This window comes from Halomonas sp. LMYGS-3, from assembly GCF_059509875.1.
Window position 1 is genome coordinate 1 of record NZ_JCAKFQ010000024.1, and the last position, 57,359, is coordinate 57,359.

Annotated in this window: 47 protein-coding genes (1 of these 47 running past the window's edge); 23 read left to right on the forward strand and 24 right to left on the reverse strand. The window is 64.9% G+C overall.

Annotated elements, in window-relative coordinates; all coding sequences use genetic code 11:
* Positions 1–189: 189 nt before the first annotated feature.
* From AC5W54_RS17765 to AC5W54_RS17775, 3 genes are all read right to left on the reverse strand, one after another.
* Positions 190–645, reverse strand: coding sequence for an RES family NAD+ phosphorylase (locus tag AC5W54_RS17765; RefSeq protein WP_495963427.1), 456 nt, complete (start codon positions 643–645; stop codon positions 190–192).
* 77 nt (positions 646–722) lie between these two features.
* Complete coding sequence (locus AC5W54_RS17770) at positions 723–3,080, reverse strand: hypothetical protein (RefSeq protein WP_495963428.1); 2,358 nt, start codon at positions 3,078–3,080, stop codon at positions 723–725.
* Complete coding sequence (locus AC5W54_RS17775) at positions 3,080–3,865, reverse strand: protein-L-isoaspartate(D-aspartate) O-methyltransferase (protein WP_495963429.1); 786 nt, start codon at positions 3,863–3,865, stop codon at positions 3,080–3,082. Before AC5W54_RS17775 ends, AC5W54_RS17770 begins: the two co-directional genes overlap by 1 nt.
* 2,072 nt (positions 3,866–5,937) lie before the next feature.
* Between AC5W54_RS17775 and AC5W54_RS17780 the strand changes: the two genes are divergently transcribed.
* On the forward strand, positions 5,938–6,669 hold the full coding sequence (locus tag AC5W54_RS17780; protein WP_495963430.1) for a DUF2441 domain-containing protein: 732 nt from the start codon (positions 5,938–5,940) through the stop codon (positions 6,667–6,669).
* A 194-nt stretch (positions 6,670–6,863) separates the two neighbouring features.
* Here AC5W54_RS17780 and AC5W54_RS17785 read toward each other — a convergent pair whose 3' ends face one another.
* Both AC5W54_RS17785 and AC5W54_RS17790 read right to left on the reverse strand, forming a co-directional pair.
* Complete coding sequence (locus tag AC5W54_RS17785; RefSeq protein ID WP_495963431.1) at positions 6,864–7,202, reverse strand: hypothetical protein; 339 nt, start codon at positions 7,200–7,202, stop codon at positions 6,864–6,866.
* Between the two features lie 150 nt (positions 7,203–7,352).
* The gene (locus AC5W54_RS17790; RefSeq protein WP_495963432.1) at positions 7,353–7,802 is read right to left on the reverse strand and encodes a YHS domain-containing (seleno)protein; all 450 of its coding nucleotides are present in this window, start codon (positions 7,800–7,802) and stop codon (positions 7,353–7,355) included.
* 233 nt (positions 7,803–8,035) lie between these two features.
* Here AC5W54_RS17790 and AC5W54_RS17795 point away from each other — a divergent pair, with 233 nt between their 5' ends.
* The 4 genes from AC5W54_RS17795 to AC5W54_RS17810 all read left to right on the forward strand — a co-directional run bounded on the left by AC5W54_RS17795 (position 8,036) and on the right by AC5W54_RS17810 (position 12,007).
* On the forward strand, positions 8,036–8,257 hold the full coding sequence (locus tag AC5W54_RS17795) for an amphi-Trp domain-containing protein (protein WP_282721277.1): 222 nt from the start codon (positions 8,036–8,038) through the stop codon (positions 8,255–8,257).
* A 58-nt stretch (positions 8,258–8,315) separates the two neighbouring features.
* Positions 8,316–9,608, forward strand: a complete 1,293-nt coding sequence (locus AC5W54_RS17800) for a cation:proton antiporter (protein WP_495963433.1) — start codon at positions 8,316–8,318, stop codon at positions 9,606–9,608.
* A 180-nt stretch (positions 9,609–9,788) separates the two neighbouring features.
* Positions 9,789–11,165, forward strand: a complete 1,377-nt coding sequence (locus tag AC5W54_RS17805) for a dihydrolipoyl dehydrogenase family protein (protein WP_495963434.1) — start codon at positions 9,789–9,791, stop codon at positions 11,163–11,165.
* Positions 11,166–11,482: 317 nt separating this feature from the next.
* The gene (locus tag AC5W54_RS17810) at positions 11,483–12,007 is read left to right on the forward strand and encodes a hypothetical protein (protein WP_495963435.1); all 525 of its coding nucleotides are present in this window, start codon (positions 11,483–11,485) and stop codon (positions 12,005–12,007) included.
* Positions 12,008–12,102: 95 nt separating this feature from the next.
* Here the strand turns inward: AC5W54_RS17810 and AC5W54_RS17815 are convergent, their stop codons facing one another.
* Positions 12,103–12,810, reverse strand: coding sequence for a winged helix-turn-helix transcriptional regulator (locus tag AC5W54_RS17815; RefSeq protein ID WP_495963436.1), 708 nt, complete (start codon positions 12,808–12,810; stop codon positions 12,103–12,105).
* A 244-nt stretch (positions 12,811–13,054) separates the two neighbouring features.
* Between AC5W54_RS17815 and AC5W54_RS17820 the strand changes: the two genes are divergently transcribed.
* Positions 13,055–14,470, forward strand: a complete 1,416-nt coding sequence (locus tag AC5W54_RS17820; protein WP_495963437.1) for an FAD-binding oxidoreductase — start codon at positions 13,055–13,057, stop codon at positions 14,468–14,470.
* Between the two features lie 317 nt (positions 14,471–14,787).
* Complete coding sequence (locus AC5W54_RS17825) at positions 14,788–15,030, forward strand: hypothetical protein (protein WP_495963438.1); 243 nt, start codon at positions 14,788–14,790, stop codon at positions 15,028–15,030.
* A 13-nt stretch (positions 15,031–15,043) separates the two neighbouring features.
* On the opposite strand, the gene AC5W54_RS17830 is transcribed toward AC5W54_RS17825, so the two are convergent.
* Together AC5W54_RS17830 and AC5W54_RS17835 are read right to left on the reverse strand one after the other, a co-directional pair.
* Positions 15,044–15,343 (reverse strand): PLP-dependent transferase, encoded by a 300-nt coding sequence (locus AC5W54_RS17830; protein WP_495963439.1) that lies wholly within the window; start codon positions 15,341–15,343, stop codon positions 15,044–15,046.
* A gap of 312 nt (positions 15,344–15,655) precedes the next feature.
* Positions 15,656–16,087, reverse strand: coding sequence for a hypothetical protein (locus tag AC5W54_RS17835; RefSeq protein WP_495963440.1), 432 nt, complete (start codon positions 16,085–16,087; stop codon positions 15,656–15,658).
* A gap of 180 nt (positions 16,088–16,267) precedes the next feature.
* Between AC5W54_RS17835 and AC5W54_RS17840 the strand changes: the two genes are divergently transcribed.
* Positions 16,268–17,938 (forward strand): winged helix-turn-helix domain-containing tetratricopeptide repeat protein, encoded by a 1,671-nt coding sequence (locus tag AC5W54_RS17840; RefSeq protein WP_495963441.1) that lies wholly within the window; start codon positions 16,268–16,270, stop codon positions 17,936–17,938.
* A gap of 30 nt (positions 17,939–17,968) precedes the next feature.
* Positions 17,969–18,124, forward strand: coding sequence for a hypothetical protein (locus AC5W54_RS17845; protein ID WP_495963442.1), 156 nt, complete (start codon positions 17,969–17,971; stop codon positions 18,122–18,124).
* Between the two features lie 189 nt (positions 18,125–18,313).
* Here AC5W54_RS17845 and AC5W54_RS17850 read toward each other — a convergent pair whose 3' ends face one another.
* Positions 18,314–19,489 (reverse strand): cystathionine gamma-synthase, encoded by a 1,176-nt coding sequence (locus tag AC5W54_RS17850; RefSeq protein ID WP_495963443.1) that lies wholly within the window; start codon positions 19,487–19,489, stop codon positions 18,314–18,316.
* 155 nt (positions 19,490–19,644) lie between these two features.
* Positions 19,645–21,015 (reverse strand): pyridoxal-phosphate dependent enzyme, encoded by a 1,371-nt coding sequence (locus tag AC5W54_RS17855; RefSeq protein ID WP_495963444.1) that lies wholly within the window; start codon positions 21,013–21,015, stop codon positions 19,645–19,647.
* Positions 21,016–21,156: 141 nt separating this feature from the next.
* Here AC5W54_RS17855 and AC5W54_RS17860 point away from each other — a divergent pair, with 141 nt between their 5' ends.
* From AC5W54_RS17860 to AC5W54_RS17905, 10 genes are all read left to right on the forward strand, one after another.
* Entirely contained in the window at positions 21,157–21,675 is a 519-nt protein-coding gene (locus tag AC5W54_RS17860; protein WP_495963445.1) for a LysR substrate-binding domain-containing protein, read from the forward strand.
* The gene (locus AC5W54_RS17865; protein ID WP_495963446.1) at positions 21,578–21,847 is read left to right on the forward strand and encodes a LysR substrate-binding domain-containing protein; all 270 of its coding nucleotides are present in this window, start codon (positions 21,578–21,580) and stop codon (positions 21,845–21,847) included. Before AC5W54_RS17860 ends, AC5W54_RS17865 begins: the two co-directional genes overlap by 98 nt.
* A gap of 167 nt (positions 21,848–22,014) precedes the next feature.
* Positions 22,015–23,043 carry a PDR/VanB family oxidoreductase gene (locus tag AC5W54_RS17870; protein WP_495963447.1) on the forward strand — a complete coding sequence of 343 codons (1,029 nt, stop codon included), beginning with the start codon at positions 22,015–22,017 and terminating at the stop codon, positions 23,041–23,043.
* A gap of 64 nt (positions 23,044–23,107) precedes the next feature.
* Positions 23,108–24,202: a Rieske 2Fe-2S domain-containing protein gene (locus tag AC5W54_RS17875; RefSeq protein WP_495963448.1), complete on the forward strand. Its 1,095-nt coding sequence runs from the start codon at positions 23,108–23,110 to the stop codon at positions 24,200–24,202.
* 67 nt (positions 24,203–24,269) lie between these two features.
* Positions 24,270–25,457, forward strand: a complete 1,188-nt coding sequence (locus AC5W54_RS17880; RefSeq protein WP_495963449.1) for a CaiB/BaiF CoA transferase family protein — start codon at positions 24,270–24,272, stop codon at positions 25,455–25,457.
* Between the two features lie 43 nt (positions 25,458–25,500).
* Positions 25,501–26,262: an enoyl-CoA hydratase/isomerase family protein gene (locus tag AC5W54_RS17885; RefSeq protein ID WP_495963450.1), complete on the forward strand. Its 762-nt coding sequence runs from the start codon at positions 25,501–25,503 to the stop codon at positions 26,260–26,262.
* A 159-nt stretch (positions 26,263–26,421) separates the two neighbouring features.
* A complete protein-coding gene (locus AC5W54_RS17890) occupies positions 26,422–27,912 on the forward strand; it encodes a short-chain fatty acid transporter (RefSeq protein WP_495963451.1) in 1,491 nt (496 codons plus the stop codon).
* A gap of 112 nt (positions 27,913–28,024) precedes the next feature.
* On the forward strand, positions 28,025–28,936 hold the full coding sequence (locus tag AC5W54_RS17895) for a LysR family transcriptional regulator (RefSeq protein WP_495963452.1): 912 nt from the start codon (positions 28,025–28,027) through the stop codon (positions 28,934–28,936).
* 634 nt (positions 28,937–29,570) lie between these two features.
* Entirely contained in the window at positions 29,571–33,236 is a 3,666-nt protein-coding gene (gene putA, locus AC5W54_RS17900) for a bifunctional proline dehydrogenase/L-glutamate gamma-semialdehyde dehydrogenase PutA (protein ID WP_495963453.1), read from the forward strand.
* Positions 33,237–33,412: 176 nt separating this feature from the next.
* The gene (locus AC5W54_RS17905) at positions 33,413–33,895 is read left to right on the forward strand and encodes a GNAT family N-acetyltransferase (protein ID WP_495963454.1); all 483 of its coding nucleotides are present in this window, start codon (positions 33,413–33,415) and stop codon (positions 33,893–33,895) included.
* A gap of 189 nt (positions 33,896–34,084) precedes the next feature.
* Here AC5W54_RS17905 and AC5W54_RS17910 read toward each other — a convergent pair whose 3' ends face one another.
* Positions 34,085–36,022: an aconitate hydratase gene (locus AC5W54_RS17910; protein ID WP_495963455.1), complete on the reverse strand. Its 1,938-nt coding sequence runs from the start codon at positions 36,020–36,022 to the stop codon at positions 34,085–34,087.
* Between the two features lie 116 nt (positions 36,023–36,138).
* Here AC5W54_RS17910 and AC5W54_RS17915 point away from each other — a divergent pair, with 116 nt between their 5' ends.
* Positions 36,139–37,164 (forward strand): D-alanine--D-alanine ligase family protein, encoded by a 1,026-nt coding sequence (locus AC5W54_RS17915; RefSeq protein WP_495963456.1) that lies wholly within the window; start codon positions 36,139–36,141, stop codon positions 37,162–37,164.
* 14 nt (positions 37,165–37,178) lie between these two features.
* Here AC5W54_RS17915 and AC5W54_RS17920 read toward each other — a convergent pair whose 3' ends face one another.
* Complete coding sequence (locus tag AC5W54_RS17920; RefSeq protein WP_495963457.1) at positions 37,179–39,212, reverse strand: CocE/NonD family hydrolase; 2,034 nt, start codon at positions 39,210–39,212, stop codon at positions 37,179–37,181.
* A 108-nt stretch (positions 39,213–39,320) separates the two neighbouring features.
* Here AC5W54_RS17920 and AC5W54_RS17925 point away from each other — a divergent pair, with 108 nt between their 5' ends.
* The gene (locus tag AC5W54_RS17925; protein WP_495963458.1) at positions 39,321–41,336 is read left to right on the forward strand and encodes a CocE/NonD family hydrolase; all 2,016 of its coding nucleotides are present in this window, start codon (positions 39,321–39,323) and stop codon (positions 41,334–41,336) included.
* 31 nt (positions 41,337–41,367) lie between these two features.
* Here the strand turns inward: AC5W54_RS17925 and AC5W54_RS17930 are convergent, their stop codons facing one another.
* From AC5W54_RS17930 to AC5W54_RS17975, 10 genes are all read right to left on the reverse strand, one after another.
* Positions 41,368–41,652, reverse strand: coding sequence for a DoxX family protein (locus tag AC5W54_RS17930; RefSeq protein ID WP_495963459.1), 285 nt, complete (start codon positions 41,650–41,652; stop codon positions 41,368–41,370).
* Positions 41,653–42,061: 409 nt separating this feature from the next.
* Complete coding sequence (locus AC5W54_RS17935) at positions 42,062–42,829, reverse strand: enoyl-CoA hydratase-related protein (protein ID WP_495963460.1); 768 nt, start codon at positions 42,827–42,829, stop codon at positions 42,062–42,064.
* Between the two features lie 36 nt (positions 42,830–42,865).
* Positions 42,866–43,846, reverse strand: coding sequence for an acrylyl-CoA reductase family protein (locus AC5W54_RS17940; protein WP_495963461.1), 981 nt, complete (start codon positions 43,844–43,846; stop codon positions 42,866–42,868).
* Positions 43,836–45,362 carry a tripartite tricarboxylate transporter permease gene (locus AC5W54_RS17945; protein ID WP_495963462.1) on the reverse strand — a complete coding sequence of 509 codons (1,527 nt, stop codon included), beginning with the start codon at positions 45,360–45,362 and terminating at the stop codon, positions 43,836–43,838. Before AC5W54_RS17945 ends, AC5W54_RS17940 begins: the two co-directional genes overlap by 11 nt.
* Positions 45,363–45,395: 33 nt before the next feature.
* Complete coding sequence (locus tag AC5W54_RS17950) at positions 45,396–45,857, reverse strand: tripartite tricarboxylate transporter TctB family protein (RefSeq protein WP_495963463.1); 462 nt, start codon at positions 45,855–45,857, stop codon at positions 45,396–45,398.
* Positions 45,858–45,861: 4 nt separating this feature from the next.
* On the reverse strand, positions 45,862–46,821 hold the full coding sequence (locus tag AC5W54_RS17955) for a tripartite tricarboxylate transporter substrate binding protein (RefSeq protein WP_495963464.1): 960 nt from the start codon (positions 46,819–46,821) through the stop codon (positions 45,862–45,864).
* 13 nt (positions 46,822–46,834) lie between these two features.
* Entirely contained in the window at positions 46,835–49,024 is a 2,190-nt protein-coding gene (locus tag AC5W54_RS17960) for an acetate--CoA ligase family protein (RefSeq protein ID WP_495963465.1), read from the reverse strand.
* Complete coding sequence (locus AC5W54_RS17965) at positions 49,021–50,175, reverse strand: acyl-CoA dehydrogenase family protein (RefSeq protein ID WP_495963466.1); 1,155 nt, start codon at positions 50,173–50,175, stop codon at positions 49,021–49,023. Before AC5W54_RS17965 ends, AC5W54_RS17960 begins: the two co-directional genes overlap by 4 nt.
* A 50-nt stretch (positions 50,176–50,225) precedes the next feature.
* Complete coding sequence (locus AC5W54_RS17970) at positions 50,226–51,200, reverse strand: IclR family transcriptional regulator (RefSeq protein ID WP_495963467.1); 975 nt, start codon at positions 51,198–51,200, stop codon at positions 50,226–50,228.
* Between the two features lie 590 nt (positions 51,201–51,790).
* Positions 51,791–52,201, reverse strand: coding sequence for a VOC family protein (locus tag AC5W54_RS17975; RefSeq protein WP_495963468.1), 411 nt, complete (start codon positions 52,199–52,201; stop codon positions 51,791–51,793).
* Positions 52,202–52,399: 198 nt separating this feature from the next.
* Here AC5W54_RS17975 and AC5W54_RS17980 point away from each other — a divergent pair, with 198 nt between their 5' ends.
* Both AC5W54_RS17980 and AC5W54_RS17985 read left to right on the forward strand, forming a co-directional pair.
* Positions 52,400–54,034 carry a helix-turn-helix transcriptional regulator gene (locus AC5W54_RS17980; RefSeq protein ID WP_495963469.1) on the forward strand — a complete coding sequence of 545 codons (1,635 nt, stop codon included), beginning with the start codon at positions 52,400–52,402 and terminating at the stop codon, positions 54,032–54,034.
* A 128-nt stretch (positions 54,035–54,162) separates the two neighbouring features.
* Entirely contained in the window at positions 54,163–55,524 is a 1,362-nt protein-coding gene (locus AC5W54_RS17985) for an FAD-binding oxidoreductase (protein WP_495963470.1), read from the forward strand.
* 93 nt (positions 55,525–55,617) lie between these two features.
* On the opposite strand, the gene AC5W54_RS17990 is transcribed toward AC5W54_RS17985, so the two are convergent.
* Entirely contained in the window at positions 55,618–57,300 is a 1,683-nt protein-coding gene (locus tag AC5W54_RS17990; RefSeq protein WP_495963471.1) for a hypothetical protein, read from the reverse strand.
* A 39-nt stretch (positions 57,301–57,339) separates the two neighbouring features.
* Positions 57,340–57,359, reverse strand: partial view of a DUF1579 family protein gene (locus AC5W54_RS17995; RefSeq protein ID WP_495963472.1) — the final stretch only. 487 nt of this gene lie beyond the right edge of the window; 20 of the gene's 507 nt are visible here — the last part of the coding sequence; the start codon falls outside the window, past its right edge; it ends in the stop codon at positions 57,340–57,342.

Below are 57,359 nucleotides of genomic sequence, written 5' to 3' on the forward strand. Positions count from 1 at the left end.
GGGCGATGGGTTTGCGGTTTGTGTGTGGTTTCGCGACTTGCACAATACCGTATTCCATCGTCCGTTTTCTTGTAAATCAACCGATTATGCGTCGGTCAGCGCCTTAAGTAAGTGCCATTCGGGTCTGCCCCCCCAGGGCCTCCCGACGCTGGCAGTGCACCGCCAAAACACCCTCGACATGCTGATTCGTCAGGTCGGTGACACTCGGTTGACGGAGACGATGCTGCCGCTCCAGATCATCTCGTAGTGGGCGGTTTGCATGATGGCCATGACTGGCCTCGGGGTCATGAGGCCCCAGCAGGTCGCCCCGGGAGCGCGTACGGAGGGGTAGCGCAGTCCCGGTGCTCCCTCCTCCTTGAGCGCCAGCCCCAACTGGCGGGAAGCGCTGTAGTCCGCCGGCGAGTAGATCGGATCTTCCCTTGGGATCGCCAGGCCATCCACCATACCGGCTTCCCCAAAATCACACGCCAGGCCGCGGAACACGAAGCGCTCGAAGCTCAGCTTGGGGACATGGCGCCAGTAGGTCTCCTGGTGGTGCCGGACCTCAGCCAGGGCCGTGTCCATGGTGTCCCCCAGGTACAGGACGCCGAAGCTACCGTCACTGAAGCGCGAGCCATCGAGGTTCCCATGGGTGAGCGGTGCCACCGCACAGGCGCACCCGGGGTTGCCGAAGGGGATCTCCTCGGTCGGACTAATTGAGGTTGCCGGCCTCGCTCTGCAGCCTAGGCTCGCTTCGACCGCACCAGCCAGCGCCTGGCGATGGCGAAGGCCACCACGTAACAGGCGGCCCCGGCCGCCAGGGCCGCGCTCTGGCCGATATGGATGGAGAGCAGCGGCGCCAGCGACGCCCCCAGCACCGAGGTGAAGCCGTTGATGCCCCATGCCCAGGGAATCCAGCGTGCCTGCCCGGCGAGTTGGCGGAGCGCCCAGGGGAAGGGGCGGCCCATGGCCCAGGCCAGGGGCAGCAGCAAGACGACCAGCAGCGCCACGCGCCACGCCAAGGGCGGGGTACTCAGGGCCTGCACGGCCAAAAACGGCACCAGGGCCAGCGCCAGACCCATGGCCACGGCGAGATAGATCCGCCGCAGGCTGGCGCGGCTGGCGTCTGTCGGTGTCATGGCGCTACCGATACCGGAACCGATCAGGAAGGTGGCGAAGACCAGCGCCGCGGCTAGTACCGGCTCCCCCAGGTACAGGATCAAGCGCTGGAAGACCACCAGCTCCACGACGATGTAGCCCAGGCCGAGCGCGGTGAAATACCCGGCAACCGAGAGCCGGCCGAAGGGCCGCTGGATGGCCGGTAACCGCCCCAGCGGCACCAGGACCAGCAGGAACGCCAGCACGGCGACGACCCCGGTGGCCACCACCGACAGGATCAGGGTCCAGTCGAGATAGCTCCAGCCGCGTCCGCCCAATTCGCGGACCAGCCGCGGCGTCTCGCCCCAGGCCAGGGAGCGCCACGGGTAAGGGCGGTCGAGTTCGGCCGGCGCGGCATGGAACAGGCGCGTCGCCGGCGGCAGCGGGCGTCGCTCGAACAAGGCGCGGGCGATGTCGTGGAACACGGGGGAGTCCAGCCGGTGATACCGATTGGCCTGCTCGCGGGCCAGCCCGGGCAACCAGGCGAGGTCGAAGCGCCAGCGCTCGGCGAAGTCCCGCAGGATGGCGATGTCCGCCTCGGCCAGGGCCTGCGGCGAGGCCAGGATCAGCGACGCCTGCAAGCCACGCAGCACGGCCACGTGGTCGCCCGGCGCTGCCGCGCCGTGCCGATCCAGGGCTCGCTCCAGGGTGGCCATCACGCGGGGGTAATAGCGGGGCGGGTCGTCGAGCGGCAGCGGGATGGCGAGCAGGCCGTCGGCCTCCAGCCGCGCCAGGGCGAGCGCCAGCCCGGCCACCGTGAGGACATAGTCCTCGGCGGCGGCGTCGCCTTCCTCCCAGGCCGCGTCGAAGGCGATGAGCGAATAGGGGCCGTCCGGGGCGGTGACCAGATGCCGCCAGGCGCCGTCCTCGACCAGGGTGATCCCGGCCTCGCTCGCGCCACGCGCCCGGGCGATATCGAGAAGACGACCGTCGGCTTCCACCCAGGTGACCGCCCGGCCGCCGGCGGCGACCGGGGTCTGCCAGGCGCCGCTGCCCAGCACCAGTAGCTGGCCGTGGGGGCGCAATTGCCGGGGCAGCCCGGCCAGCGAGGCGCGCAGGTGCGCCGCCTCGACCGGCCATCGGCGCACCAGGGGCACCTCCCGATCGCTGCCGATCACCGCCACGTCCACCGACGGCACGCTCTCGGTCCAGCCCAGGCTCAGGCCCGGCGCGTAGCGCAGGCTATCGGCCCGCAACAGGGTCAGCCGACCCGGCAGGCCGGGGTGGACGGCCAGGGTCTCCACCCCAGGCAGCTCGCCTAGCCGCGACAGGGCCTTGAAATCCGAGACGGCGGGTTCCGGCGGACGCACGGCGGCCATCACGGCCAGCGCCAGGCCCAGCACACAGGCCGCTCCCGCCACCCGCTGCCCGCGCACCCAGCCGAATACGCTCCCCAGGGCGAACAGCAGCACGGCGACCACCGCCAGCGCCTTGGCCACCGGCACGGTCGCCAGCAGTAGCGCCGCTCCCAGGCTGCCGATGCCGCTGCCGAGCAGATTGGCCGCATAGAGGGCCCGGGTGCGCTCGGGCCAGCGCAGGAACACCTGGCCGATCGCCAGGCCGGCCCCGTAGAAGGGCACGAAGGCGGCAAGGTCCACCAGCAGCAGCCGCGCCAGCTCGCCCAGGTCCCACCCGGCGAACACCGGGCGCAGCGTGACCCGCGACTGCACCAGCAGCAGCAGCAGGAAGCCGGCGCCGGTCACCCCCAGCCCGGTGAGAAACCAGCCATCGCCGCGGCTGAAGGGGTGGCGCCCGGCCAGGGCCAGGGTGGTGCCCGCCGTCCCCAGGCCCAGCAACGCCAGGGCAATGGCCAAGCCGGCGAAGTGGTACCAGTGGCTGAACTCGAACAGCCGCAGCAGCAGGACTTCCAGGGCCAGCAACGCCGCGGAGACGCCGGCCACGGCCACCAGGTCGAGTCGCCCCGGGGTCGCTCGCCCCGCCATCAGTGGTCACCGGTCAGCGGTACGAAACGCACCGACGCCAGGTTGCGGGTGCTCACCTCACCGCCGGCATCCTTCTCCACCAGCAGCAGGTTCTGCATCCAGCCGGCGCGTCCCACCGGGATCACCATGCGCCCGCCGGGACGCAGCTGGGCCACCAGCGGCGGAGGGGTGTGGGAGGCCGCGGCCGTGACGACGATGGCATCGAACGGCGCGCGTGCCGCGTGGCCGTGGTAACCGTCGCCGTGCAGCACGGTGATATTGCGATAGCCCATCCGCTGGAGACGTTCGGCGGCGCTGTCGGCCAACTCGCGGATGATCTCGATCGTGACCACCTCGGCGACGAGCTCGGCCAGGATCGCCGCCTGGTAGCCGGAGCCCGTGCCGACCTCCAGCACGCGATCCTCGGCGCCCAGTGCCAGCCGCTCGGTCATGTAGGCGACGGTGTAGGGCTGGGAGATCGTCTGGCCGTGGCCGATCGGCTGAGGCTGATCCTCATAGGCGCTGCGTGCCGACACCCTCGGCGCGAAGCGGTGGCGGGGCACGCGCCGCATGGCCGCGAGCACGGCCTCGTCGGCCACCCCGCGGTGCTCGATCTGGTCGCGGACCATCGCCGCCCTGAGCTCGACGAACTCATCGTCGCCGAAATCCGGACGGGGCGGGGCCTGCTCCGGAGGCGACGCCTGCAGGAGCACCCTGACCTCCTGCGCGGCAGCCGGCACACAGGCCACCAGGGCCGCCAGCAGCGCGGCACGAATCCAGCCGGCTTGCGAAGATGCCTGGCCCATCGCCGGCTCCCCTTGCGGCTCCCGGATTCAAAGGATAGGCCACGATCGACGACGACAACTACGTTGCCAGTTAGGGGCAGGAAGAGCCGTGAGGCTCGACTGTTGTTCCTGCTATATGGCTATTCTTTCCTCTTGACATGATTTGCCTTGTTTTTATACCCAATGGTGCTTACGCGATTCCTGCTTCCTTCGTGTAACCTAAAATGTAAGCAAGTGTATATTAGTGTTTGTTTTTTGTTGGGGAAAGAGGGGGTCAACTGCTCAGGATGAGATGGCGCGCCCCCTGCGGCCGTGCCGGAAACCGCATCAAGTGCTCATGATGCCCTGTTACCGATCAGGGAGACGTGTTCCGGTGGCAGCGAAAGAGGCAGTAACAGAGAGCCCTCGGGCTTGACCGATTGAAGCGGAAGCGAAAGGCCAAACGCGAGCGGCTCCTGGGAAACCAGCGCAGCACGGAGGGTCAGCTCCATGGCCAAGATCATTCGATTCCCGGTCGAGCGGGTTCGTCGCCATCACGTCGTTCCACCGCCAATCTTGTCGTTTACCTGGTGGCCGCTCGCCATGAGCAGCTACTTCTGGCTCTGCTCGACGGAGGCCATGCTGGGTTGCTGGAGCGGCGGTCACCGAGGACGGACGGTTCATCACTTGCCGGCACCCCGGCACAGGTGCTGAAGGGAGGGGGAGTCGAGGACCTAGCCACGCTCGGTGCGTGATAGGAGCTCATCGGAAGGAGCGGCGGCAGTTACCTGAGGCCAGGCGTGTGTGGGGAGCACGGCATGGGCCGCGCCGGCTGATCTACTACGAATTCGCGTGGTTGCGCCGGCGCATCAACGGCGAGGAGCCCCTCAAGCCCTGAGCGGCGGCGCCTACCAAAGGTGCCAGCTCCCTACGACCTTTTTCTCAAGATTCGACTACGCACGCCGAAGCCTTCTTTAGTAAGCTGAGTGTTACTGTATGTTTCCGATTGGATTCCAACGTTATCCATGTGGAAGTGCTGGCGGCCTGCGAACGCCAGGTAAGGTAGGGCCGGTGACCGGTAACTCCCGGCGGCAGCGTGCCTGCACAAAAATTGCGAGCGGCGCTTGGCCGTGCAGCGGTTTATATAGGAGAGCAGCTCTGCTGCGCGATTGAAGGGCGGCATATGGCTCAAGTAGCCAGCGTTGGCTGCATCGAATTGTTGGGGCTTCAGCTCGCGACTGACGGGGGGCGATCCCAGGGACGTCTCGGGAAATGCGGCAAGCACGTGTATTCAAGCGTTAGTGCCTGCTTTCCAATCACGGTGATTCATGAAGAGGAGATTTCAGGAAATCATAGTTAAGAGTAATGCACATTAAGCAAGGGTTCAATTAAAAACCGTACCGGGGAAGACATAATGAGAATGATGATTCCTGTACTACTCGCAATCGGCACCATGGGCTGTGCAACGATCACGAATGATGCCATGACACCCGTTGCCCTGTCGTTTAGTGACGGTTCGAACGGACAATGCCAATTGCAGAACAAGCGTGGGGCTTGGGCGGCGTCGATTCCATCGACCTATTCCGTACGCAGGTCAGACGATCCGTTGAGGTACAACTGCAGGTCGTCGGATGGTCGAGAGGCATTCGGGTCAATACCTAGCACTGTGGGTGCCAAGATCGTAGCTAGCGCAGTGTTCATTGACTTTGGCATCACTGACGCCATTACAGACAAGCATCGGGAGTATCCAACAAGCTATGTGATTCCTATCCGGAGGGTGGAGTAATCGGTTGCTGGATAACAGGTGACGTGTAACTAGGGTGGAAAGCCTGGGCGTCATGGAATACTGCTGCTTATCTGCTGTATTTCATGACGCCGGTTGTCATGAGTTGTGCAGGAATAGATGAAAAGCTGGAGAAGAGATGGGGGGTTTACTGGCGAAGTGTTTGCCACAGCATTGCAACTGAAGGTCAAGGCTGACCTGTACAACACCTGGAAAGCCGAGACCCCGTGCAGCTATCGGGACACAGCTCTGATACGACAGCGTGGAGGTTGAATTCTAGGGGAGGGGGAACGGTATCACGTTAATGTAGCTGAAGAGGATGGGGTAGGGGATGAAGCTGTACAAGTCGATGCGGCGCTACAACTACGAGCAGGGCCGGATAATAGACACCCGAGTGGTCCGCTACCGGGATAGATTCAAAGAGATCACCGAGAGTGATAGACAGTTGTATCAGTTGATTATGGAGTTATCTCAGAGGACTCGCATGGTGTTTGAGCCGCTGGTATTGATAGCTCAGCAGTTTCAGTCTGGGGATGAGTCCACCCCGCTCTGGTCATTGCTTGCGGACCCTGATAGCTGCCCTAAGGTTATCGAAATTGAGGACATAAAAGGCTCCAACGGCGAGGGAGTCGTGCTTCCGTCAGAGCTTCTCCTGATGATCAAGGACTTTTCTCTGGCGGCGCCCACCATCATCGGAACAAGCACAAGCAACGCATACTTCTGGGAAACGCTCTATGAGCTGACACGAGACGCGAAGTTTCCGAGTTGCCCAAGCCGGCTTGAATCCTTTTTCGCATCATCGAGTGTTGATGATGTCCTGAAGTACGAAGAGAAACACAATGGCGGGATTTCATCTGACAAGGTAATCTGTGAATTGGATGCGAGTGGCTGCGATGTATTCCATGCAGACATGACCATTCTTGATGACATCACGGCTCAGTCAAACCTGACTATGGCTATCTACCAAGTCATGAGCTACTGGGCCCAGGAACGCTCCAGCGATCCAATCAATGAGGTGCTTCTGCAAGGACAGGTGAGGATTGGTCCTCTGGTAGAGGGTTGACCATTCAGAGACCGGACAACAAGGCCCTGTGATGCCGGGCTGTATTGGAGTGATTAGGGGACGTATCCATCTTTCCGGATGTTACAGAATGGCTGAGTCGGCGATCAGGTCATCGCTCGCCTCGATGCGTACCCCCCAACATGCCAAAGGGCCCGCGAGATCGCGGGCCCTTTCGGTTGGGGCGGCGGTGCTACCTAGGCGGCTCCCGGTTCCTCCCGGAAATGCTCCCAGGCGTGATGATACAGCACACCGGCATAGCCGTTGCGCTGCATGATCTTGAGGATCTTGGCGGGGTCGCCGTTATCCAGGGCCTTGTGCAATTTCGCCCGCTGCTCGTCATCGAGGGCTTCGTACCAGTGGTAGGGCTCGCCCTTGGCGTCGCCGTCCTCGGCCTTGCGCATCAGGTCCATTTCGATGCGCCCGCCATGTCGGTACAGGATGTCGTAGCCCTCCTGTAGGTGGATCGTCGGCACATCGCACGGTTTTTCGAGGCCTTCCAGCACGTTGTAGTAGTAATAGCTCAGCGGTTGCATATGGCTCCTCCAGCGGTATGCCGTGGCTCATCCGTCCTTGTGTGCTCTCCCTGCCTCCATCCTGCCTGAGGCAGGGCGGCGAGCTCAATTGAAAAATGCACGCCAACCGCGCACCCGCTCCACTCCGGGCGCGGCCCGACTCGTCGGGGATCACTGCTGGAAGATATCCGGCCAGTGCTCATCGGCTGCGGCGATGTAGTCGGGAATGTTCCTTTCCCAGCGCCACTGGATCCACCTGCTGAAGTTCAGGTAGAGCTTGCCGTCGACGATCTTCCACGCCTCGGGGATGGTCGAGGCGGCCTCACCGCGTGCCGCCGCCCAGGCGCACCAGCCGCCGTACTGGGGCGCATAGGCCTCGGGGTCCGCCTGGAACCGGTCGCGATGCTCGGCCGACGCGAACTGCCAGGTGGCATCGCGCCACTCCAGCTGATAGTCGGGCGAGCCCTGTACCGGCTGACCCTGGGTGAAGTAAGCCACCGGGTCCGTGCCGCCGATGGCCAGGCCATCGCGGGTAAAGATGCGCCCCTCGGCGAGCGCCCCCATGGACCAGGCCAGGCCGATCATCAGGGCAACTGCCATCCACCAACCTGTACGCTTCATGGTTCGCCTCCTCGCGACCCGTCCTCACGAGGGTACTGTCGAGAAATGGCCCCCCGCCTTACAGGCGATGTTGTTCCCTCCGCGTGCCCGGCGGCGCCGAGCCCCTGTCGACGCCACGGCGTGACCGGCTGGCCCGGTGATCACGCGGGCCGGCGGGGGAAGGGGAGACTTACCTGCTAGACTGGACTCGAGCCTGGTGGTGCATCGGGCCCAGGTCAGCGAGGAGAGCAGATATGGGGTCCAAGGCAGAGCGGGACGTGGAGAAGGGTTACCCGAAGGCCGACTTCGTGGCCAAGCTACGGCGCCTGGCAGATGCCATCGAGAAGGGGGAACGTTTCGAGATACAGATTGCGGGCGAGCGCATCTATGTGCCCGTCCGAGCCGAATTCACCATCGAACACGAACGCTCGGATGATGAGGAGGAGATAGAGTTCCAGCTCAAATGGAAACGCTGAAGGCTTGACTCGGGTCGCGTGCGACTGAGCGAATGAGTACACACTTGACGAGTCATCCATGACAACCGCTACCTGGTTTATCTTGATCGGTTCGCTGCTGCTGGTAGTGGGCTTTACCTTCTCCTATCTCAAGAGCGTGCCCGCCACCTCGGCCATCGTCTATCTTCTTATCGGATTCGTCGTGGGGCCCATGGGCTTTGAGCTGTTTCATTTCAATCCGCTGGAAGAGTCGGCTTTGTTGGAGTTTCTGACCGAAATCGCCGTGCTTATTTCATTGTATTGCGCCGGCGTAAAAATGCCGGCGCCGGTGACCCTGAAGCGATGGCGAACTCCCTTGCAACTGGCGGTGGTTTCGATGGCGCTTACCGTCGGATTAGTGACGCTATTCGGTTACTACTGGCTCGCTTTGCCCCTCGGGGCCGCCGTGTTGCTGGGTGCCGTGGTCGCACCGACTGACCCTGTACTGGCGACCGAGGTTCAGGTTCGTCATGCTGATGATCCTGACGAACTACGTTTTGCATTGACCTGCGAGGCCGGGATGAACGACGGCAGCGCCTTCCCGTTCGTGATGCTCGGTCTGGGATTGCTGGGTCTGCACGATCTTGGCGACGCCGGTTGGCGGTGGCTGGCAGTGGATGTGTTGTGGGCAAGCGGTGCCGGTGTCGGCATCGGTAGCCTGGCGGGCGTTGGTGTCGGTTGGCTGGTGCACAAGATACGCACCAGCTTTGTGGGCACGGCCTTCCTGGAAAGCTTCCTCGGCCTGGGGCTGATCGCGTTCGCCTACGGAATCAGCCTGTTGGTGGATGCCTGGGGCTTCTTGGCCGTTTTCAGTGCTGCGGTGGCTTTGCGCCATACCGAATTGAAACTGGCTGGCCTCGAACAGGGTTACTCGGTACCTGTCGAGACACCTCTGGAGGGTGAGCCGCAAGCCACTACGCACGAGCACGTGAGCGAAAGCTCTCTGGAGTTCAACGAGCACCTCGAACGGCTGGCAGAAATCGTGCTGGTCTTACTGATCGGTGGCTCGCTCTTCTGGGATTCCTGGAGTTGGCGAGCCGTGGGTTTCGCGGCGTTTGTGTTTTTTGTCGCCCGCCCCGTCAGCGTGCACCTCGGCGTGCTGGGAAGCCGAGCACCCATGCGTATGCGCCACCTGGTGGGCTGGTTTGGCGTTCGTGGTATTGGCTCGCTGTACTATCTGATGTACGCCATCCAGCACGGGCTGCCAGAGGACGTCGCGCTGGAATTGATCCACCTGATCCTGGTGGTGGTCGCCTTGTCGATTCTGGTTCACGGGGTCAGCGTGAAGCCCACTATTGCGCGTTTCTGGCGTTCGCGTAAGCCTCGGGAGTAGCTGTGACGTCACCTTGTCGCGACCGGCTCCTGGCACCCTGGTTCGCGCTCCCTGTGGCGGGCAGGGAGTGGACTACACTCGCAGAGAAGCACCCGGTCGCCGACCTCGACAGGGCCGGCCGAATGACATCGAGCGCGGTACAGGGAGAGCTCGCGCCGCGCAGTAAAGCGGGGAGGAACCATGGCGGCGATCGAGCGCTACGACGTGGTCTGCATCGGCGGCGGTTCCGGACTCACGGCCGCCTATTACGCTCAGCAGGACGGCAAGTCGGTCGCGCTGGTCGATGACCGTCCCGACCAGCTCGGCGGCACCTGCGTGAACCGCGGCTGCATCCCGACGAAGGGCCTGATTCAGGCCGCCGAGGTGATGCAGACGATCCGGCTCGCCGGGGACTTCGGTATCCACCTGGATCAGTCGTCGGTTTGCGTCGACTTCCCGGCCGTTCTCGACACGGTCCGTCGGCGGCGCGAGAACGACGCCGCTGCCGTGCGCCGCTGGGTGGAGAGCGCCTTCACCCCCTACTATGGCCGGGGGCATTTCGTGGGCGACAAGCTGATCGAGATGGAGGACGGGCGCCGGCTGACCGGCGAGCGGATCTTCATCGCGGCGGGTGCGCGACCCGCGATCCCGCCGATCCCCGGGCTGGCGGAGAGCGGGTTCCTCACCAACGAGTCCGTCATCTTCGACCTCACCGAGCAGCCCGAGCACCTGATCATCCTCGGCGGCGGGTACATCGGCTGCGAGTTCGCCCACTTCTTCTCCGCCCTGGGCACCCGCGTCACGGTGATCGACCACTCCGAATGCCTGCTGGCCGAAGACGACGACGTGCGGGCGCTGTTCACGCAGGAGCTCGCCAAGCGGGTGGAGCTGGTGCTGCAAGCCGAGGCACGCCGGGCGCTGGTGCGCGACGGGCAATGCGGCCTGGTCGTCGCCACCGACGACGGCGAACGTACCGTGCTCGGCGATCGGCTCCTGCTGGCCACCGGTCGGCGTCCCAACACCGATCGCCTCGCGCTGGAGGAGACGGAGGTCGAACTCGACGACCGGGGCTTCGTGGTGGTCGACGACGGGCTTCGGACCACGCACCCCGACATCTATGCCTATGGCGACGTCATCGGGCAGGGGATGTTCAAGCACACCTCGAGCTACGAAGGTGAGCTTGCCTACCGCAACGCCCACGGTGCCTCCCTTGCCGTCGACTACACCGCCAACCCGCATGCGGTGTTCAGTAGTCCGCAGATCGGCTCGGTTGGGCTGACCGAGCGCGCCTGCCGCGACCAGGGCCTCGATTACGTGGTCGCCCGGAAGGATTACGCCGATTTCGCCAAGGGCAAGATCGTCGGTTCACCGCCGGGCTTTGCGAAACTGCTGGTCGAGAAGGGCAGCGATCGGATCCTGGGCTTCCATCTGATCGGGCCCCAGGCAGCCGACCTGATTCACGAGGTGGTGGTCGCCATGAACACCCCGGGGGCCGAGGCGCAACGGGTGCGCGACAGCATCCACGTTCACCCGACGCTCGCCGAGTTGGTCAAGCAGGTGTTCGACGCTACGGCGTAGCCGCCGGTCGGCGCCGCGTTTCCCGGCAAGGTGCGATGAACCGGAAAAAGCCGATGCCATGGTGAGGCGAGCCCAAGCCGCATGACCTGCGTAATCTCATTATGAGGTGAGCGTTGTGCCATACCCTGGTCACAGGGTCTGTGATTTCTCAATGCTGTTTCATGAGGAATATCAGGTAGTGTCTGCAGGTATACATGTATGAATGAATTGCCTGCTTAAATGTGGGGATGTTTGTCCCAAAGTCACCTAATCTTGTTTTTACGAGTCTTTTGCCTATGTCTTTTCAATAAATGTGTTTTCAATAAGGGGACAAGACCATGCGACAACCTCGCGTGACTCGGGATTTGATGAAGGCCATCGTGCTGGTGGCGGGGATCGGGGCCACGCTTTCCGTGGCGAGTGCGGAACCGGTCAAGATCGAAGCCACGGTGATGCCCAAGGAGGAGGTACGCCTCGACTTTGCCGATGGAAGCAAGAGATTTGTCCAGCTACTCAATCGGGAGGGCGAAGCGATCGGCAGTGGACCACTCGATGGCACCACTGTGGCGGAATACGGCTTGCATGACATCTTGCCCGGCGTGGGAGGCGACGCCAACGGCTATCTGGTATTCACCGCGGGGGAAGGCGACATCGCCTACGTCAAGTGGCTATTACGTGCCGTATTCGTTCCTGGCCCCGAGGGCAAGCCATCGTTGCTCAACAGTGGCTTGTGGGAGGTCGTTGGCGGTACCGGCCAGTTCGGGGGGCTCAATGGCGCGGGGACGTTACATGTCGAATTTCCGTCACAGACCGATCGTGTCTTCGTGCTGGCAGGCGAGATGCTGTCGGCCGCAGAGGAATAGCCCGGTCATTCTGGAGTAATTGGAGTAATTGGGGACGTACCCCTTTTACTCCGCCAATAACTCCACTGCGGGGCTCGCGCCGAGAACCGTGATGCTCAGGCGCTGACCCGCTTGGGCTCGCCGGCAAAGACGCTCAGTCCCAGCCAGCGCTGCATGCTGGCCTGCAGCTGGCGTGACCCGGTCAACTGGAGCTTGCCGCCGGCGAGCGCCTCCGCCACGGTCATCAGCCCCATCCAGATGGCGGTCATGGTGCGCAGGTCGCTGACCGCATAGAGATCGACATCGTGGCCGGGATCCTTCATGCAGAGGTCGACAACGCCGTCCGCGCCCGACTTGTCGATGACCAGCCACCACTTGGCCCGGCCGGGCGTTACATCGTGGTACAGAATCTGAATCGTGACCCGGCGGGGCGGCAGGGGCTCGGGATTGAGATTGCGGCGCATGTCCCACATCAGCAGCGAGGGGTCGAGGTTCTTCATGGAGAGCTGCCCTTCCAGCCAGTGCTGCCCCCAGCAGCCCATCGCCATGATCACCGGGCGCAGCGCTTCGCCGGCCTCGGTCAGTTGGTAGAGTGGGCTGCCGCTCGCGGGGTCGCGCCGGCGGCTCACCACCCCCAACCCTTCCAGTTCGCGCAGCCGCTTGGACAGCAGGGCCGGCGAGATATGGGGCAGCCCGCGGCGCAGGTCATTGAAGCGGTGGCTGCCACACAGGAGCTCACGGATGACCAGAATGGTCCAGCGGGAGCCCAGCACCTCCGAGGCCATGGCCACGGGGCAGAACTGCTTGTATCCCCAATCCGTCATCGATGGACCCTCCTCGTGGTGGCGGGGCGTCTGCGGCGTCGTCCGATGCGGTACAGATCGTGAATTCCCGGCCCACCGGCGGCTCTACTAAGTTTAGCCGTGTGACCTCCTTCCTCCACGCGCCGCGCGGCGTGGTGCCGAGCCATGGCCGCCACACCGAACCCCGGGCGTGGCCGGCCTCGGTGCGGACGCGGAGCGGAGGCGGCGCATCCCTCGAACCTTGGTGATGACAGGAGCCCTGACCATGAGAGCGACAACACTCAAGGGTACCGAGATCGAATTGACGCCAGACATGCTGGCCGGTTTGAAGATGCAACTGCAGGGGCCGCTGTTGACGCCGGATGACCCGGACTACGAGGCCTCGCGCCACCTGTGGAACGCCATGATCGACCGGCGGCCGGCGGTGGTGGTGCGCTGCCTGGGCGTCGCCGACGTGATGGCGGGCGTGCGCTTCGCCCGTGAGCACGACCTGCTGCTCTGCATCAAGGGGGGCGGCCACAACATCGCGGGCCTGGCGCTAGCCGACGGCGCGCTGATGCTCGACCTCTCGTTGATGCGCGGCGTCTGGGTCGACCGCGAACGTCGGGTGGCCCATGCCCAGGCGGGGTGTGTGCTCGGTGATGTGGACCGCGAGACCCAGGTGCACGGCCTGGCCACCGTGCTCGGCTTCATCTCCACCACCGGCATCGCCGGGCTCACCCTGGGGGGCGGCTTCGGCTACCTGAGCCGGCGCTGGGGCTATACCACCGACAATGTGCTGGGGATGGAGGTGGTGACCCCCGACGGCCAGCTGGTGCATGCCAGTGCCGACGAGCATGCCGACCTGTTCTGGGGCCTGTGCGGCGGCGGCGGCAACTTCGGCGTGGTGACCGGCTTCGACTACCAGCTGTACCCCGTCGGCCCGGAGGTGGTGGGGGGCGTGGTGGCCTGGCCCGCCAGCGAGGCGCCGGCGGTGCTCGAGCTCTATCGCCGCCTGGCCGAGCAGGCCCCGCCCGAGCTGACCCTGGTCGCCTTGCTGCGGCCGGCACCGCCGGCGCCCTGGTTGCCCAAGGAATACCATGGCAAGCCGATCGTGGCGTTGCTCGCCTGCTACAGCGGCGAGCCGGAGGAGGGCGAGGCGGTGGTCGCGCCGATCAAGGCGTTCGGCCGGCCCATCGGCGACGTGCTGGTGCGCAGGCCCTATGCGCAGATGCAGAAGCTGCTCGACGCCACCCAGCCCAAGGGGCGGCGCTACTACTGGAAGAGCGAATACCTGCCGGGCATCGAGCCCGCGCTGTGCGACAAGGTCATCGCGCATGCCGAGCGCATCCGCTCGCCGCACTCGGCGGTGATCCTCTTCCAGCTCGGCGGCGCCCTGAACCGGTTCGACGACGACCACTCGGCGGTGGGCAACCGCGATGCGCGCTACGTGTTCAACGTGGGCGGCGCCTGGGAGCCACCGGAGGACGACGCGGCGAACATCGCCTGGGCCCGCGAGGCCTGGCACGACCTGAAGGCCTTCTCCACCGGCGGCACCTACATCAACTTCCTGACCGAGGACGAAGGCCCGGAGCGCATCGAGGCGGCCCTCGGCCCGGCCCTGCGGCGGCTCGCCGAGATCAAGCGCCGCTGGGATCCGGACAACCGCTTCCGCGTCAATCGCAACATCGCCCCCGGCTGAGTGAGGACGTCGGCAAGGCGTTCATCTCGGAGCGGCGCGAGCGGCAACGCAACCGTCTGGGCGGGGTCGATGCTGCGGTGACCGCGCCCGGACCAATCCCGGATATGGCCGGGAAATCGTCGGCTGTTCTTGCCTTTGGGATGACGGCAGGGTGGTTATTCTGCAGTCTCGGCTCCTTCCTCCCTCGCCACCAGTCGATGAGGCGCTGCGGAGCAAGGTGCTGTGGGCCGCGTGACGCTCGCCGAGCAAGCCGAGCGCAAGCGCGCTGTCGTGAACTGCAGCATCCTGGCGCTGCGGCGCCTGGGGAGGTAATCGCCATGCACTGGACCCAGATCCCCGCCGACTGGTGGCGCAACGAATTCGGCGACGAGATCCACCGCTACGAGGTCCTGGACGATGAGGGGCGACCCCAGGTCGAGTACCACATCCACCACGCAGGCGAGCGTCTGCCGTGGAGTGGCAAGACCCGCACGCTGGCCGAGGCCCGGCGCCGGCTGGAGCTCACTCACAGGACCGTTGATGGCATGAGCCGGGCCACGAGTCGCGCAGCGATCCTGTGACGACCCAGCCGACTCAATCGGCCTGTGCCACGCCGTCGCCCCCCAGGGCCTGATCGAGGTCGGCGATCAGGCTCTCCACCCCGCCCAGGCTCTCGGCCAGGGAGAACAGCCGGCAGTGCACCAGCACGCGCCGCGCCGCCGGTTCGCCGCCGCATACCACCAGCGAGAGCATGCCGCCGAAGTCGCTCATCTGGCGCCGGGCCAGGGCGTGCTGGGGGTGGCTGGTCAGTCCCGGATAGATGACCCGCTCCACGGCGGGGTGGGCCTCCAGCCAGGCGGCCAGCGCCCGGGCGTTCTTGCAGTGCTGGCGCATGCGCAACACCAGGGTCTTCAGCCTACGCAAGCCGTGGGAAGTTTGATTAGGCTGGGAGTGTAAGAGCGCGTATCTGCACTATGCGCCTTGCCGCCGCCAGGCGGCGGAGGGGCTGCTGCCCCGGACACCGGCACCGCATGTCGCGAACCCCGATGGCGGTAGCGTGGTTGTGTCCTGAAGCCAGCCATCGGTCATAAAGTTATTACGGTCTGCAATCGTCAAGCCGTTGATTGCGTGACCGTGACGGCCAGATACAAAATAACAGGCTGTCTTGAGACAGCCTGCTGAAGAGAAGCCGAGGCAGGCGAACACTCAGAGGAGATTGCCGCCCTCGAATTCCACGGCCTCCATGGCAAAGCTGCCGTTCGGATGGAATTTCTTGATGACGTCGTCAACGACAAGAATGCTGAAGCACCGCAGCCGGCCCTCGTCCGACTCGCTCCACGAGATGCAAATGCGATCGTCGTTCGTGATGCCGTAATAGCCGGTATCGGACCAGCCGCCGCCAACCATCCTGCCGGACGCAGCGTTCTCGGCACCATAGTGGACCTGGACTTCCTTCTTGTCCGCAAGACGGTACGTCACTGTCTGGCCGGCCACGCGCTCGGTAATTTCGTCTGCGGTGAGTTGCTGGGCGCCGTTGCTAAGCGCCTCCTCCATGTCGGTTCCCGCTGCCACGTTGAACGCAGTGCTTGCCAGCACGATGAAAGCCGGTATTCCGATCAAAGACATCTTGATGTTCATGAGCGCATCTCCCTTCAGTTCGTTGCAAACAGTCTGAAGCCAAGGGATGGAACAACCGTTCAGGTCCCCGCAGTCCATGGCTAGAGTTAAGGATATTCTGGAGGAGAGTGTGCCGCTTGAAGAGCGTATGAATTTCGATGTTTTTTTCATGAATTTTCATGATGAGTTATGATGTCAGGCATGATTTATCGATTCGAAAGTTTTGTGTTCGATCCGGATGCGGCCCGACTGTTTGATTCTGGCCAACCTGTCCAGCTTGAGCCCCAGGTCTTGAGCCTGCTGAAGTATCTTGTCGAGCACCGGGACCGCATCGTCTCCAAGGACGAGCTGATCGACGAAATCTGGCAGGGGCGCGTCGTCTCCGACGCGGCACTTAACACGCGCATCCGCGCGGTTCGCAGAGCGCTGGGCGACGATCACGCACAGCAGCGGTTCCTGCGGACCTATCCCAAGCGGGGCTTTCAGTTTGTGGCCGAGACTGACTGTCTCGAAGCGGACGACGAAGCCGACGCTCCGGATATGGCGCCTCAGGCGTCGGCCCTTCGCCGGGCCTGGGTCTGGGTGGGTCCGGCTATCCTGGTCCTCATGCTGGGGGGGCTGGGCGCCGTGTGGTGGCTGGATGACGGCGAGATTACTGAAACCGTGCTGCCGCTGCCGGCCAAGCCCTCTATTGTCGTCCTGCCGTTCGACAATCTCTCCGGTGATCCCGACCAGGAATATTTCGCCGACGCCTTCACGGAAGACCTGATTACGGACCTGTCACGCATCCGAGGCGCCTTTGTCATCGCGCGTCGCACCTCCTTTACCTTCAAGGGACAGGCGGTGGATGTGAGGAACGTGGCCGCCGACCTGGGGGTTCGCTACGTCCTCGAAGGTAGCGTCCGGCGAGCCGGCGACCAGGTCCGCATCAATGCCCAGCTCATCGATGGCCAGACCCGGAGTCACCTCTGGTCGGATCGGTACGACCGTGCCTTGACGGATGTGTTCTCGGTGCAGGACAACGTGACGGGACAGATCGCCGCAGTGCTCAAGGCCGAGCTGCGAGAGGCGGAGAGTCAGAGACAACGGCCGACGGCAAGCCTCGAAGCCTGGGACTACGCATTGCGAGGCAATGTGCTGCTGTTCAACCCCGAGAGTGCCGAGGATTTTCAGGATGCCAAGGCGCTATTGGACAGAGCCGTGGAGCTCGACCCCGGTATCGCCTCGGCATGGAGCGGACTGGCGTTCGTCCATTTCGTGGCGAGCACGCGTCCCATCCCCGGCATCTCGGCGCCGAACTCGAAAGACCTGTCTTTGGAAGCGGCACAGCGGGCCGTATCGCTCGACCCGAAGGACGCCGAAGGACATTGGATGATCGGTGTGGGGTATGCCCGGAACGGGCAGCCGGAACGCGGCCTGGCTTCATGCAACACCGCAATGGCGCTCAATCCCAACAACGACTGCGCTTATGTGTGCGCCGGATTGACGACCATGGCGTTGGGAAAGCCGGCCGAAGCCCTGCCGCATTTTCGACACTCGCTGCGCCTGAATCCGAGGTTCCGGCCGTCCACGAAGTTTACCTACCTGGGGCTCGCCTATTTGCACAACGGACAGGATACGGAAGCCATCACCGCACTGAACCAAGCCATCGCCGGTTCACCCAACGATCCAACGGCGAACTTTGCCTTGGCGTCCGCCCTGGCCTTGAACGGCCGCGTGGCAGAGGCGCGTGTCGCGCTTGAAAAATCCATGGCCCTGGCTTACAGCGACCGAACCACGATCCAGACGCTGCGCGCCAGCCACTCCTGGATGGGCCCGGGGTTTGAGCGCGTCCTCGAAGGCCTCCGTCTCGCCGGCATGCCTGAGCAGTAATCCGGTGATTTTACAAGAGGCACGCCGATCGTGGCGCTGCTCGCCTGCTACAGCGGCACGCCGGAGGAGGGCGAGGCGGCGGTCGCGCCGATCAAGGCGTTCGGCCGGCCCATCGGCGACGTGCTGGTGCGCAGGCCCTATGCGCAGATGCAGAAGCTGCGCGACGGGCTGATGCAAAAGGGGTGAATTGGCCACGAGGCCTCAATGGTATCGAGGCGCCAACCAGTAGGGCCCGCGAGAGATCGCGGGCCCTTTGGTTTTCATGGCGGCGGCACTGGTCAGTCGGCGCAGGCCGCCGTGCGGAAGTGCTCCCAGGCGTGGTGGTAGAGTACGCCGGTGTTGGGCAAGACGGGGACGGGAGCTTCGAGCGGGAACTCAGGCGTCGCCCCCCAGGGCCTGATCGAGGTCGTCGATCAGGTCGTCGATGTCTTCGATGCCCACCGAGAGCCGGATCAGCCCGCCCTCGATGCCGAGCCGCTCGCGGGTCTCGGCGGGCACGGAGGCGTGGGTCATGATGCCGGGGTGCTCGATCAGGCTCTCCACCCCGCCCAGGCTCTCGGCCAGGGAGAACAGCCGGCAGCGCTCCAGCACGCGCCGCGCCGCCGGTTCGCCGCCGCGCACCACCAGCGAGAGCATGCCGCCGAAGTCGCTCATCTGGCGCCGGGCCAGGGCGTGCTGGGGATGGCTGGCCAACCCCGGGTAGAGGACCCGCTCCACGGCGGGATGGGCCTCCAGCCAGGCGGCCAGCGCCCGGGCGTTCTCGCAGTGCTGGCGCATGCGCAGCACCAGGGTCTTGAGTCCGCGCAGGGCGAGGAAGCTGTCGAAGGGCCCGGCGATGCCGCCCACGGCGTTGTGGAGGAAGGCCAGGCGCTCGGCGAGCTCGTCGTCGGCGACCACCGCGACCCCACCGACGATATCGGAGTGGCCGCCCAGGTACTTGGTGGTGGAGTGCACCACGATGTCGAAGCCGAGCTCCAGGGGGCGCTGCAGCACCGGGCTGGCGAAGGTGTTGTCCATCACGCTGATCAGGCCGTGGTCGCGGGCGAAGGCGGCGACCCGCTCCAGGTCGACGAGCTTGAGCAGCGGGTTGCTGGGCGACTCCACCCAGAGCATGCGGCTGTTGTCGTGCAGGGCGATGTCCAGCGCCTCCTCGAGGCTCAGGTCGACGTAGCTGAAATCGAGCCCGGCGGAGCGCCGGCGGACGTTCTGGAACAGGCGGTAGGAGCCGCCGTAGAGGTCGTCCATGGCGATCACATGGCTGCCGTGGTCGAGCAGTTCCAGTACGCAGGCCGTGGCCGCCATGCCGGAGGCGAAGGCGAAGCCCGCCGTGCCGCCTTCCAGGTCGGCCAGGCAGCGCTCGAGTGCCAGGCGGGTAGGGTTGCCGCTGCGCGAGTACTCGAAGCCCTGGTGGTGGCCGGGGCTCGCCTGCACATAGGTGGAGGTGGCGTAGATCGGCGTCATGATGGCCCCGGTGCTGGGGTCCGGCGCCTGGCCGGCGTGGATGGTCCGGGTCGCCAGCCGATGCTGTCCATTCCGCTTGTCGTCGTTCATGCATCCCTCCTCAAGGTTTCGTCTGAAAAGCAGCCGAGCGATGGTCAGACAAGGCAAAAATCAGCGAAAAGGCGGAGTTTACGGGGGTGTAAATGAGTACTTTGAGCTGATTTTTAACGCCGTATGGGCGAGCGCAGGCAGTTTTCAGACAAACCTTAGTCGATCCGCCGTCGCAGATAGTTCAGCAGGTCGATCCGCGTGATCAGGCCATGGAAGCAGTCGCCCTCGGTGACGATGGCGACGTGGTCCTCCTCGAACACCGCCACCAGCTCGTCGAGGCTGGCGCCGGGGGTGAGCTCCTGGAGCTGGGTGATCATCGCCTCGGACACCGGCGACGTGAAATGGTCCTCGTGGCCGTACACCGCCATCAGCACGTCCGACTCGTCGATGATGCCGACCACCCGGTCGCCCTCCATGACCGGCAGTTGGGAGACATCGTAGAGCTTCATGCGCGCGTAGGCGGTGGTCAGCGGCTCGTCGGGCGCCACCACGACGGTGTCGTGCTCGGCATAGGGGTGGCGGATCAGGTCGCGCAGGTCGCCGTAGTGGTGGCGCTCGATGAAGCCCTGGTCCTCCATCCAGTGCTCGTTGAACATCTTGGAGAGGTACTTGTTGCCGGTGTCGCAGACGAAGGTCACCACCCGCTTGGCCTGGGTCTGGGCGCGGCAGTAGCGCAGCGCCGCCGCCAGGCAGGTGCCGGTGGAGGTGCCGCCCAGGATGCCCTCGCGGCGCAGCAGTTCGCGGCCGCACAGCAGACTCTCCCTGTCGCTCACGGTGATCGCCTGGCGCACACGGGAGAGATCGGCGATGGGCGGTACGAAGTCCTCGCCGATCCCCTCGATCAGCCAGCTGCCGCTCTCGGTGCTGAGCTGGCCGGTGCGCACGTACTCGGCCAGCACCGAGCCCTCGGGGTCGGCGAGGATCAGTTCCACCTCGGGGGCGGCCTTGGCGAAGCAGCGCGACAGGCCGGTCATGGTGCCGGCCGAGCCCACGCCGCACACCACGGCGTCGAGGCGCTGGTGCATCTGGCGCAGGATCTCCGGGCCGGTGCCCCGTTCGTGGGCCAGGGGATTGGCGGGGTTACCGAACTGGTTGACGAACACCGCGCCGGGCGTCTCCCGGGCGATGGCCGCGGCCTTGTCCTGATAGTACTCGGGGTGGCCCTTGGCCACGTCCGAGCGCGTCAGCACCACCTCGGCGCCCATGGCCTTGAGGTTGAAGATCTTCTCGCGGCTCATCTTGTCGGGGATCACCAGGAGCACGCGGTAGCCCTTCTGCTGCGCCACCAGCGCCAGGGCCAGGCCGGTATTGCCGGCGGTGCCCTCGACCAGGGTGCCGCCGGGCTGGAGCTTGCCCGAGGTCTCGGCGGCCTCGATCATCGATAGCCCGATGCGGTCCTTGATCGAGCCGGTGGGGTTCATGTTCTCCAGCTTCAGGTAGAGCTCGCAGGGGCCGGTGTCCAGATTGGCGACCCGTACCATCGGCGTGTTGCCGATGAGGTCCATGGCATTGGCTAGCGGTTGCATGGGGGCCTCCGGTAATCGGTTCCTTCTATAAGGATCAGTGTAGGAGGCCCGGAGGTGTCGGTCCGGAATGCCAGTGGGCTCGGGGGAATCGACAAGCCAACTTTGTCGTGTTCGTACTCAGCCGTTGCCCATGAGTAGCTGGTGGAGTCGGCACAGGAGCCTTGCGGGACGCTGCGTGGCACCTTGCATGTCTCGGCGAGTGCCACGATCGGGACCTATCAATTGCCGCCACTGGCCGGTCGATTCCTCGAACGGCACCCGGAAGCCGATCTTCATCTACGCCTGCAGAATACCCACGACGTCATGGCCGATCTTCAGCGCTTCGAGGCCGACCTGGGACTCATCGAGGGGCAGTGCATCGAGTCGCGGCTGCGTAGCCAGGTGTGGCACCACGATGAAATGGTCGCTGTCTGTGCGCCGCAGCATCCGCTGGCCGGCAAGCATCATGTCTCGGATGTGGATCTGCAGACGGCGCAGTGGATTCTGCGAGAACCTGGTTCGGGGTCGCGCTCGGTATTCGAGGCAGCCATTCGCCACCATGTTCGAGCGATTGCAGGTGCGTATGGAACTGGATCAGCACGAAGCCATCAAGCAGGCCGTGCGAGCGGGGTTCGGGCTGGGATGCCTGTCGCGGTTGAGCGTTTGCGGCGAGCTCGATAGGGGGGAACTGGTGAGTTTGGACAGCGACCTGGCCTTGACTGGTACTTTTCGCTCGTATGGCACCCCGGGCGTTACCAGAGCCCGCTATGGCAGGCGTTCAAGGTGTCCCTGCTTGAGTCGTGAGTGGTGGAGGGTTGGGCTCGGCTCTCCCGATAGCCTGCTAAGGCGTTGATCATGGAGGGAGCTGACGACTGTTCAATTAATTTGATGTGAATCGCCAAATATTTATCATTTGAACTCATGCATTGCTCGGGCGACTCTTCCCCTACCAGAGACAAGATCGCTGAGACAGGTGACGCTCTGCTCCCATTGGCGACGAAGTAGCGAAGGAGCCTGGAAATGAATATGTCTGAGGCCAGCATCATTGAATATGAGCCTGTGAAAGAGTCGGCAGGGAATGAAAAAAAGACGCTGAAGGTGATTCTGCGTTCGATTATTTATCTCGCGGAGGGCATCAAGAGTTTTGAGTTTGTCGCGCCGGACCGTGGGGAACTCCCATCTTTCATTGCTGGCTCGCACATCGATGTCCATCTTCCCGGTGGTGTCATTCGTCAATATTCGCTCTGCAATCCTCCTTCTGATACGCAGCGATATGTAGTAGCTGTGTTGAGAGAGGCAAATGGTCGTGGTGGATCCATCGCCATGCATGATCGGCTCTCTCCCGGAGACGAGGTAACCATCTCGATACCTCGAAACCACTTCTCCCTAGCGGACGATGCCAAGCGGCACATTTTCGTTGCGGGAGGAATCGGCATTACGCCCATCATGTCGATGCTGGCCGAGGCCGTTTCCCGCCATGAGCCGTTTCATCTCTACTACTGTACGCGCACCCCAGAGAGAACCGCCTTCATTGAAGAACTTCAAGCGTACATCTCCGCGGGGCAGGCCACCCTGCACCACGATGGGGGCGATCCTCATGCCGGCCTGGACCTGCCAGAGATCTTGGGACAGTACCGAACCGGTGATCATCTCTACTACTGTGGACCGTCGGGCTTCATGGATGCCGTAGAGGCGGCAGCGACTCACTGGGCACCGGGGACCGTGCATTATGAGCGCTTTTCTGCCTCGACGGTGAGCGCGGTCAATGAGCCATCCGAAAGCCTATCTCAGAGTTTCGATGTGAAGCTGGAAAGAACGGGCGAGGTCTTCCATGTGGCAGCAGGAAAAACCATTGTCGAAGTGCTGAAGGATAATGGCGTGATTGTCGATGTATCATGCGAAGAAGGGTATTGCGGAACTTGCATGACGCGTTATCTGGAGGGAAGCCCCATCCATAATGACACGGTTCTTGATGATCAGGATCGGCAGGATTACATCATGGTCTGTTGCGCCAGGTCGAATGGTGGTTGTCTCGTGCTGGATCTCTGAGTAGTACTCGATAGTGCTGGTCGAGAATTGAATCAATTACAAAAATTTTGGTGAGGAGTGTTGTATGTCTGCATTCGAATATGTGGCTAATTGCTGGTATCCGATCGGATTTTCCTGGGAGTTCAAGCCAGGAGAACTTCAAGGCCATAAAGTTGCCAACAAACCCATCGTCATGTGGCGGACTCAAGAGGGTGAGGTCGTGGCGTTTGATGACCGCTGCTGCCACAAGCGCTTCCCCTTGTCGGAGAGCAAGTTGCTGGAGAGTGGGGTCGTCGAGTGTGCCTATCATGGGCTTTGCTACGATGCGACCGGGCAGTGTGTCGCCATTCCTTCCCTTCCCGATGGCCCGATACCGCCACAGGCCAAGCTTCGGGTGGTGCCCGTGCAAGAGCAGGACGCTGTCGTCTGGGTGTGGCCAGGAGATCCTTCCAAGGCCGAGACCGTGCGTCCGCCACGAACTCCCGAGGTGATTGACGATGATCGTGTTGCCGTGGGTTCCCCGGAACCGCTCCACGTGCCCGCGAATTATCTGCTCCTGATCGAAAACCTGCTGGACATCACTCATTTCTATCCACTGCACGACGGCAATATCGGTGACAAGGAGAACAGCGCCATTCCCATCAAGCTGGAGGAAGGAGTCGACGGCGGTTATAGCTATGTGAAGACGATCCGGGAGACCGAGAACTACCGCCAACCGCCCTACCTGCGCGAGTGGTTCTTGTACGACGAAGTGGATCGCATGCATACGCACTGCATGGTGAGCCCCGGTCTCACACGCGTGGAGATGCGTGTCGCGCCGCCGGGGCAGTTGGGTACCGACGCCGAGCGCGGTTACGTATTGCTGCACCTGCACATGCCGGTTGATGCGGGCAATCTCGTGTGGCGCTGGAACGTATCCTGCCGCAAGGGCCATACCCCACTCAGTGACCCCGCTACACCTACCGCCCACAAGGTCGCGGAAATGTTTCCAGAGGTGGTCGCACAGGACCAGTGGGCATTGGAGCGTCAGCAGAAGATGTTCGCCTACCCCGATGACGGCTATTCGGAACTGTTCCTCAAGCCGGACAAGGCGTTGCGCCGTGCTCGCCAGATCCTGATGGCGATGCAGCGGCAGGAACGTTCTCCAGAGCCAGAAACCATCAGAACCGTGCAAGCCTAGGCAGATCTGAGACTCACGCCTCGGCTTAGGCTGGCCGGGGCGATCCTCAATATATAAGGAAGCAGCAATGAGTAATGAGAACCTTCTCGACGGCGTGCGTGTCCTGGAGTTCGGGCAGATCGCGGCAGGGCCTTTCACAGGCTCGCTGCTCGCGGATCTCGGAGCCGATGTGGTCAAGGTCGAGCGGCCGGGTGGAGGTGACGGGATGCGGGAGTGGCCACCGCAAACCGCCAATGCCGGTGGCGTGACCTTCAGTGAAAACTTCGCGTCGGTGAACCGCAACAAGCGCAGCATTGCCCTGGATATCAAGGACGAAGCGGATCGTGAAGCGCTCCATGAGCTCTGCCGGCAAGCCGATGTCGTCGTCGAGAACTTTCGCCCGGGAGTGATGGCCCGTAACGGTTTCGACTACGAGCGGCTAGCGAAGCTCAACCCTGGACTGATCTTCTGCTCCATCAGCGGTTATGGGCAGACGGGACCGTATGCCGGTAAGGGGGCCTTCGATGTCACCATCCAGGCCATGAGTGGGTTGATGAGTGTCACCGGCGAAGAGCACGGCGGACCGATCAAGTGTGGAGTACCGGTCGGCGATTTCTGTGCCGGGCTTTATGCCGCCTATGCCATCGTCGCGGCGTTGCTGAAACGACAGCAAACCGGCAGGGGAACCTGTATCGACTGTTCGATGCTGGGTAGCCTCATTGGTGTGGCGGCGTTGCAGACCAGTGAGTATTTCGGCACCGGACGTTCAGGCAGGCGCATGGGGTCCGCTCACCCGCGCAACGCTCCCTACCAGGCCTTCAAGGCGTCCGATGGCTATTTTGTGATTGCCGCCGGTAACGACAAGCTCTGGCGTGAGGTCTGCGCCGCTGTCGGCCAGCCGCAATTGGCCGAGCGTCCGGAATTCCAGAGCCAACTGCTCAGGGCAAGGAATCAAGACGAGCTGACGGAAATACTCGAAGCGACCTTTCGCACCGAAACGGCGGGCTACTGGCTGGCCGAGATGGAGAGTCGGGGAGTGCCGGCTAGCCCGATCAACAGCTACGCCGACGTTCTCCAGGATCCACAGGTCGAACATATGGGGCTAATCAAGGAGTTGGAGCTGCCGAATGGTGTCAAAACCAGAACCACAGGGTTTCCGATATCGATGGCGGGCTTCGATTTTTCCATCAGACGCCCGCCGCCAGGACTGGGTGAGCATACTGAAGAGGTCTTGAACGAGTGGTGCTGTCGGCAGCCGACCCTGGCCCAGGGCTGACAAACGCAAGCCTCGTGTATGACAAACAAAGCAGGAGAAGAAGATGACACTGGTTGACACATGGCGTAACGGCGCTGTGGCCGGGATTCGCATGAATCGTCCTGACAGGGCGAATGCGTTGAGCGCGGAGCTAGTCGAGGCATTGTTGACAGCTATCAATGAAGCCATCGACTCGGGGGCACGTATTCTGGTGCTTTCCGGTAACGGTGCGACATTCTGTGGCGGGTTCGATCTATCCACCCTGGAGCAGGAAAATGACGCATCGCTGATGTATCGCTTCTTGCGTATTGAATTGCTGCTTCAGGCGCTGCACTACGCCCCACTGTATACCGTCGCCCTGGTACATGGAGCGGTCTCGGGGGCCGGAGCCGACTTGGCGGCAGCATGCTCGCGGCGCATCGCCGCGCCGAGGAGTTCGTTACGTTTTCCCGGCATTCGCTTTGGTGCCGCGCTCGGTACCCGTCGCCTGATGGAGCTGGTGGGCGCCAGGGCACGTGCAATTCTCCTCGAGCAGGAGCGGATCGATGCCGAAGAGGCACTGCGTATCGACCTGATCGATCGAATCGCGGAACTGGACGAATGGGATGCTATTGTCGAGCGACTGAGTCGCGATATCGCCGCGGTGCCGACGGAGTCAGCTCGACAGGTGATGCAGATCGATATCGACCAAGGTGATCGAGATCTGGGGCTTCTGGTACGTTCCATCGCCGAACCCGGACTCAAGCAACGCATGCAGGAATATTGGCTGGCTATGAAGGCAGCGCGAGCCGAGCGTTTGCCACGGGCAGGTACTGTGGGATCATAGCCAATCGTAGAACCAACCCTGATGAGGAGAAATACCAGCCCATGTAGAATGTTATCGCCTGGGAGAGAGAAACGGTAAGTCGTTATCAAGCCTGACGATCAGTAAATGCATGCTCTTTGATTACAAGACCAACGCACGATAGTGCAAAGGAGCGCTGCCATGCTACAAGTACTCGGTGCTTTCTGTGTTCGATTGTCACAGAAGTACATTCCCAATCCTCTGATATTTGCCATCATTTTGTCCATGATTGTCTATATCCTGGGCATTACCATGACCGATACGGGCCCCTTTCAAATGGTCGAGTATTGGTATGATGGATTCTGGAACCTGTTGACATTTGGAATGCAGATGGTGGCGCTTCTGCTGTTCGGCTATGTGCTTGCGACATCGCCACCGATACGTCGTATTGTCGCCTGGGCGGCACGTTTTCCCCGCAATGGCGGGCAAGCGATCCTGTTGATCTGCACCCTTGCCATGGTCTTTGCCTATCTCAATTGGGGATTGGGCTTGATCGTCGGAGCCATTGCGGCGCGGGAGGTCTGTAAGCAGGCCAAACAGCGGGGAGTCAAGGTGCATTATCCATTGGCTGCGGCTGCCGGCTTCGCTGGTTTGATGATCTTCGCGGGAGGCTTCTCCGCTTCGGCGCCTTTGGTCATGAATACCGAAGGGCACTTCCTCTTTGACCAGTATGGCCTGGTGCCGATAACCGAAACCATCCTGGCTCCCTATAATTTCATTATCGTTCTGACCTGGATGCTGATTATTCCTTTCGTCTATCGCGCCATGCATCCCCCGATGAATGAAATCGAGGAAATCGTCATCAGCGATGATGAAGCAGGAAAGTCGGCCGATGCCGCTTCGGCGACAACAGCCAGTGAGCGCAGTCCAGGAACGGCATCAACCTATCATCGGGAAGCTCAGTCGGCAGAAAGCGATGGCTTGGGTTTTGCCGTCGCTGGTATAGATGAAGGAGGGGTGGCAACGGCAGTTAATTCCAGCAATTGGGATGATTTTAATGTCGCAGAAAAACTGGAAAATGCACCTTTCCTTACCTGGATCGTTGCTGTGGCCGGTGTCAGCTATCTCCTTTATTATTTCGCAACGAACGGGTTTGATCTTAATCTCAACATCGTCAACTTTACCTTGCTGATCGCGGGGATGTTGGCCTACAAGACCCCGATCGCGTATGTGAAAGCAGTCGATGAGGGGGTTCGCTCCTGCGGCCAGTTGGTGCTCCAGTTCCCGTTTTATGCCGGTATTCTCGGAATGATGGCGAGTTCCGGTCTGGTGACGCTGTTTGCGGGCTGGCTGATCTCCATCTCCAACGCCTATACCTTCCCCGCTGCCGCCATGATCAGTGGCGCACTCGTCAACCTCTTCGTGCCCTCCGCTGGTGGACAATGGGCTATCCAGGGCCCGATGTTGCTGGAGGCATCAGAGGCATTGGGGGTCGATCTAGGCCTGACCGTGATGGCGTTTACCTACGGTGACCAGCTCACCAACGGTATCCAGCCGTTCTGGATGTTGCCCCTGCTGGGTGTCACCATGTTGAAGGCACGTGAAATTCTTGGTTACACCTCGGTGGTCATGCTGGTGGCATTCTTTATCTTTGCGCTTGGCCTGACATTTCTTCCTCCACTCTTCCTGTAATCTGATACGGCGTTACCATAAGAGGTGCCCGGGATGCTCCCGGGCACTTTTGCAATGAAAAGTTGTCAGGTAAGGAAGTGTGGTGCGATGTCCGTGCAGGAGCGGGGTGCTAATGAAGCTTCAACAACTTGAAACATTTTTCTGGGTGGTGAGACTAGGAAGTTTTTCGGCGGCGGCAACTCGCTTACATGCGACGCAGTCAACGATCTCGATGCGGATTCGCGAGCTGGAGAAAAGCCTTGGCGTGGAGCTGTTCGACCGCTCGCAGCGTAGTGCCAAGCTGACTCCTAAAGGCAGTGAGCTCATGGGGTATGCAGAGCGTCTCCTGGACATGGCGACCGAGCTGGAGCACCGGATTTCGGCACCGGATGCCATTGCCGGTGAAGTACGATTAGGTGTCGCCGAAGTCGTTTCGATTACCTGGTTGCCAGAGTTGGTGAAATTGATATCGAAAACTTATCCAAGAGTTCGGCTGGAAATCAATGAGGGGCTGACTTCGGAGCTGATGAGTGGGATGCAGGATGGTTCGATTGACCTTGTCTTGGCGCCAGGGCATGTTCCGACGCAAAATGCCAGCGCGCGCTCGCTCGGCGTGGTCGAGTTCGCTTGGATGGCCAGCCCAGAGTTGGGTCTTGGGGAGCGTTCCTATACTCCAGGAAAGTTGGCCGAATTTCCGATCATCGGGTTGAAGTCAGGCTCGTACCACTATTCCGGGATCCACGACTGGTTCCGGCGTGAGAATGTACGTTGCAGTTATCTCGCCCAATGCAAAAGCATGGCGGTAGCAGCATCGATGACAGTAGCGGGATTGGGAGTTTCGTTTCTCCCCATTCGTTGCTACCAGCGAGAAATTGATTGCGGAAAGCTCGAGATTGTCAAATCGGTCTCACCGCTGCCGGCTGTGGAGTTCATCTCGGCGTTGTCGCTCGGTGAGCTAAATCCTTTAGCGACGAGAGTGGCGGAACTTGCGGAACAGGTTACCGATTTCGATCGAAGTGGCATCAATGAAGGGAAGATAGGATGATTACCGGCCCTATCTCGATTAAAAGGGCGTCAAGCGTTATTGGTTTGAGAATATTTTGTCTTCAAGCAGGGTTTGGCGTATATGAATATTGCACGGACTGCGTAGCCATCTCATCCCGGTCAAGCAAGCACTAGGGTCGGGTCTTGGTTCATTTGCCCCCAGTGTCAGGATGAGTGTCGTGCCCTCTGATACCCTGTTCTTAGAAACCGACCAAGGGGCAATTCAGCGGAACTCGTTGGCGCCCTTGTGATGTGGTGTGACGCCTTGGTGTCCTCAGTATCGTTGAAACCAGGTTGATCTGAGGCTCGATGCCGGCGAGTGATCGAGGCTTACCCTGAGATGCCCTGGTCGAAGGGTGGGACATCAGGCTTCCGCCGGGAGGAGGTGTCATTGGCGAGAGCGACATTCTCGGAACGATGATCGAGGCCTGCGCAGGACGCGAAGCCTGCGAAGGGACTACCCTTTTCAAGGGCGCGGGCATCGCGCCCCAGGAGTTCTGTGTCACCGCCTGACCCTGAAGACCGTTGGCGCCACCCGAGCCGGGCCGCCTAATCTACGAATAGCCTTTCGACAAGAACAACAGCATCCGGACCGGCGCTTCGACGCTACGTGTCGGGTGACAAGAGGATCGATCATGAGTGAAGTTACCATGCGCCACCATGGCACTGTGAGCGGATCGCGCGCGCGCGTCCGTGCCCACTATGCGGCCGACGAGGCCGAGGTGCTGCGTGGGCTCGTCGAACGCATCAGGCTGTCGGAGGACGACCGCCGCAAGGTGGCCGCCGCCGGCGCCCACTATGTGGAACGCGTGCGCAAGGAGACGTCGCCCTCGATGATGGAGGCGTTCCTGGCCGAATACGGGCTCTCGACCGCCGAGGGGGTCGGCCTGATGTGCCTGGCCGAGGCGCTGCTGCGCGTCCCCGACGCGGAGACCATCGACGATCTGATCCACGACAAGATCGAGCCCTCCGACTGGGGCGCGCACCTGGGCAAGTCCTCGTCGTCGATGGTCAATGCCTCGACCTGGGCGCTGATGCTGACCGGCAAGGTGCTGGAGGAGGATCCCAAGGGCCCGGTGCGGGCGCTGCGCGGCCTGGTGCGCCGGATGGGCGAACCGGTAGTGCGCACCGCGGTCGGCCAGTCGATGAAGATCCTCGGCCGCCAGTTCGTGCTCGGCCAGACCATCGAGGAGGGCATGAAGCATGCCCGCGAACTCGAGAAGCAGGGCTACACCTACTCCTACGACATGCTGGGCGAGGCGGCGCGCACCGACGCCGATGCGCGGCGCTATCACCAGGCCTACGCCAAGGCGATCGCCGCCATCGCCGAGCAGGCCAAGGGCGACGTGCGTTCAAGCCCCGGGATCTCGGTGAAGCTATCGGCGCTGCATCCGCGCTATGAATTCACCCACCGCGACACGGTGATGAGTGAGCTCGTGCCGCGTGCGCGGGAACTGGCCCGTCAGGCGGCCAAGGCCAATATCGGCTTCAACATCGACGCCGAGGAACAGGACCGGCTGGACCTGTCGCTCGACGTGATCGAGGCGCTGCTGGCCGACCCCGGCCTCGCCGGCTGGGATGGCTTCGGGGTCGTGGTGCAGGCCTACGGGCGCCGTGCCGCGCCGGTGATCGAGGCGCTCTACGACCTCGCCGAGCGCCTCGACCGCAAGATCATGGTGCGGCTGGTGAAGGGTGCCTACTGGGACACCGAGATCAAGCTGGCCCAGGAGATGGGCGTCGCGACCTTCCCGGTCTTCACCCGCAAGGTCAACACCGATGTCAGCTACATGGCCTGCGCGCAGCTGCTGCTCGACCGGCGCGACCGCATCTACCCGCAGTTCGCCACCCACAACGCCCATACCTGTGCCGCCGTGGTGGCCATGGCCGGCGACGACAAGGAGAGCTACGAGTTCCAGCGCCTGCACGGCATGGGCGAGTCGCTGCACCACATCGTCAAGCAGTCGGAGGGCACGCGGTGCCGGATCTACGCCCCGGTCGGTGCGCATCGTGACCTGCTGGCCTACCTGGTGCGCCGCCTGCTGGAGAACGGGGCGAACTCCTCGTTCGTGAACCAGGTGGTGGACGACTCGATTCCCCCGAGCGAAGTCGCGAAGGACCCGGTGGCCGAGATGCAGCGCCTGGGCGACGCCATCGCCAGCCCGTTGATCACACCGCCCGGCGAACTCTTCGCGCCCGAACGGAAGAACTCCCGCGGCTTCCGGATCAACGAACCCGCCTCGATCCTGCCATTGCTGGCGGCCCGCGAGGCCTTCGCCGACACCACCTGGACCGCCGCGCCCATGCTCGCCGGTAACCCGGCGCCGCAGGGGCCGGCGCGCGATGCCCTGTCTCCCGCCGACGGCTCGCGCGTGGTCGGCCAGGTGCATGAGGCGACCCCGGCCGAGGTGGCGGCCGCGCTCGATGCCGCCCAGGACGGCTGCCGCGACTGGTCGGCACGGCCGGTGGCCGAGCGCGCCGAGGTGCTGCGCCGTACCGCCGATCTCTACGAGGAGCACATCGCCGAACTGACCGTGATCGCGACGCGCGAAGCCGGCAAGATGATCCTCGATGGCATCGCCGAGGTGCGCGAGGCGGTGGATTTCCTGCGCTTCTACGCCAACGAGAGCGAGCGGCTGGAGGCGGAAGCACCCGGCGGCGCCCGCGGCGTCTTCGTCTGCATCAGCCCGTGGAACTTTCCGCTCGCCATCTTTACCGGCCAGATCGCGGCGGCGCTGGCGGCCGGCAACGCGGTGCTCGCCAAGCCCGCCGAGCAGACGCCGCTGATCGCCGCCCGCGGCGTCGAACTGATGCGCGAGGCCGGGCTGCCGGAGGCGGCGCTGCAACTGCTGCCCGGCGACGGGCCGACGGTGGGCGGGCCGCTGACCAGCGATCCGCGGATCGCCGGCGTCTGCTTCACCGGCTCGACCGAGGTGGCGCAGATCATCCACCAGGCCCTGGCGAGGAATGCCGGGCCGGAGGCGGTGCTGATCGCCGAGACCGGCGGGCTGAACGCCATGATCGTGGACTCGACGGCGCTGACCGAGCAGGCGGTGCGCGACATCCTGATCTCGTCGTTCCAGTCGGCCGGCCAGCGCTGTTCGGCGCTCAGGATGCTGTATGTCCAGGAAGAGGCGCGCGAGCGGCTGCTGACGATGCTCGACGGGGCGATGGACGCGCTCGTCATCGGCGATCCCTGGAACACCGACACCGACGTCTCGCCGGTGATCGACGCCGAGGCCCAGGCCGACATCAGGGCCTATGTGGCGGCGCAACAGCAGGCCGGCAAGGTGTTGAAGACGCTGCCCGCGCCGGACGATGGCACCTACGTCACGCCGGCCGTGGTCGAGGTCGGGGGCATCGAGGATCTCGAGCGCGAGATCTTCGGCCCGGTCCTGCACGTGGCCACCTTCAAGGCGCGGGACATCGACAGGGTGGTCGACGCGATCAACGCCAGGGGCTACGGGCTGACCTTCGGCCTGCATACCCGCATCGACGACCGCGTGCAGCAGATCGTCGAGCGGATCCATGTCGGCAATATCTACGTCAACCGCAACCAGATCGGTGCCATCGTCGGCTCCCAGCCGTTCGGCGGCGAGGGCCTCTCGGGCACCGGGCCCAAGGCTGGCGGCCCGCTCTACGTCAACCGCTTCCGCCGCACCGCCGCCACCGAGCGCCATGCGGCCCCCCAGGGCGACGCCGTGACACTCGGCGATCTCCAGGCGGCCCTCGATGGCCTGGACGCGCGCAACTGGGCGGCGCGTCCCGATCGGGTCGAGGTGCTGCGCAAGGCGCTCTCCGGCAAGCGCGGCGTGATCCGCAAGGCGCTCGCCGAGACCGCGGCCCTGGACCTGACGCCGCAGACGCTGCCCGGGCCGACGGGGGAAAGCAACCGGCTGTCGTTCTATCCCAAGGGCCCGGTGCTGTGCCTCGGGCCGACGCTCGACATCGCCGTCGCCCAGGCAGTGCAGGCGCTCGGGGCGGGCTGTGCGACGGTGCTCGTCGCGCCTGGCGCGGCGCAGGCCGTGCAGCCGCTGAGAGAGGCCGGGGCGCCCGTCGCCGCGCTCGACGGCACCGTCGCGGCCGAGACGCTGAGTGCGGTCGAGGGCATTGCCGCCGTGGCCGCGGCCGGCGCCAGCGACTGGACTCGCGACCTGCGCCTCGCCCTCGCTGAGCGCGACGGCCCCATCGTGTCGCTCGAGACCCAGACCATTGCGCCGGAACGCTACGTGGTGGAACGCCATCTGTGCATCGATACCACCGCCGCGGGCGGCAACGCCAGCCTGCTGGCGACGGCCGAATAGGCTCGCCGGGGCTGTCGGGCGGGCGGCGCGTCAGCCAGGTGGTCTTGCCGGCTGGCGAGAGGCCGATTGGCGGAGAAGGCGGCCTGCAATGTCCTGGACGCGGCGGGATGGGGCTGCCTATGGTGTCAATGGCGGCGGCCATCGGGTAGAGGTCGCCGATCGCCACGAGGGCAACCATGCGCATACGTCCGGCGGCGGGCCAGGATTGGCACGCCATCCTGGAGATCAACGCCGAAGGGCTGCCGGGCGTCGCTCGGCTCGATGCCCGGGAGCTGGCGTGGTTCGCCCGTCATGCGGCGCATTGCCTGGTTGCAGCGTCGGGCCCTGGGGTCAGCGGCTATCTGCTGGCTCTGGCACCCGTGGCGTCCTACCCGGGCGAGGAGTTCGGCTGGTTCCGGGTCCGCTACGCCGACTTTCTCTACGTCGACCAGGTGGCCGTGGCCTCGGCCATGCGCGGCCGTGGTGTCGGCAAGGCGCTCTATGGGGAGTTGATGAGCCTGGCCCGTCGCGAGGGCAGAAGCCACCTGCTGTGCGAGGTCAACCTCGAACCCGCGAACCCCGATTCCTTGCGCTTTCACGCCGGGCTTGGTTTTCGCGAGGTGGACACGTTGGCACTGGCCGATGGACGCGTGGTGAGCCTGCAGGAGCGGAAAGTGTAAGCCGAGGTGTTTCCGGGTGCCGTGCGGCAGGAAGATCAGGAAGATGAAGCCCGACACGATTCGCAGCACGCTGAGCACGCGCGGTGTCCATGCCTTCGGGAGTTCGAGGGTGCTCATCGGGGCGCTCCTTGCCCCGTGGGGATGGTGATATTCGCGCTGCGGTGGATCGGGCAGGCGGCGAGCCGCCGGCTATGCCTCCTCGCGCACCAGATCGATCAGGCTGCCGCTGCGGATCATGGCGATCTGGCGCTGTGACAGGCCGTGGTGCAGGGTGTAGTGCTCCGCCTTGGTCCGGTTGTGCAGCCTGACCGCGTCGCCGCTGTCGAGGGCGCCGAGCGGGTCGTCCAGGGCCAGTGTGTCCCCCTGGTCGATGCGCGCCAGGTCGTCGGGGTCGGCGAAGGTCAGCGGCACGACGCCGAAGTTGGCCAGGTTCTGCCTGTGGATACGGCCGTAGGAGAGGGCGCAGACCGCACGCAGCCCCAGGTAGCGGGGGGCGATGGCGGCGTGCTCGCGGCTCGAGCCCTGGCCGTAGTTGCGGCCGGCGACGAGGAAGAAACCGTCGCCGTCGAGCGCCCTGGCGCGCCGGCTGAAGTCGGGGTCGACGGCCCGGAACACGTACTCGGCGATGGCCGGGATATTGCTGCGCAGGGGCAGCACCTCGGCCCCGGCGGGCATGATCTCGTCGGTGGAGACGTCGTCACCCAGCTTCAGCAACACCGGGCCCGAGAAGCGGGCGGGAATGGGCTCGAACTCGGGCAGCGACTTGATGTTGGGCCCCTTGATCAGCGCCACCAGGCCGCTGTCCTCGGCGGGGGCGACGAGCATCTCGCGGTTGATCGCCAGCGGCTCGGGTTCCTCGACCCGGGGGTACGCCATGTCCAGCTCGCGCGGGTCGGTGATCCGGCCGGTCAGGGCGGAGGCGGTGGCGGTCTCCGGGCTGCACAGGAAGACCCGGTCCTCGGGAGTGCCGGAACGGCCCGGGAAGTTGCGCGGTACGGTACGCAGGCTGTTGCGCCCGGTGGCCGGTGCCTGGCCCATGCCGATGCAGCCGTTGCAGCCGGCCTGGTGCAGGCGGGCGCCGGCGCGGATCAGCCGCGACAGGTAGCCGTGGCTGGCAAGGTTCTCGAGGATCTGGCGCGACGTGGGGTTGACGTCGAAGGAGACGCCCGGCGCTATCTGGCGACCCTCGACCATCATCGCCGGCACGGCGAAGTCGCGAAAGCCCGGATTGGCCGAGGAGCCCACGTAGGCCTGGTAGATCTCCTCGCCGGCCACCTCGCGCACCGGCTTGACGTTGCCGGGGCTGCTTGGCAGGGCGATCAGCGGCTCGAGGGTGGAGAGGTCCAGCGCGACGTGTTCGTCGTAGTCGGCGTCGTCATCGGCGAGCAGTTCCTGCCAGGCGTCGCCACGCTCCTGGCGCTCCAGGAAACGCTTCACCTCGCCGTCCGAGGGGAACACCGAGGTCGTCGCGCCCATCTCGGTGCCCATGTTGGCGATCACGTGACGGTCCATGGCGGAGAGGGCCGCGAGGCCGGGGCCGTAGTACTCGAAGACCTTGCCGACGCCGCCCTTGACGCCGAAGCGGCGCAGCAGCTCCAGCACCACGTCCTTGGCGCTGACCCAGTCGGGCAACGCGCCGGTCACCTCCACCCCCACCACCTCGGGCATGTTGAGGTAGAGCGGTTTGCCGGCCATCGCCAGGGCCACTTCCAGGCCGCCGGCACCGGTGGCGAACATGCCCAGGGCTCCGGCGGCCGGGGTGTGGCTGTCCGATCCGACCAGGGTCTTGCCGGGCACGCCGAAGCGTTCCTGGTGGACCGGATGGCTGACGCCGTTGCCGGCCGGGCTGAACCAGGCGCCGAACTTGCGGCAGGCGCTCTGCAGGAACAGGTGGTCGTCGGGGTTCTTGAAGTCCTCCTGCAGGAGGTTGTGGTCGACGTACTGGGCCGAGAGCTCGGTGCGCACGCGGCCGACCTGCATGGCCTCGAACTCCAGCATCACCAGGGTACCGGTGGCGTCCTGGGTCAGGGTCTGGTCGATGGCCAGCCCGATCTCCTCGCCCGGCGCCATCCTGCCTGACAGCAGGTGGGACGCGATCAGCTTGCGGGTCACGTTGAGTCGTGTCATGACGCGCTCCCGTGGCGGTTTCGCCTTCAGTCTAGCAACCTGCGGAGCCGACCACGCCGAAGAAGCTCTTATACTGAGGGTAATGGCCAAGCGCCGACACCGAGGGGAAGGAGGCCATGCGACACCTGAACGTGGCCGTGCTGCTCGGTGATCCCCGCCTGCCGTATGCCTATGCCGTCGACGGGGTGTTCGGCAGCGAGGAGCTCGAGGCGGTGGAGCGGCTGCGTACCGCCCTGGAGCGTCTCCCCGGGTATCGCTTCAGCTACCTCGACGACCATGCCGCGCTGATCGATGACCTGCGCGACCGGCCGCCGGACCTGGCGTTGAACTTCTGCGACACCGGCTTTCGTAACGACTGGGAGCTGGAGCGCGATATCCCGGCACTGCTGGAAATCCTGGGCATCCCCTATACCGGCGCCGACCCCATGAGTATCAGCCTGACCACCGACAAGGCGCTGGTTCGGGCGCTGGCAGCGGGGCAGGGCATCGCCGTGCCCAACGAGACCTACGTAGAGCTCGCCGCCGACCCGCTGGTATTGCCGAGCATCTATCCCTGCCTGATCAAGCCCAACAGCAGTGGCGGCAGCTTCGGCATCACCCGCGACTGCGTGGTGCACGACGTCCTGGAGGCGGAGGCCTACCTGCGCTGGCTGGCCGGACAGCCTGCGGTGGCCGATGCGCTGATCCAGGACTTCCTCACCGGGGCCGAGTACACGGTCGGGCTGATCGGCAATCCGTCGACCGGCTTCACGGTATTGCCGCCGCTGCAGATCGACTACACCGCCCTCGACCCCGATCTGCCGCCGATCCTCACCTACGGCTCCAAGGCCGATCCCGACTCGCCCTACTGGGAGAAACTGCGCTTCCGTCGCGCCGAGATCGACGACGTCAAGTGGAGCCGGCTGGTCGATGATTCGGTGAAGCTGTTCCGCCGGCTGGGCCTGCGCGATTACGCGCGTATCGATTTCCGCGAGGGCGAGGATGGCCAGCCACGGCTGCTCGACGTCAACACCAACCCCACCTGGTCCTGGGACGGCAAGCTGGCGCTGATGGCCGAATGGGCCGGCTACCCCTATCACGAGCTGCTACGCCTGATCCTGGAAGCGGCGATCGGGCGTTACGGCCTCGATGGCCCGCCCTGACGGGGCAGCGTGCCTCACAACGGCTCGCGGGTCACTTCCTCGTCCCAGTCCCGGCGGGCGAACAGCTCCTTGCCCTCATAGGCCTTGAGCACGCCGCGGATGCGGAAGCGCTCGGCCGTCGCGGTGAGCTGGGTACGACATTCCAGGCGCGTGGACCAGTCGCCGCGGCGAAGGGTGGTGGTCTGCTCGACCGTCGCCTCGGCCGTTCGCGGGTCGAAGTCATGGATGCGGTAGGTCTTGGCGATGGTGTAGCCGACGGTCAGGTCGATGTCCTCGAGCCGGGCGACGGCTGCATCACCGAAGTCGCCGCCGGTGGTGGCAATGCGGTAGACCGACATGCCGCTGATCAGGTCGCGCTCCACCTGGCGGCGGAAGGGGGCCACGGTCAGCGTGGTTATCTCGGGCATCGACGCGCGTTCCGGCGGCTCGAAGGCGCGCAGCTCGGCATCCGCGTCCCGCGGCGGTCGCTCCGGCAGTTCCAGCCGGCTGGTGCCGGTGTAGAGGGTCAGGTTGACGCGCTCCGGCGCCGGCCAGATCACCGGCCAGTAGCAGGTCGAGACCGCCAGCCGGAGGGTATGGCCGGGGGCGAAGGCATAGGCGATGTCGTTGAGCTGCATCGTGATCCGATAGCGCTGACCGGGGGTGAGCGGCTCGGGTTGCTCGCGGCTGTCGCGCTGTGTGAGGTTGAGGATGCCGTAGCTGACCCGCGCCGAGGCGCCGTCGGGGGCGATATCGTTGAGGCGCACGATGACATGGGCGACCGGCTGGTCCACTGCCAGTTCCAGGATGGCGAGGGGCGCACCGAGGATCTCCAGGCGCCCCGGCAGCGGGTCGGAGTCGAACACCAGGGACTTGCCGTCGTCCTCGCGCTGGTCGATGGGCGACTCGCCTTCGGCGCCGAAACCGTACCAATCGCCGGCGGCCAGCCCGGTGGTTTGCGGGGAAGCGATGCGCATGCGGTCTTCGCTGTCGGGGCGTTCGCCCAGCGACAGCACGTTGAGGTAGAGGGTGCGCGGTTGCAGGCGTTCCGATGGCCAGGTTTGCTCCGCCACCCAGCGCCCGGGGCGCTCGGCGTGCATCGGCGCGGGGGGCGCGTACTCCTCCATCCAGACCCGCAGCATGGGCTCGTCCATGAGTCCGCTGTCGAGCCCTTTCAGCCAGTGGTCCCACCAGCGCAGTGCCTCCTGGAAGAAACCGATCGCCGGGCCGGGCAGGGCGTCATGGGGGAAGGCATGCGACCAGGGGCCGATCAAGGCCTTGCGCGGTACCGTCAGGCCGGCCATCAGCCGCGGGATGGCGTTGACGTAGCCGTCGGCCCAGCCGCCCACCGCATACACGGGGCAGGTGACCGCGGCGAAGTTCTCGCACACCGAGCCGTGTCGCCAGTAGGCGTCGCGATGGGGATGGCGCATCCACACCAGCGGATAGAAGGGCGCATTCTCGATCCGCTGGCGCCATTTGGCGCGCCACTCGCCGCCCACGATATCCGGGTCGGGCGGGGTGGTGGCACAGGACAGCAGCACCGAGCCCCAGCCCAGGTTCTCGTTGAGCAGGCAACCGCCCTGGTAGTGCACGTCGTCGCCGTAACGGTCATCGGTGGAGCACAGGGTGATGATGGCCTTGAGCGGCGCCGGCTGCAGGGCGGCGACCTGGAGCGCGTTGAAGCCCCCCCAGGAGATGCCCATCATGCCGACCTCGCCGCTGCACCAGGGTTGGGCGGCCAGCCAGTCGATGGCCTCGACGGCATCGTCGAGCTCCTGGGGCAGGTACTCGTCGAGCAGCAGCCCGTCGGAGTCGCCGCTGCCACGCAGGTCGAGCCGGATGCTGGCGTAGCCGTGACCGGCGAAGTAGCGATGCAGCGGCTCGTCGCGCAGTCGCGTGAAGTCGCGCTTGCGGTAGGGCATGTACTCCAGGATGGCCGGCACGGGATGGCGCTCGGCGTCGGTGGGCAGCCACACGCGGGCCGCCAGCCGGATACCGTCGGCCATGGGAATCCAGACGTTTTCGATGACCCGCACCTCGCGGGGAAAGGCATGCACGACCTTCATGGCAGCACCTGCGGAAAGGCGCCGGCAGCGGCGGGGCTCGTGTTAATCATATACGATAAAAGAGCTGGCGCCGCGGTGCTGCCGGGGCGAACGCCGGAGGGACGCAGAATGCATGAGGGGCAGGCGGCCGCAGTCGAGGTCATCGAGAACACCTGGATTCCCATGGCCGATGGCTGTCGCCTGGCCGCCAAGCTGTGGCTGCCGGCGGACGCGGCGGATCATCCGGTGCCCGCGGTGCTCGAATACATTCCCTATCGCAAGCGCGACTTCCGGGCGGTGCGCGACGGTGGGATCCATGGCTACTTCGCCCGCCACGGCTATGCCGGGGTGCGCGTGGACCTGCGCGGCAGCGGCGACTCCGACGGGCTGCTGCTCGACGAGTACCTGCCCCGGGAGCTCGACGACGGCGTCGAGGTGATCCGCTGGATCGCTGCCCAGCCGTGGTGCGATGGTCGCGTGGGCATGATGGGCATCTCCTGGGGCGGCTTCAACGCGCTGCAGATCGCCGCCTTGCAGCCGCCCGCGCTGGTCGCGGTGATCAGCGTCTGCTCCTCCGACGACCGCTACACCGACGACGTGCATTACATGGGTGGTTGCCTGCTGACCGACAACCTGTCCTGGGCATCGGTGATGCTCTCCTACAACGCCTGCCCGCCGGACCCGGCCGTCGTCGGCGAGCGCTGGCGCGAATTGTGGTTTCAGCGTCTTCGGGGCAGTGGCCTGTGGCTCAAGCACTGGCTGGAGCACCAGCGGCGCGACGCCTTCTGGCGCCACGCCTCGGTATGCGAGGACTTCGCGGCGATCCGCTGCCCGGTGCTGGCGGTCAGCGGCTGGGCCGATGGCTACTGCAACACGGTGTTCCGCTTGATCCGCCATCTCGAGGTGCCACGCCAGGGGCTGGTGGGACCCTGGGGCCATAAGTACCCGCACATGGGCGGGCCCGGTCCGTCCATCGACTTCCTCGGCGAATGCCTGCGCTGGTGGGACCGCTGGCTGAAGGGCGTCGACAATGGCGTCGACGCCGAGCCGATGCTGCGCGCCTGGATGCAGGACAGCGTCTCGCCGATCAGCGACGATCGTCCCGGGCACTGGGTGGCCGAGGACGACTGGCCGAGCCAGCGCATCCGGACGCAACCCTATGCCCTGTCACCGGGCCGTCTCGAACCGCCCGGCGAGGCTGCCGGCCCTTCATCGCCACCGCTGGTGATTCGCAGCCCCCTCAGCGTGGGGATGTTCGCCGGCAAATGGTGCAGCTACTCGGAGAGCACCGACCTGCCCACCGATCAGCGCCTCGAAGACGGCGGCTCGCTGTGCTTCGACACGGCACCGCTCGACGAGGCCGTCGAGATCCTCGGTCAGCCGGTGGTCGAGCTCGAACTGGCGGCGGACCGGCCCCAGGCGATGGTCGCCGTGCGGCTCTCGGACATCAGCCCCGAAGGCACGGTGACGCTGATCACCTTCGGTTTGCTCAACCTCAGCCATCGCGGCGGGCACGACCGGCCCGAACCGCTAGTGCCCGGCCAACGCTACCGGGTCACGGTTCGCCTCAACCACGTCGCCCAACGCTTTTCGGCTGGCAATCGCATCCGCCTGGCCGTCTCCTCGTCCTACTGGCCGCTGGCCTGGCCGTCGCCGGTCCCGGCGACCCTGACGCTCCACTGCGAAGGCTGCCGACTGCTGCTGCCGGTACGCCCGGCGCGGGCGACGGATGCCGAACTGCGTGACCTGGGCGAGCCCCGCGCCGCACCGGCACCGCCCACCACGCTGCTGGAGCCGGCCCATCGCGAATGGACAGTGCTGTTCAACCTGGCCACCAACGAGGCCAGCCTGAGGGTCATCGACAATGACGGCGCCTGGCGTCTCGATGACCTCGAGCTGACCCTCGGCTATGACGTCAGTGAATGCTACCGCTACTGCAACGACGATTACGCCACGCTCAGTGGCGAGGTGGTCAACCATCGTGCCTTCGAACGCGGCGACTGGTCCGTGGTCGTTACCACCCGCACGGAGCTCACCGCCACGCCGACACACTTCTGCGTACACGCCACCGTGGATGCCTACGAAGGCGGCGACCGGGTCTTCGCCAGCACCTGGAACGAGAACGTGCCGCGGGACAACCTGTGATCCCGTCACGGCCCGGGCCCTCGTGATCACCTCATGTCGCGGAAGCGGATCCCTTGCCCCGCATGGCGTCGACGCTCCAGGGGCCGGGGCCGGCGAACACCAGGTAGAGGAACACGAAGCAGTAGAGGATGGCCGCGTCGCCGCCGTTGTTGACCGGGAAGAGATCCTGCGGGGCGTGGGCGATCCAGTAGGCGAAGGCCATGGTGCCGGAGGCCAGGAAGGCCGCGGCCCGGCTCTGGAAGCCGATCAGCAGCAGGACCCCGCAGATGATCTCGATGAAGCCGGAGATCCCCGGCAGCGAGAAGGTTTCGACCACACGGTCCGTGGCGGGAAGCCGAGATGCTTCTGGGTGCCGTGCAAGAGGAAGATGAAGGCCGAGACGATCCGCAGCACGCTGAGCACACGTGGTGCCCATACCTTCTGTAGGTCTAGGGTGTTCATCGGCGCGTTCCTTGTCCATGAAGGGGTGAGCTAAGCGTGGCCCGCCTCGGTGCATCGGGCAAGGCGACGCAGGTGATGATGGCGATGCTCCGCCGGAGGGCAGCGCCGGTCGATGATCGCATCCGGGCCCACGGCCCGGCGGCGGGTGTAGTGGGGCAGCCAGGTGAGGATCGGGAGGTAGCGCTTGAGCATATCCCCGAATACGCGCATCTGCCGCCTTGCAGCATAGCCGTCTTCCAAGGACCAGTGAGTATCCCCCGGCACAGCATGGGAAGTACCGTTATTTAATGGCCTTTCCATACCGGCTTGCGTTTCTCGATGTAGGCTGCAAAGCCTTCTTGCTTGTCATCGGAGTCAAACAAAACTTGGAGACTCTTGCGCTCCAACGCTAAGGCTTGCTCGAGGGGGATATCTTGGCCGGCCAATATCACTTCCTTAATCTGTGCCAACGCTAGAGGTGCCGATGCCGCGAGTTGTTCGGCTAACTCGAGAGCCCGCAGTACTACCGCATCATCAGCCACCACTTCGCTCACCAGACCCATGGCGAGGGCGTTTTCGGCGGTAAACCGCTCCCCGGTCATGAGCCAGCGCATGGCCCGGTACTTGCCGACCGCGCGTAGTAACCGCTGGGTGCCCCCACCGCCGGGCATGATGCCCAGCCGTACTTCGGGGAAGCCGAAGCTGGCGTGGTGACCCGCGATGATGATATCAGCATGCAGCGCGAGCTCGCAGCCTCCGCCTAGCGCGAAGCCGTTGACGGCGGCGATCACCGGCTTGGGAAATTGGGCAATATCTCTCAGCAACAAGTGGATGCCGCGCTGCATCAACTCTACGGTACCTGCCTCGGCCATCTCGGCGATATCCGCTCCCGCGGCGAAGGCCTCACTATTTCCGGTAAGCACGACGCAGCGCACGGTTTCATCGCCTGCCAGTTCACGAAATTGGGCCGCCAGTGCCTCTCGCAATTCCAGATTAAGTGCATTGCGCACATGTGGCCGGTTCAACCGCAAGACGACCACTCCCGTCGCAGGCTGTTCGCGAAGCACTAACATGATCGGTTCTCCCCCAAGGTCGTGACTGGCCGCTGCTTAATCAAACCGCACCACATATCGGCCGGTGGCCTGTCCATGCGCCATCTGCTCGAACACCCGTGGCAAGTCGTCCAGGGTGATCGAGGTGGTAATCGCGGCGAGATGGCGCGGTTTCAGGTCCCCGGCCAGCCTTGCCCACACCTGCCGGCGGTAGTCCGGCTCGGTATCCGCGTTGACCCCGAGGAGGCGCACGCCACGCAGGATGAACGGCAATACCGTGGTATGCAGTTCGACCCCCGCCGCGTTGCCAAAGCAGGCAACGGTGCCATTGGGTGCCATGGTGCGCAGCAGCCAGGCCAGCAAGTGGCCACCGGCGGCATCCACGGCGCCGGCCCACTGTGCCGACTCCAACGGCTTGGCGGGCGCGTCGCCGGCGGGGGCCGAGATCACCTGTTTAGCGCCGAGCGAGCGCAGGTAAGCGTGGCTGTCTTGCTTGCGCGATACGGCGGCCACCTCATAGCCGAGGCCACTGAGCATATCGATACTCAGGCTGGCCACGCCGCCGGTGGCACCGGTCACCGCGACAGGGCCGCGTCCCGGAGCCAAGCCATTCTGTTCCATCAGGTCGATGGCGACCGCGGCCGTGTGGCCGGCGACGCCTAAACTGGCGGCTTCCTGCATATTGAGCCCCGCGGGGAGAGGGACGACCCAGTCCGCCGGCACCCTGACATACTCGGCGAAGCCGCCATCGTGTAAGACCCCCAGGCCACGGCCATGAAGGATGACGAGGGAGCCCGGCGGATAGTCCTCGCTGGCGGACTCGATCACCTCGCCGACCGCCTCGATGCCGCCGATGCAGGGGAAGCGGCGGATGATGGGGGCTCGCCCGGTGGCCGCGAGGGCGTCCTTGAAGTTGACGCCGGCATAGGCCGTCTTGACGACCACGTCGCCGGGGTCGAGCTCGTCCAAGGTGGTTTCTACCAAGTCGCCATGGCTGACGTCGCCCTCCTTGAATAGACGGTAGGCGTTAAATGCCATTGCCTCTCTCCTTATGTTCCAGCTTCTGCTTGCGGCGTTGCAGGACCTTGCACAGCCAGGCGCGAAGTAAGGGCAGCACGAGGAACAGGCCGGTCAGGATGAACAGGCCCAGCGCAATGGGGTAGTTCAGGAACTCGAGGAAGCTGCCGCGAGTGATGATCAACCCCTGGCGAAGGCTCTGCTCGATCATCGGCCCGAGCACGTAGCCGATGACGATCGGGGCCAGGGGAAAGCCGTTATAACGCAGCAGGAAGCCGGCTAGCCCGGCGCTGAACATGACGAGCAGGTCGAAGGGGTTCGAGTTGATGCTGAAGGTGCCCACGGCCACCAGCACCACGATCGTCGACAGCAGTACCGGCTCGGGGACCCGAAGGATGCGCGAGAATAGCGGCGTCATCAGCGCCCCGCAGATGAACAGCAGCACGTTGGCGAGCAGCAGGGCGCTGAAGATGAAGAGCATCAGGTCGCCGTGTTCCACGAACAAGCGAGGCCCCGGGGTAATTCCCTGGAGTGCCAGGGCACCCAGCATCACCGCGGTGATCGGATCGCCGGGCACGCCCAACGAGAGCGTCGGCACCATGGCACCGGCGGTCACGGCATTGTTGGAGGCCTCCGAGGCGATCAGTCCATCCGGTTCGCCCTTGCCGAAGTCGGCGCGTCGGGGAGAGCTGCGCTTGGCTTCCGCGTAACTCACCATGGACGCCGAGGTCGCTCCCACCCCGGGGAGACAGCCGACCCAGGTACCGATCAACGAAGACTTGATCAGCACGCCGGCGCGCCGGCGCAGTTCCCCGAATCCCGGAAAGGTGAATCCCGAGCTCAGCACTTGGCCTGTACTTCCCGCGCGCAGTTCCGAGGCGCGCCAGAATACCTCGGACAAGGCGAACAGGCCGACCAGGAAGGGCACCAGGCCGACGCCCGCGGAGAGTTCGAAGGAGTTGAAGTCGAAGCGCATGGCGCCGGTCAAGGTGTCTTGCCCGATGACGGCGACGAACAGTCCGGCCAATCCGGCCATCAGCCCCTTGGCCATGTCCTCCCGGGAGACGCTGACGATACAGGTGAGGGCAAAAACTCCCAGGGCGAAGTATTCGATCGGACCGAACTTCAGGCCCACTCTCGCGAGCAGGGGGGCGGCCACGGCCAGGATCAGTGTGGCGATGATGCCGCCGATCGCCGAGGCGGTAGTGGCCCAACCCAAGGCGAGATCCGCCCGGCCCGCGCGGGCGAGCGGATAGCCATCGAACGCGGTGGCGGCAGCCTGGGGCGTCCCCGGGGTATTGAGCAGGATGGCCGAGATGGAACCGCCATAGACCGAGCCACAATACAGGCCGAGCAGTAGCGCGATGCTGGCCCCCTGGCCGAGCACGAAGGTCAGGGGCAGGGCCATGGTGATGGCGAGTACCGAACCGAGTCCCGGCAAGGCGCCCACCACGATACCTACGATGGTGCCGATCAGCAGGGCCAGCAGCGCATCCGGTGCCGCCAGCATCTGCAATCCGGCGAAGAGTGAATCCATAGCGGTAAACTCCTGTTCGCGACAGCGAACGGTCTAGCCCGTCAGTGTCGGAAGCCCTGGGCCCGGCGGGGTGATATTGATGAGATAGTAGAAGCCGTACCACACGGCGCCGGTGAAGCCGATGGCGATGACCGCGAGCACGACCGGACGGCGAAACCCCAGCAGCCAACTCATCACGGGGACCAACACCAGGCTGGTGGGGACGAGGCCTACGCGCTCGAACAGCGCTAGAAAGATACCCGATGCCGTCAGCACGATCAGGGTCGGCCACCATTCCAGCGCCTTCGCTCGCGTTGTGTCGCGGCTCACGGCACCACGAAGCACCAGGTAACCCGAGCAGATCGCCAGGAGCACCAGCAGCACCTGCGGGTACCACATCGGATCGCTGGAGATGCGGCTTGCCCCGGTACCCGTCACGACGCTGACCCAGAAGAGGTAGAAGGCCGAGGCGCAGAAGACTGCGCCATAGGCCATGTCGAGTAGGCGAGTTTTCATCGGATCAATTCGCTTTGAGTACGGCGTCGATCAGTTGCTTGTTCGTCTCGGAGACGTCGCGCACGTATTGCTCGAACGCCTCCGGGTTACGGTGGCGCACCTCGGTTCCCAGGTTATCCAACGTCTCGGCGAAGCGATCCGATTCCGCGGTGAACTTGCAGCCTTCGGTCAGGCGAGCCTTTACATCCTCTGGGATCCCCTTGGGAGCGATCACGCCGCCCCACCAGGCGGCGGTCATGTCGTAGCCCTGGGCCGCGGCGGTCTTGACCTCGGGCATGGCGTCCTGCGGCTCCTCGCTGAATACGCCGATGGCGGTGAAGTCCCGGTCCTTAACGACATTCGTCATGGTCATGTATAGGTCGATATGGCCGCCCATCAGGGCGGTGGCGCCGGGGCCGTCGCCGGTGAAGGGCACATGCTCGATCTTGACGTCGGCGAGTTGCAGGAATCGCTCCATGGCAAGGTGCGGCAGCGTGCCTGGGCCAGGAGAGCCGTAAGTCAGCTCACCGGGATGCTGCTTGGCGTAGTCGACGAGTTGCTCGAGGTTCTCGAATTGTGACCCCGGCTTGACTGCCAAGGCCTGGGGGCTCGAGAACAGCTGGCAAACGTAGTCGAACTTGTCCAGGTCGTACGGCGTTCGCCGCATGTGCGGTTGATTGACCAGCGGCGCAGCCGGTACCACGCCGATGGTGTAGCCATCGGGCCGTTCCCGGGCCAGGGCCGCCATGCCAACGGTGCCGGCGCCACCGCCGCGGTTGTCGACCACGACGTTCTGACCAAAGAATTCGGTCATCTCCCGGGCGGTTGCACGCGCCATGAGATCGGTACTGCCCCCGGCGGGAAATGGCACCATGACCTCGATGGGCTTGGTCGGGAATTCCTGAGCCGAGACCGCAGGGACGATGGCCAGGATGGCGGCGCTGGCAAGCAAGCTGCTGGCGCTTTTCTTGAGTACAGTCATCATTGTTATGTCTCCTCTACTGCGTTCGTTGATATGTCATTGATGAGGCGTTCAGTGGTCCTTTGCTGGGTTGGCTGGTCCGCACGAAGGCATCCACGACGCACGCGCCTTGTCCCTCTGGCAGGACGATCAGGGGATTAACGTCTATCTCCGTGAAGCGCCCCGACTCCGCGACGGCCAGTTCGGAAAGACGCACGATGCTCTCCACCAGGGCCTCGATATCGGCCACGGGTTGCCCGCGCGCCCCTCGCAGAATACGGCTGATGCGTGTCTCCTCGACCAGTGCCAACGCCTGTTCGCGGTTCAGCGGGGCGATAGCGAAGGCCACGTCATTGAACACTTCGGTGTAGATGCCCCCGGCGCCGAACATCACCACCGGGCCGAAGCTCGGGTCGTTGACCGCGCCCAGGATCACCTCGGTACCGCCACCGATCATCTCCTGGACCAGCACGCCGTCGAAGGCGATGTCACTGCCGATCTGCTGTGGCAGCGCGGCCAGTTGCGCGTAGCCCTCACGCACCGCGTCAGCATCGGCGAGGCCGATCAACACGCCGCCGGCATCGGATTTATGCGGAATGTCTTCCGAGAGGATCTTCATGACCAGCGGGTAGCCGATCTCTTCCGCGGCGGCGACCGCTTGCTCTGCGTTCCTCGCGATCGCCTCCCGGGTCACCGGCAGGCCGTAGCCGGCCAGCAGTTGCTTGGCGTCGTATTCGTTCAGGGCCCGGGCCTGCTCGGGCGCCGGATGGGGGTACACAGGTCCGTCGGCCGGGCTAGGAGCGCGCATCTCGCGTAGGGCTGCGGCCGCGAAACGCCATAGCGCGCCAAAGCCGCGGGCGCAGCGCACCGGGGAGCCATAGCGGGGGATGCCGGCCTCCTGCAGGATTCGATAGGCGTCATCGGCGGTGCCTGCCGGGGCGTTCCAGGCGACCAGGATGGGCACCTTGCAGTCTGTGGCGACGTTGGCGATCTCCTTGGCGATGAGGGTGGCCGAGTCACCGGAGAGGGCCGCGAGGCAGAGCCCGAGCATGTTCACCGCCGGGTCTTCCATGACCACGCGCAGGGCGGCAGCGAAGCTCTCCGGTGCGGACAGGGCACCAGCAGTGATGTCCACGGGATTGGACAGGCTGGCGAATGCCGGGAGCAGCGGGCGTAGCCGCTCCAGCGTCTCGGCGCTGAAATCTGGCAGGGTCAGCTTCTGTTCGGCGCAGCTGTCCGCCATGGCGATGCCGGCGCCCCCCGAGATCGAGAGCACGGCGACGCCGTTGCCCTTGGGGCGCCGGCCTGTGAGCAGCGCCCGCACACAGTCGGCCATGTCGCCGACATCGTTGGCGCCGACGATGCCGAACTGGCGAAAGGCGGCGTCGTAATAGGTGGAAGCGCCGGCCAGGTTGGCCGTGTGCGAGGAGGCGGCGCGCGCCCCGGCGGCGCTGTTGCCTACCTTCCAGAGCACCATCGGCTTATTGCGCGCTAGGGCCTGTCGGCCCAGCTGGCGCAGCCGATAGGCATCCTGGAAGCCCTCGACGTAGCCGGCGATCACCTGGGTGCCGGGGTCGTCGATGAAGTGAGCCAGGCAGTCCAGCGACGTCGTCTGTGCCTCGTTGCCGGTGGAGATATAGTGGCGGAAGCCGATCCCCTCGTCGCTCAGCGCCATTAGCAGCGAGTTGCCGAAGGCCCCCGACTGCGAGCTCATGCTGACGTTGCCGGGGTGATAACGCAGCGCGTAGGGTGTGCCGAAGCCGATGCGGATATCATGGCTGATGTTCATCAATCCCTGACAGTTGGGGCCGATCAGGGTCAAGCCCGCGGCTTCGGCGGCGGCGCGCAGTTGGGCTTGCGCGGCCTGGCCTTCGCCTCCCGTCTCCGCGAACCCCGACGAGAACACGATGGCATAGGGAATGCCCTTGGCACCGGCCTGTTCGATCAGCGCCACCGCCATGCGCGCGGCCACGGCGATGACCAGCACGTCCGGCGTGTCAGGCAAGGCGGCGATATCCGCATAGCAGGGCAGGCCCGCCACCTCGTCATACTTGGGGTTGATGGGATAGATCGCGCCCTGGTAGCCACCGTCGAGCAGGTACTTGACCGGCTGGCCACCGATCGCCTCCAGATTCGCCGAGGCGCCGGCCACGGCCACGGCGCGTGGCGCGAAGAGGCGCTGTAGGTCACGCGCGGTGATGGCGTCACGATGCACAGGCGTATTCATAGCGCCTCCTTCAGCGTCAGCCGTGCGATGTTGAGCTGATGCATCTGGCTGGTTCCCTCGTAGAGGCGGAACAGCCGCACATCCCGATACAACCGCTCGATGCAGCTGTAGTCGGCGACGTAACCCGCGCCGCCGAAGATCTGCACGGCGCGGTCGGCGACACGGCCGCACATCTCGGAGGCAAAGTACTTGCAGATCGATGCCGTCATCCTCACGTCCTCGCCGTCATCGCGGGCGCGGGCGGTCTCCAGGATCAGCGCCTTGGCCGCGTGTATCTCCGTCTGGCAGTCGGCGATCAGCGCCTGGACCAGCTGAAAATCGGCCACCGGGCTGCCGAACTGCCGACGCTCACGGGCGAAGCGGGTCGCCTCGTCGAGCATGCGAATCGCCGGCCCCGTGCACAGCGCCGCCAGGTGCAGGCGCTGCTTGTTGAGCACTTTCATCGCCGTCTTGAAGCCCACGCCTTCGATGCCGCCGATCAGGTTCTCGGCCGGTACCCGGCAGTCCGCGAAATCGATCTCCGAGACCGGCGAGCCGGCCTGACCCATCATTCGATAGGGTTTGCCGGCCGTCAGGCCCGGGGTGTCGCGCTCGACGATGAAGGCGCTGATGCCACGACTAGATGGATCCTCGGGATTCGTGCGGGCCAGCACCGTGAACAGGTCGGCGATGGGGGCATTGGTGATGAAGCGCTTGCGGCCATTGAGCCGGTAGTGATCGCCCTCGCGCACGGCGGTGGTCTGCAGGGCCGTGGCATCCGACCCGGCCTCGGGCTCCGTCAGGGCGAAACATCCGGTCATCGCGCCCGAGGCGAGTTGCGGGAGGTAGCGCTGTTTCTGCCGCGGCGTGGCATCTGCCACCAGCGCCTCGGAGCCGATGCCGGTGTTGGTGCCTACCCGAGCGCGAAACGCGGTCGAACATTGGGAAAGCTCCAGCGCCGCCAGCACCAGCTCCTCGGTGGTGAGCCCTGCACCCCCGTACTCCTCCGGGATGCTCCAGCCGAAGAAACCACGCCCGCGCATGTCGTCAACCAAGTCCTCGGGCACTTCGTCGAGGCGTTCCACCCGCGCTTCGCTGGGGATCGCCACCTCTCGAACCCAGTGGCGGACGTCATCTAACAAAGTATTCAGTCGGGCTTGGTCGCGTATCATCGAGTTTCTCCTTGTGGTTATTGGGCATTCGAGACGGCGGCGTTAACCGGTCATTCCCGGTGGGGCAGCGGCGGCACATACAGCGTTTCCACCTCGAGTGCCAACCGCACCCCCAGGGCGTGCGCCTTGTCGGCAGGCGCGCGGAAGGTGGGCATCATCAGGCTGAGCACCGCGCGCATCTCACCGGAGGCGTCGCGAATGGCCGAGGCAACGGCCGTGGCGCCCTCGACCCGCTCCCCCGAGGACAGCGCATAGCCTCTGCTGCGAATCGCCTCGAGCTCCTCCCGCAGGCGGCCCTTGTCCGGCACGTGCTGGGTGAGCCGGCTCAACTCATTCTGTCCGAGTAGAACGTCCACCTCGTCATCGCTCAGTGCCGCGAGAGCTGCCTTGCCGGCGGCGCCCAGGTGAAGGGGGAACGAACTGCCAATGTCGAGTACATAGCGCAAGGGGTGAGGGCTCGGGATCACCGCGGAAAGCACCTGCCGCGAGCCGGCGCGGTTGAATAGGGAAACGGTTTCGGAGGTTTCCGTGTGCAGCCGCTCCATCGATGGACGGATGATGTTGGCGAGCTCATTGCCGTTGAGCAGGGGACGACTCAGCTCCAGCAAGGCGTAGGCTAGTCGCCAGCGCGAGCCGTCTGGCAGGGGCTCCACCATGTCTTCATTGGCCAGTGCCGATAGCACTTCATCGACTAACTGAGGATCCAGGCCGGTGTGTGTCGCCAGCCAGTCGACGCCGACGCCCTGGTTGGTCGTCGTTGCCAAGGCGCGCATCACTGCTAGCGACCGGCGAATTCCACTATTACCCGATGACTGGTTCAAGCGCAGGTAGCGCTTGTCGGTGGGGCGTCGATGAACGTACCCCCGCGCCTCCAAGGTTTGCAGGGCGCGAAAGACGATCGGTGTGGCTTCGTCCAGCGCCGTGGCAATCCCGGTCAACGAGACCGGCTCATCGGCATCCTCCACGAACTCGAGGACATCTAGAGCTCTGGATAGGGATTGGAGCTGATTCTTTTGTGCTTTCATTTACGCTCTCCGTTTGCGTTTACGTTAGACGTAATTCTGGGTGGCTGCAAATTTTTTTGGTTCATCGCGTTTTGCCGGCACACGCGGCGCAGATCTCAGGAAATGGCCCTAGTTCCTGGCAAAACTCACCAGGGCATCAATGCCGCATCCGAGGGCCATGTCGGCCCGTTGCGGCGACGGCCGCTGGTCTCGGCAGACACCCACCGGATTCAAGGCGGTAATGCTGAGTTGAGGAGTTGGCCCGGCTCGAGACCCTGGGCATGGGCAAGCCCATCGGCGATGCGCTGTTTGGTGGACGTGCCCACGGGCAGGCAAGCCGTCCGCTGGTCGGCGGAGGCCATCGACAAGATCTACGACGAGGTGGTAGCCAACCCCCGAGGATCAGTTGGGCCTGATCACCCAGGAACCGGTGGGCGTGAAGGACAGTACTCATCTCGACACGGGCAGAGCCGTTGAGGAGGGCGCCCAGGTGGATAGTCTTTCACCCATGGAGAGCGGTCCTTTAAGATCATGATCTTCCTGGAGAATCATGATTCTAAAGGACCGCTCTCCATCTTCTTTTCTGCCCCAGCCGGGTGAATTGGGCGGGATTAACCGTTCGGGGGGATGGCCGCCGGGTCCATCCACATTGGCTCCCAGACGTGACCGTCGGGATCCGCCAGGGCGCGGCTGTACATGAAGCCGAGGTCCTGGGCGGGATTGATATCGGCGGTGCCGCCCTTGGCGGCGGCCGCCTCGTTCATGGCGTCGACCGCTTCGCGGCTGTCGCACGACAGCGCGAGCATCACCTCGCTGGCGGTGGTCGGCGGGATCGGGCGGTTGGTGAAGGTGCGCCACTTGGCGTGGGTGAGCAGCATGACATTGATCGCCTCGCTGCAGACCATGCAGGCCGCCGTCTCGTCGGTGAAGTGCGGGTTGTTCTCGAAGCCGAGGGCCTCGTAGAACGCCATCGAGGCGGCGAGGTCGGCAACGGGCAGGTTCACGAAGATCATGCGCGACATGGTGGGTCTCCATTGGTTGGTGCCATAGGGATAGTCGTTGGTGCTGTCTCCTGCCAGTCGAACGGGGTGTGGCGATTTCGACAGGGCGAGGGAGGCGGGCAATGTTGCGGCCGGTGGGCGACACTTGTCGTGTGTGCTACCACCGCCGACAGCGAAGACGCGAACAAGAAGGCGAAGGGAACCGGCAGAGGGTTGGTGATGACGACCGATGCACTTCATCCGGGCCGGGAGGCCTTTCAGCGGCGGGCATGGGCGCAGGCCTACGCCGATCTGTCTGGCGCCGCCCGGGGGACCACACTGGCGCTGGACGATCTCGAACGACTCGCCATGGCCGCCTACCTGGTGGGCAAGGATGCCGAGAGCAACGATCTCTGGGCCCGGACGCATCACGACGCGCTGGCCGCGGGCGATCTGGTGCGTGCCGCCCGCTGTGCGTTCTGGTTGGGCTTCGGGCTGCTCATGAGCGGTGAGAAGGCGCGGGGCGGCGCCTGGGTCGCGCGGGCCAGCCGCCTCATCGACGAGGAAGGGCTCGACTGTGTGGAAGCCGGCTATGTGCGGATCCCGGCCGCGCTCGGCAGCCTGGGAGCGGGCGACCACGCGGGGGCATACGCCCTCTTTCACCGGACGGCTGAGCTTGGTCGCCGCTTCGCGGACCCGAACCTGGTGGCCATGTCCTGTCTCGGTCAGGGCCAGGCCCTGATCGGGGAGGGCAGGATCGGCGAGGGGGCAGCCCTGCTGGACGAGGCCATGGTGGCGATGGACGCCGGTGAGCTCTCCCCCCTGGTCGCGGGGCTCGTCTACTGCGGCGTGATCGAGACGTGTCAGGAGGTCTTCGACCTGCGCCGGGCCCAGGAGTGGACGGCGGCGCTGACCCGGTGGTGCGAATCCCAGCCCGATCTGGTTCCCTATCGCGGGCGCTGCCTGGTGCACCGGGCCGAGCTCATGCTGGTGCATGGCGCCTGGCCGGAGGCCCAGCAGGAAGCGGAACAGGCCTGCCAACGGCTGGGCGAGCGTCCGGGGGAGGCTGCCACCGGCTATGCCTTCTACCTGTGCGGCGAGCTCCATCGTCTGCGCGGGGAATGGAGCGAGGCCGAGCAGGCCTACGCCCAGGCCAGCCGCTGGGGCCATACGCTCCAGCCCGGCCTGGCCCTCCTGCGGCTGGCCCAGGACAAGGTCGATGCCGCCGAGGCGGCGATTCGGCGCAGCCTGGACGAGGCCAGCGGGCGGACGACCCGCGCCGGCGTCCTGCCCGCCTACATCGAGATCATGCTCGCCGTCGAGGACGTGCCGGCGGCCCAGGCCGGTGCCGAGGAACTCGCCAGGATTGCCGAGAGCCTCGACGCTCCCTTTCTGCGGGCCCTGGCGGCCGGCGCCCGGGGCGCGATCCTGTTGGCCGAGGGCGACCCCCGGGGGGCGCTGGGGCCCCTGCGCCGGGCAGCCAAGCTATGGGATGCACTCGAAGCCCCCTATGAGTTGGCCCGTACCCGGGGGCTCATCGGACGCGCTTGCCAGCGGCTCGACGATACCGATAGCGCCAGGATGGAGTTCGACACGGCCCAGTGGCATCTCCAGCAACTGGGTGCCGCGCCTGAACTGTCTCGCTTGCAGGCCCTCACCACCGGCGATGCGGCCGGCGATCGCCACGGCCTGACCCCTCGTGAACTCCAGGTGCTGCGCCTGATCGCCTCCGGCAGGACCAACAAGGCCATCGCGGTGGAGCTCTCTGTCAGCGAGCGGACGATCGACCGGCACGTGGGCAACATCCTCGCCAAGCTCAACGTGCCGTCACGGACGGCGGCCACGGCCTATGCCTGCCAGCACCAACTCCTTTGATCCTCCCTGCCTGGCGGAAACTACCCAGTGGTCAAGCGAGGCCGATTGGGTAGCTTCGCCGAGGCGCTGGCCGGCTCCCTGGCCCAGGCTTGACGGTGGGGATGACCCGAACGAGGGGAGGGGGAATCATGGCCATCAGCGACAGCACCATCCAGCAGTTCCGGGACCGCTTGCGGGGCCGGCTCGTCCTGCCGGAGCACGAGGCCTACGACGAGGCGCGTCGGGTGTTCAACGGCCTGATCGACCGCCGTCCGGCGATGATCGTGCGATGCGCGGGGGTGGCCGACGTGATCGCCTCCGTCATCTTCGCCCGGGAAGCGGCGCTGCCGATCGCCGTGCGTGGCGGCGGCCACAGCGTGCTGGGCAGCGCCGTCTGCGACGAGGGGCTGGTGATCGACCTGTCGTCGATGACCAGCGTCTGGGTCGACCCTCGGCAACGCGTGGCGCGCGCCGAGGGCGGCGCCACCTGGGGGGACTTCGATCATGAAACCCAGGCCTTCGGCCTGGCGACTACCGGCGGGATCGTGCCCTCGACCGGCATCGCCGGGCTCACCCTGGGGGGCGGGATCGGCTACCTCAACCGCAAGTACGGCCTGGCCTGCGACAACCTCTTGTCGGCCGATGTGGTCACCGCGGAGGGGCGGCTGGTGACGGCCAGTGCCGACGAGCATCCGGAGCTGTTCTGGGGCCTGCGCGGCGGGGGTGGCAACTTCGGCGTGGTGACCTCCTTCGTGTATCGGCTCCACTCGGTGGGGCCGGTGCTGGGCGGTGAGCTCGTCTACCCCCTCGAGCGTGCCAGGGAGGTCCTGCGCTTCTATCGTGACTGGTCCACTACCGCTCCCGATGACGTGCGGGCGGATGCCACCCTGGTGTCCGGACCCCAAGGCCCCGTCCTGGACATCAAGATGTGCTATTGCGGGCCCCTCGAGGAGGGCGAGGCCGTGTTGCGGCCCATGCGTACCTTCGGCGCTCCCGTGCTCGACAGCATCGCACCGGTGCCCTACGCCAGGGTGCAGAACCTGCTCACCGAGGTGTTCCAGCCGGGGCGGTTGCACTACTGGAAGGCCGGGTTCATGAGGGCGTTCGACGACGATGCCATCGAGGCGCTCCTGGACTTCTTCGTCGCCGACACGCCCGCACCCTTTGCCGCAATCGCCATCGAGCATCTGGGGGGCGCCATCGGTCGCGTGGGCGCCCAGGACACCGCCTTCGCCCACCGGCAGGCGCAACACAGCGTCCTGGTGTTGCGGATGTGGCAGGATCCCGCGGAGTCGGAGGCGAATATCGAGTGGGGGCGCCGCTGCTTCCGCGCCGTGGCCCCCTTCCTGGAGGAGGGCGCGTACGTCAACTACCTGGGCGATGAGGGCGAGGCGCGGGTCAGGGCGGCCTATGGGGCCAACCACGCGCGGCTGGTCGCGCTGAAGAACGAGTACGATCCGGCGAACGTCTTCCGCTTCAATCAGAACATCAGGCCGAGGGCGGAGCGTTAGGACGGGGTCCCGCCATGCGCTTTCGATTCCGTCCTCATGTGACCATCGCGCCATATGCTCTGCTGGTCTGACCGGCCCGCGCAGCGCAGGATGTCAGCGGCGCTCGAGGGCGGTGCAGAGCTGACGACTCAGGTCGTCGACGGCCTCCGGGGTGGGAGCGAGGTGGAGCCGGCGCCATGCCGTCACCGGCGCACCGTGATTCGGTGACTCCTGCGACAGCCCGGCCGTGGCCTCACGCATGGTCGTGTCGAGAAATGCCTCGTCGGTGGTCGCGTCCACCAGCAGCAGGCAGCGCGGATGGGGCACCTCGGCGACCAGGTAGCGGAGCTCGTGCACGCAGCCGGCGTTGCCGGCCGAGAAGCGGCGCAGGTCCATCAGCACCAGGTCGCCCTCCGCGATCAGCCGTGGCAGGAGCGCCTGCCAGCTATCCGCACGGCAGAAGAAGTTGTTGATGCGAAAGCGGCCGTCCGGGTCCGGCGCGATGTCACGGGCGGCGATGGCACGCTCGAGGGACGCCGCGTCGCCGACGAATTGGCGATGCAGCCTGCCGGCGAGGAAATCGAGGAACTGGTGCGGTTGCACGGTGGTCCGTGCCAGGTCCGGTCCGGTGATCAGTTGGATGCCGCCGACATGGCGCCAGGGCTTGGCCACCCGCTCCAGCAGTGCCTCGGTGCGTCGCCCCAGGGAGAACACGCGGAGAAAGATCAGGCTCACGGGATGCAGCGCCCGGTCGTGTATCAAGCCCGCCGCGAGGCGCCAGGTCAGCTTGAAGGCGATGAAGGCCAGCGGTGCGCTGGCCAGCCAGCGCAGGCCGCCCCCCACCAGCCACAGGGCGTAGGTGCTGGCACACAGCAGCCAGAGGGCATCCAGCAGCAGCGACTGATCACTCGTCTGGCCCTGCCGGTAGCGCCGTGCGATCCAGCGGATCAGGATCCATCCGAGCCCCCCGAACACGAAGAGCGACAGCAGCGCAATCGCCACCAGCACCCAGTAGATCGACAGGTCCAGCATCACCGCCAGGGCGACAGCCGTGTCCACGCCCCGGGGCGAGAACAGCGCCAGGTAGGTGGCCAGCAGACCCGCGACCACCGCCGTGACCAGGGCGAGGACGAGCGGCGCGACCGCCCGAATCCAGCGGTTGAGGCACAGCAGCATCAGCACGGTGGGGGCGGCATTGACGATCAGCCAGAGCCTGCCCATGGTCTGCGGCGTGACGTTGGAGCGTGAAGGCATCACGACCGCGCCGACGTGATAGGCCGGGATGTTGTGGATCGTGCTGCCCCAGGCGCTCAACAGGGCATAGACGACGAGGTAGGCGACGAACCAGGCCACCCAGTGATGTGATCTCGAGGGCACGATCAGCGGCAGGGCGAGGAAGACCGGCCACAGGTAGAGCCACAGGGCGATCAGGAAGCCGGCGAGCCCGAGCCCGGAGGGGAACACGAACGGTGCCGTGGCGGCGAACACCAGCGCAAACGCCAGCCCCGCGGCCGCGTAGCGTGAGGCGTTGAGCCAGGGGCGGCGGAGGAGGTGGTGCGACAGCGGCATGTCACCTTGCCCAGCGCTCTGGACGAAGGAGAGCTCGCCACCGGTGCGGGACGGAGGCGCCCTGGTGCCTGCCGGGTCATAGCCGCCACTCTGGCGCATGGCGCGATGCACGGCGCGGCGGTACGCCCATAACAACAGCAGGGACAACAGCAGCGTCAGGGTCGGTGCCACCACCAGGATCAGCAGCAGCATGATCATCACGATCTGCGGAGTGAGTGCCTCGATCATGGTGTGAACCCTGCTGGACCGAGTGACGAACCCGGGGGATCAGGGGCCACGGCGCTGGG

What these genes read in the sequence shown, in the direction of transcription:
- AC5W54_RS17800 (WP_495963433.1), top strand. Translation starts at nt 8,316, where the DNA reads ATGACAACCGCTACCTGGTTTATCTTGATCGGTTCGCTGCTGCTGGTA.
- AC5W54_RS17975 (WP_495963468.1), bottom strand. Translation starts at nt 52,201, where the DNA reads ATGTCGCGCATGATCTTCGTGAACCTGCCCGTTGCCGACCTCGCCGCC.
- AC5W54_RS17840 (WP_495963441.1), top strand. Translation starts at nt 16,268, where the DNA reads ATGATTTATCGATTCGAAAGTTTTGTGTTCGATCCGGATGCGGCCCGA.
- AC5W54_RS17940 (WP_495963461.1), bottom strand. Translation starts at nt 43,846, where the DNA reads ATGGCATTTAACGCCTACCGTCTATTCAAGGAGGGCGACGTCAGCCAT.
- AC5W54_RS17865 (WP_495963446.1), top strand. Translation starts at nt 21,578, where the DNA reads ATGGAACTGGATCAGCACGAAGCCATCAAGCAGGCCGTGCGAGCGGGG.
- AC5W54_RS17985 (WP_495963470.1), top strand. Translation starts at nt 54,163, where the DNA reads ATGGCCATCAGCGACAGCACCATCCAGCAGTTCCGGGACCGCTTGCGG.
- AC5W54_RS17950 (WP_495963463.1), bottom strand. Translation starts at nt 45,857, where the DNA reads ATGAAAACTCGCCTACTCGACATGGCCTATGGCGCAGTCTTCTGCGCC.
- AC5W54_RS17805 (WP_495963434.1), top strand. Translation starts at nt 9,789, where the DNA reads ATGGCGGCGATCGAGCGCTACGACGTGGTCTGCATCGGCGGCGGTTCC.
- AC5W54_RS17915 (WP_495963456.1), top strand. Translation starts at nt 36,139, where the DNA reads ATGCGACACCTGAACGTGGCCGTGCTGCTCGGTGATCCCCGCCTGCCG.
- AC5W54_RS17835 (WP_495963440.1), bottom strand. Translation starts at nt 16,087, where the DNA reads ATGAACATCAAGATGTCTTTGATCGGAATACCGGCTTTCATCGTGCTG.
- AC5W54_RS17870 (WP_495963447.1), top strand. Translation starts at nt 22,015, where the DNA reads ATGAATATGTCTGAGGCCAGCATCATTGAATATGAGCCTGTGAAAGAG.
- AC5W54_RS17955 (WP_495963464.1), bottom strand. Translation starts at nt 46,821, where the DNA reads ATGATGACTGTACTCAAGAAAAGCGCCAGCAGCTTGCTTGCCAGCGCC.
- AC5W54_RS17890 (WP_495963451.1), top strand. Translation starts at nt 26,422, where the DNA reads ATGCTACAAGTACTCGGTGCTTTCTGTGTTCGATTGTCACAGAAGTAC.
- AC5W54_RS17945 (WP_495963462.1), bottom strand. Translation starts at nt 45,362, where the DNA reads ATGGATTCACTCTTCGCCGGATTGCAGATGCTGGCGGCACCGGATGCG.
- AC5W54_RS17815 (WP_495963436.1), bottom strand. Translation starts at nt 12,810, where the DNA reads ATGACGGATTGGGGATACAAGCAGTTCTGCCCCGTGGCCATGGCCTCG.
- AC5W54_RS17775 (WP_495963429.1), bottom strand. Translation starts at nt 3,865, where the DNA reads ATGGGCCAGGCATCTTCGCAAGCCGGCTGGATTCGTGCCGCGCTGCTG.
- AC5W54_RS17990 (WP_495963471.1), bottom strand. Translation starts at nt 57,300, where the DNA reads ATGATCGAGGCACTCACTCCGCAGATCGTGATGATCATGCTGCTGCTG.
- AC5W54_RS17895 (WP_495963452.1), top strand. Translation starts at nt 28,025, where the DNA reads ATGAAGCTTCAACAACTTGAAACATTTTTCTGGGTGGTGAGACTAGGA.
- AC5W54_RS17960 (WP_495963465.1), bottom strand. Translation starts at nt 49,024, where the DNA reads ATGAATACGCCTGTGCATCGTGACGCCATCACCGCGCGTGACCTACAG.
- AC5W54_RS17880 (WP_495963449.1), top strand. Translation starts at nt 24,270, where the DNA reads ATGAGTAATGAGAACCTTCTCGACGGCGTGCGTGTCCTGGAGTTCGGG.
- AC5W54_RS17795 (WP_282721277.1), top strand. Translation starts at nt 8,036, where the DNA reads ATGGGGTCCAAGGCAGAGCGGGACGTGGAGAAGGGTTACCCGAAGGCC.
- AC5W54_RS17875 (WP_495963448.1), top strand. Translation starts at nt 23,108, where the DNA reads ATGTCTGCATTCGAATATGTGGCTAATTGCTGGTATCCGATCGGATTT.
- putA (WP_495963453.1), top strand. Translation starts at nt 29,571, where the DNA reads ATGAGTGAAGTTACCATGCGCCACCATGGCACTGTGAGCGGATCGCGC.
- AC5W54_RS17980 (WP_495963469.1), top strand. Translation starts at nt 52,400, where the DNA reads ATGACGACCGATGCACTTCATCCGGGCCGGGAGGCCTTTCAGCGGCGG.
- AC5W54_RS17785 (WP_495963431.1), bottom strand. Translation starts at nt 7,202, where the DNA reads ATGCAACCGCTGAGCTATTACTACTACAACGTGCTGGAAGGCCTCGAA.
- AC5W54_RS17970 (WP_495963467.1), bottom strand. Translation starts at nt 51,200, where the DNA reads ATGAAAGCACAAAAGAATCAGCTCCAATCCCTATCCAGAGCTCTAGAT.
- AC5W54_RS17910 (WP_495963455.1), bottom strand. Translation starts at nt 36,022, where the DNA reads ATGACACGACTCAACGTGACCCGCAAGCTGATCGCGTCCCACCTGCTG.
- AC5W54_RS17830 (WP_495963439.1), bottom strand. Translation starts at nt 15,343, where the DNA reads ATGCGCCAGCACTGCAAGAACGCCCGGGCGCTGGCCGCCTGGCTGGAG.
- AC5W54_RS17770 (WP_495963428.1), bottom strand. Translation starts at nt 3,080, where the DNA reads ATGGCGGGGCGAGCGACCCCGGGGCGACTCGACCTGGTGGCCGTGGCC.
- AC5W54_RS17855 (WP_495963444.1), bottom strand. Translation starts at nt 21,015, where the DNA reads ATGCAACCGCTAGCCAATGCCATGGACCTCATCGGCAACACGCCGATG.
- AC5W54_RS17925 (WP_495963458.1), top strand. Translation starts at nt 39,321, where the DNA reads ATGCATGAGGGGCAGGCGGCCGCAGTCGAGGTCATCGAGAACACCTGG.
- AC5W54_RS17780 (WP_495963430.1), top strand. Translation starts at nt 5,938, where the DNA reads ATGAAGCTGTACAAGTCGATGCGGCGCTACAACTACGAGCAGGGCCGG.
- AC5W54_RS17825 (WP_495963438.1), top strand. Translation starts at nt 14,788, where the DNA reads ATGCACTGGACCCAGATCCCCGCCGACTGGTGGCGCAACGAATTCGGC.
- AC5W54_RS17885 (WP_495963450.1), top strand. Translation starts at nt 25,501, where the DNA reads ATGACACTGGTTGACACATGGCGTAACGGCGCTGTGGCCGGGATTCGC.
- AC5W54_RS17850 (WP_495963443.1), bottom strand. Translation starts at nt 19,489, where the DNA reads ATGAACGACGACAAGCGGAATGGACAGCATCGGCTGGCGACCCGGACC.
- AC5W54_RS17920 (WP_495963457.1), bottom strand. Translation starts at nt 39,212, where the DNA reads ATGAAGGTCGTGCATGCCTTTCCCCGCGAGGTGCGGGTCATCGAAAAC.
- AC5W54_RS17965 (WP_495963466.1), bottom strand. Translation starts at nt 50,175, where the DNA reads ATGATACGCGACCAAGCCCGACTGAATACTTTGTTAGATGACGTCCGC.
- AC5W54_RS17905 (WP_495963454.1), top strand. Translation starts at nt 33,413, where the DNA reads ATGCGCATACGTCCGGCGGCGGGCCAGGATTGGCACGCCATCCTGGAG.
- AC5W54_RS17790 (WP_495963432.1), bottom strand. Translation starts at nt 7,802, where the DNA reads ATGAAGCGTACAGGTTGGTGGATGGCAGTTGCCCTGATGATCGGCCTG.
- AC5W54_RS17935 (WP_495963460.1), bottom strand. Translation starts at nt 42,829, where the DNA reads ATGTTAGTGCTTCGCGAACAGCCTGCGACGGGAGTGGTCGTCTTGCGG.
- AC5W54_RS17810 (WP_495963435.1), top strand. Translation starts at nt 11,483, where the DNA reads ATGCGACAACCTCGCGTGACTCGGGATTTGATGAAGGCCATCGTGCTG.
- AC5W54_RS17820 (WP_495963437.1), top strand. Translation starts at nt 13,055, where the DNA reads ATGAGAGCGACAACACTCAAGGGTACCGAGATCGAATTGACGCCAGAC.